Genomic DNA, 57,671 nt, shown 5'->3' with positions numbered 1-57,671 from the left:
CGCGCGAGACGCCCGCCGCCTCGGCCACCTCCATCATGGTAGTAGCCCGAATTCCCTTGGCGGCCAGTAACTTCTGTGTCGCTTCCAAGAGCCGATCGACCACCGTCGTGGTTGTCGTCTCGCTCATCCGCCGCCCCTTTCGCCGCACACCCGCACCGGTCCGTTGTCGACCGGTTTCGGGAAAACCCTAGCAATGTGTGGACAGATCTGAGAATGTGTCTACTAGTAGACAGTATCAAGAATCTGTCTACACGCCCCACGGCGTGAAAGGAGTGGTGATGTATCAACCGCGTACCGCGGTCATCGGCGCCGGAATCAGCGGTCTGACCGCCGGCAAGATGCTCGGCGACTACGGGGTGCCGTATGTGTGCTTCGAATCCTCGGATCGAGTCGGCGGCAACTGGGCCTTCGGCAATCCGAACGGGCACAGCAGCGCATATCGCTCCCTGCACATCGACACCTCGAAACATCAGCTGTCGTTCCGCGACTTCCCGATGCCCGAGGAATTCCCGGACTTCCCGCACCACACCCAGATCAAGCAGTATCTCGACGATTACTGCGCCGCCTTCGATCTCTACCGTTCCATCGAATTCGGCAACGGTGTGGAACACGCGCGGCGCCTGCCGGGTGGCGGCTGGGAGCTGCGCACCCAGCGAAACGAGGTGCGTCACTTCGATTTCCTGGTCGTGGCGAACGGCCATCACTGGGATCCGCGCTATCCGCAATTCCCGGGCGAATTCACCGGCCGCACCATGCACGCCCACCACTACATCGACCCGCGCACCCCGATGGACTTCTCCGATCAGCGCATTCTGGTCGTCGGGCTGGGTAACAGTGCCGCCGATATCGCGGTGGAGCTGTCGTCGAAGGCGCTGGGCAACAAGCTGACGCTGTCCACCCGCTCCGGCGCCTGGATCGTGCCGAAATACATCGCCGGCAAGCCGGCCGACAAGTATTACCGCACCAGCCCGTACATCCCGTTCTCCTGGCAGCGCAAGGTCGCGCAGTGGGGTCAGCCGCTGACGGCGGGGCGGCCGGAGAACTACGGCCTGCCCAAGCCGAATCACAAATTCTTCGAGGCGCATCCGACCCAGTCGGTGGAACTGCCGCTGCGGCTGGGTTCGGGCGATGTGATCCCGAAACCGAATATCGACCGATTCGACGGCGCCACCGTGCATTTCGCGGACGGCACGGCCGACGATTTCGACATCATCATCTACGCCACCGGCTACAACATCACCTTCCCGTTCTTCGACCCGGAGTTCATCAGTGCTCCGGACAACAAGATCGATCTGTACAAGCGGATGTTCCTGCCCGGGATCGAGGATCTGGCCTTCGCCGGATTCGCCCAGTCCACTCCGACTCTGTTCCCGTTCGTCGAATGTCAGGCGCGGTTGATCGGAGCGTATGCGGTGGGCCGCTACCGGTTGCCGTCCGCGGAGGAGATGCGGCGGGTGATCGTCGCCGAACAACAGCACTACACCGGCCATATGGTGCCCAGTGCCCGCCACACCCAGCAGGTGGACTACTTCCTCTACGAACACGATATGCGGGCGCGCGAGATTCCGGCCGGCGCGGAACGAGCGCGGCTGGCGGGGCCACCGCCGTGGGCGCGAGTGACGGAGGCGGATCGACCGGTGGGAGTGGCGCAGTGACGACGTATCGGCAGGTCGACTTCAGCTCCGGCGGAACCACCTGTGACGCATGGTTTTTCGAGGGGACGGCGGACGGGCCGTTCGACGGTCCCGAGGGCCGCCCGGTCGTGGTGATGGCACACGGATTCGGTGGGACGAAGGATTCCGGACTGGAACCGTTCGCGCAGCGCCTCGCCGCGGCCGGACTCGCCGTATTCGCCTTCGACTACCGGGGTTTCGGCGCCTCCGCCGGTGCGCCCCGGCAGCGGGTCTCGATGGCCGCGCAGGCCGAGGACTACCGCGCCGCACTGGCCGCGGCCGCACGACAGCCCGGGGTGGATCCGAATCGTCTGGTGGCATGGGGCATCTCACTGTCCGGTGGCCATGCCCTCACCGTCTCCGCGGATCGCTCCGACATCTGCGCCGTGGTGGCGCTGGTGCCGCTGGTGAACGGATTGGCCGCGGGCCGAGTCGCTTTCGCGCAGGTCGGCGCGGCGGCGATCGCGAAATCCACGGTGTCGAGCGTGCGCAGCGCCCTGGCCGGCCGCTTCGGTGGCAATCGGGTGATGATGCCGCTGGTCGGCAGGCCCGGCGAGCATGCCGCCCTGACCGCCGACGGCTATTACGAGAGCTATACCGCACTGGCCGGTCCGACCTGGCGCAACGAGGTCGACGCGGCGATCGGGCTGGAACTGGGCAACTACCGCGCCGATCGGCGAGCCGCGCGCATCACCGCGCCGGTGCTGATGCAGATCGCAGACTTCGACCGGGCCGCGCCGGCTCATGCGGCGGCCAAGGCCGCCTTCGCCGCACGTGCCGAGGTGCGCCACTATCCGTGCGACCACTTCGACATCTTCGCCGGCAACGACTGGTTCGAACCCGCCGTCGACCATCAGGTGCACTTTCTGACCCGCCATCTCGCCGCGCAGCGCGCGACCACCCAGGAGGCGCGGCGATGAGCACACCCGGCGACGCGGCGAACCTGCCCGAAACCCCTGCGGGCACACGGGGCGCGATGGTGATCGGCGGCGGTTCGGGCATCGGCCGCGCCACCGGACATGCGCTGGCGCGCGACGGTTTTCGCGTCGTGGTCGCCGATGTGAATCTCGAGGCGGCACGGACGGTGGCGGCCGAGATCGGCGGTGCGGCGAGCGCGGTGGCGCTCGACGTCACCGACGAGGCCTCGGTGGCCGCCGGCTTCGACGCGAGCGGCGACCTCCACGCGGTGGTGAACTGCGCGGGTCTGTCACTGCCCGGCCCGATCACCGAACTCGAACTGGCACAGTGGAAGACGACCGTCGACGTCTGCCTCACCGGATCCTTCCTGGCGATCAAATACGCGGGCCGCCACCTCGCCGACGGCGGATCCATCACCTGCATCGCCTCCCTCAACGGCCGTCAGCCCGGCACCGGAATGGCCGGTTACTGTTCGGCCAAGGCGGGTGTGCTGATGCTGGTGGAGGTCGCGGCGCTGGAGTTGGCCGAGCGTGGCATCCGGGTGAACGCGATCAGTCCGGGCCTGGTCGACACCCCGCTGGTCGCCGGTATCGCGTATGTGCCGGGGTTGACCGAGGAATACCTCGAGAACACCCCGCTCGGGCGTAGCGGCCGGCCCGAGGAGATCGCCGAGATGGCGGCCTTCCTGGCCTCCGACCGGGCCAGCTGGATGACCGGTGCGGCCGTCGATCTCAACGGCGGCGCGCATCTGAAGCGCTATCCCGACGTCCTCGCCCGGGTGCGCGCGCTGGCCGAGGGTTAACGTCCCGCGTGCGGGTAGGTGTGCTGATGCAGGCGGTGCAGGAGCGCCTGCATCAGCCCCGACTCGAAGGCCGAGGCCAGCGTGCCCTCGGTGAAGCGGTCCGCGCGGACCAGCAGGGTGAGGTATTGCAGGCACTGCTGGGCCGTGCAGGTCGCCAGCACCGCGCGGTCGCGGCGCTGGATCACCTGCTGCCCTTCTTCCCAAGCGCCCCAATTGAAGTGGGTCAGCAGCAGATGCCGATCGACCAGGAAGCGCACCACCTCGTCCAGGACCGGCGCCTTCCGCGACCGGGCCGCGGCGGCGGTGCCGGAGGCGGCTTTGTCGACCCGGCACACCAGATCGGTGAGCACGCCGCGATCGTGTGCGGTCAGCCGCGCCAGAGCGGCCTCGGCCGATTCGACCGTCATGGGATTGGCCTGCGTCACGATCCGACACCTCCGTCATGTGAAAACTAGGGATTTCATACCACGAGGTGTGTACTTCTTCTCGGCGCAGGCTCCGGTGCGGGCTAGCGGCGGGGACCCGAATCACGGTCGGCAACCCGGAATACCGGCAGTGTCGAGGGATCGCCGATGAAATCGAAAGACGCACCGCGCGTGTCGACTTCGCCGTCGGTGGCCAGCGAAATCGGCGGTCCGTCCACGCGTACCCGCAACTTGTCCGCACGTCGATGGACGTAGGTGGGCGAATCACCGAGGGTTCCGGTGAGCGAGGCCCAGATCAGCCGCGCCCGCGAGAACCGCCGATCCGCCCGCAGATACCGGATATCGAGTCCCGCACCGTGCAGATCGGTTCGGGCCGTGGGCACTTGGTCGCCGGGGCGGTAGGTTCCGTTGCCCACGAACAACATCCACACCGAGGCCGGCTCGCCGTCGATGGTGGCGCGCAGCGGCTGGGCGCGCACGAGCACGCAGACCATCGCCACCGCGGCGGCCGGCCATTTGCCGATGCGATGTTCCCAGCGTTCGCGCAGCCGGACGAAATCCGGATAACCGCCGAGGCTGGCGGTGTTCACCAGCGTGCGTTCGCTGCCGTCGTCCAGGCGCACCCGCGCGGTGTCGGCCAGCGCCAGTTGACCGGAGGAGAGGGCGATGACGGTGGCGGCGATATCCTCGACACCTACGTCGCGGGCGAAATGGTTCAGGGTGCCGCCCGGGAAGACGGCCAGCGGGAGCCCGTGTCGCACAGCCGCTTCCGCGACCGCCGAGACCGTGCCGTCCCCGCCCAGAACGCCGAGCGCGCGAATCGAACCGGATCGCACCCGGGTGTCGATCTCGGCGTCCAAGTCGATATCCTCGCCGAGTTCGAGCAGAACCGCCTCCGGCAGCTTCCGGATCAGATCGGCCAGCAGTCCGCCGCCGTCGCCGCTACCGGCATTCGGATTCGCGACCAGCAGCAGGCCCTCGCCGCCGATCAGCGGTTCGATCCGCTGGGCCGGGCCGACCGTCGCGGGTTCGTCGCGACGCACCGCCCACCATCGCCTGGTGCCCACCGCGACGGCGGCGCCGAGCGCCGCGCCGGCGAGCACGTCGGTGGGCCAGTGCACGCCCACGTGCACCCGCGAATACGCGACCGCCGCCGCCACCGGCGCCACCGCGACCGCCAGCGCCGGTGATTCCTGCGCCACTCCGGTGACGAAGGCCGCCGCCGAGGCGGCGTGGCCGGAGGGAAACGACGAGGAGATCGGCGGCGAGATCAGGCGCCGCATCTGCGGCACCGCCTCGGCAGGGGGCCGGCGCCGCGGGAACAGTGGTTTGCCGACGCCGTTGGCCAACCCGCTCGCGATGCCGACGGCGACGAGTCCGCGCGCTCCGGCGCGGCGCTGAGCAGTGGTCCCGAAGGCGATGGCGCCCACGCCCGCCGCGATCCACAGCCGATTGGCGTTGGCGGCGTGGCTCAGCGAGCGCAGAACGGTATCGGCGGCACTCGGCCGCAACCGCGCGCTCCGGTCGACCAGACGCCGATCCAGCGTATTGATTCCGCGAACCCGCCGCGGGACGAGAGGCCTGCGCATTCCCAGAGCCTACCGGCCCGGTGCGACGGACACGGCGAACAACCGGACTTATCGGGCGGCCTCGTTGGGTGCGGGCAGTTCCGCGTGCCGGGCGAAGGCCTGGTCGATCAGCTCGGAGGCGGCGCGGGTGACGATCAGGCGGGCGATGGCCACCTCGGTTTCCAGCCGCGCGCGGTCCTTGCTGTCGCGCTGTGAGCGCTCGTAGGCCTGCCCGGCCAGGCAGTAGAACAATTCGGTGGCGTAGCGGTCGGCGATCTGGTTGCATTCCCCGCGCAGCCGCTCGACGAGCTGGAAGGCGGTGGTGTCGGGCACCCCGCTGTCGATGAGGCGCGCGGCGAGGTCGCCACAGCGCGGATTGGCGACCCGATAGGCCTCCAGGGGGTCGGAACTGCCGGCCAGTGCCTGTTTGACGTAGTCGGGCAGATCCGCGAGCGGATCGTCGTTGTTCGGCTTCTCCTGTGTGGCGGCGGGTTCGCGCTCGCCCGGAGCGTCGCTTACCCCGAGGACATCGGCGAGCCCGTCGCCGCGATCCCATGCCTCGAGCAGTTCACGGATCCCGTTGAGCTTCATACCCCGGCTGAGCAGCCGGCTGATCGTGTGCAGCCGCTCCAGGTGATCGGATCCGTAGTAGCCGATGCGGCCCCGGACTTCCGGTGACGGCAACAACCCCCGTTCGTGGTACACGCGGACACTGCGCACGGTGGTGTCTGCTGCCCGCGCCAGCTCGTCGATCGTGTACTCCGAGTGCACAGCCATACCTCTTAGGAAATCACAACTTACCCCGTAGAAAAACGGACCGTACAAAAACGTCCCGTTAAGTGACGATACATCCGTGCAACGACTTGGTCAATGTGCCGTTAAATAGCGGCGAAAGCGGTTGCTGACAGCCAAATCGTGGGTTAACGTGCCGAGTACAGCAGTTCGCTGCTGGTTGCCGGGGACTGTTGAGCAGCCCCGATGCCCGCCCGACCATGGGCCACGTCTGCGAACCACACGGTGATTGCACGCGTGTGTCCTCGGCATCCCCGGAGACGGAAATGAGCACAATCCACTCGCGTCGGCTTCCCCTCGGATCCCCTGTGCCGACCGCACTTTCACCTCTACCCGCGCCGTCGGCGACAGTGCGCTCCGCGCACCGGCCCCCCTGCGCGGACGGCCCCGACGACTGGGATCTCGACGTGGGCAACCCCGAATCCTGGCGCGCCGCAGTGCGGATCTGTTCCGGCTGCCCCCTGCTGGCCGAATGTTCCCAGCTCGCACAGACTCTCATCACGCGCGGTGACGGCCCCCGCGCGATGATCTGGGCCGGCGTCGCCTACGACAGCGCGGGCAAGATCGTAGAGAACCTGGACCGCCACCGCACCGCGCCGATCGACCACAAACGCCCGCTGCGCATCATCCGCACCGGCGCGCGGCCGGTCTGTGCCGAACCCGCGCCGCCCACCCCACGGCGGCGTATCGTGCTCGGGCATCGGCTGCGGCCGACCGGGATCGGCGCGTGACGAACGCGCCGATGGATGGAAACGATTGTGGCGGTGGGTGACTGAATGACGGTTCTGGCTCTGCAGATCGGTGCGGACGGCTTCGCGGCGTGCCGGGTGGCCGACGATGTCGAGGAAGACGACGTCCGCCGCGTTCCGATACCGGCCGCCGGCACCTGGGAAGTGTGCCGCGACCTGCTCGTCGAGGCGGCCGAGGGCCAGGACGTCACCGCCGTAGGAATCGCCTCGCCGGGCCCGATCGACATGTCCGCCGGTGTGGTGGCGCCCGTCGAGATACCCGAGTGGCGAACCGGTTTCGCGCTGACGCAAGCGGTGGGCAAACTGTTCCCGGCGGCGAATGTCCAGATCGGCCTCGACGGGGTGTGTATGTCGCTGGCCGAGCGCAACTTCGGGGCCACCAGCGACGTCATGGACGCGCTGTCGGTGCTGGTCTCCGACCGGATCACCGCGGGCGTATCGGTCGGCGGGTTCTCCGTGGTCGGGCGCACCGGCAACGCGGGACATTTCGGCCACGTGCTCGTTCCGGGCTTCGACGACCCCTGTGAATGCGGTGGTCGTGGCTGTGTCGAGGCCGTGGCCGGTGGGCGTTCGCTGCTTCGCTGGGCGCGGGCCCAGGGCTTCGGTGGCACGACCGTGGCCGAGCTGAACGCCGCGGCGGCGGACGGGGATTCCGTGGCGACCGAGGGCTTGCAGCGGGCGGGCACGGCACTGGGCCGGGCCATCGCCTCGGTGGCGCCCCTGCTCGACTTCGACCTGGTGGTGCTGGGTGGCACGGTGTCCAAAGCCGGTCCGGCGCTGTGGAAACCGTTGAACGCGGCAGTGGCGACGCACGCCCGTATCGGCTTTCTCACCGGGCTGCGGGTGATCCCGTCGGAGATCGACGACATCGGTGTACTGGCCGGCGCCGGAGTGCTCGGCATCATGGCCGGCGGCTGATCGAACCGTACTCGTACCGAAGAGCCGATACCGGAGCGTCTTCCGTCCTATGGTGGGATGAAGTGCTCCGGTCGGTTTGTTATGCCGTCGGTCGGCTCTCCTGCTACCTGCGGAAATGCCGAAACCTGTTGATTGAACCGCTATCTAACGGTACATTAAACAGGTAACGAGCTGACTCGTCGGAGTCAGATCCCCCGGAGGAACGGCTGGTACGGGCGAGCGCGATGCGAAGCGACGCAGTAATCCCATGGATAACCATTGAGACGTTGATGCCGGACGTGATGACGGTGGCATCGGTGGGGGAGACGCCGCGTGAGTTCGCGAGCTGGCAGCGAGTCGTGCAGCGGGTGCTGACGAAGATGCCGGCGGTATACGACAGCCTCACCACCGCGCGGCTTGCCGATGCGCTGTATTCGGCACGGGACCGGGCCGAGGAGGTGGATCTGCGGATCCCGACCCGGGCCGGACAACACGAACTGAAGCTGCGGCCGGTCTTCGGTCCGGCCGGCGACGTGCACGGCCTGCGGCTGTGGATAGGACCGGCCGCGGCGACGGTCGCCGAGCCGCGTCCCGCGGTCGGCGCGATCTGGGATCTGGACTCCCAGACCGTGCAGCAGCCCAGCGGGATCACCCGATTGCCCGGCGTGGACGTGCAGGAATATGTGCCCCGGATGTCGATCGCCGAGGTGTTCCACCGCATGACGGCCTTCGATCGCCATTCGGAAGTGCTCGATCTGCTCTACGAGCCCAAGGCCGGCGCCAAGATGCAATTCGACGTCGCGGTGCCGCACAACTCCGGCAGGCCCGGCCGCTGGCGGGTCACCATCCGCGCACGCGACGACGACCGCACCCGTGGTGCGTGGTGGTTGATCGAGGATGTGTCCTCCGATGATCAGCCCGCGACGTGGTCGACGCTCGAACGCGTCGGACTGCGCGAGGCGCATCGACGGGCCGGAACCCATCTGGCGGTCATCGAACTCGAGCACACCAGCATCTCGCACTGGCTCACCGATCCGGCGCCATGGATGCGCTGGGACTACCTGTTCCGTCCGGTGGACGTCTTCCATCCCGACGACCGTGGCCGGCTGATCGAACTCAGCGGACGGCTGGCGGCCGGAGACACGGCCGGGGTGACGGTGCGAGCGCTCAATTACGGCGGCGGCTACACACCGACCTCGATGCTGCTGTACCCGTATCCGGGATATTCGACGCGGCAGCTGGCCATCGCGCAATTGGTTCGGGTCGCCGACGACGTCCCGATGATGGAACCGCATCGCGAGGCGTTCGCGGCGCGGAACCATCGGGTGCCGATCGGTTACGACGATCAACTTCAGCACCGGCTCGCCTTTCGCATGAATCGCAGCCCGGTGAATTGACGCCCACGCCGGTATCGCCGGCGAAGTTCCCACCCGGGGGAATAGCCGAAACGGGTAACGTGGTGCAGCTCTCTACCATTTCGAGAGTGCGGACATCGGCTGGCAGACGGGCGGATTCGGGCGAGGAGTTACTTCGCCGGATGGCCGCTCGCCGCCGCCGCGACAACGCCGTATTCGCCGTCCTCGCCGTGCTGGCGGTCCTCGGTGGCGGGCACGCGGTCCTGAGCTGGTTCGCCACACCGCCGCCGGGGCCTTCCGACGCCACGACCACCACGATCGTCGGAAATGCGCAATTGGCGGAATCGTTCGCGCAGGAATTCGTGCTGACCTACCTGTCGGCGACGAACGGGCAGCAGGAGAAGCTCGCCGAATTCGTCGACGCACAGCAGATGACGCTCCCGTCCACGCCGCGGCAGGTCTCCGATCCGATCGTCGTCTTCGCCTCGCGGAGTATCGGCAACAGCAGTATGGACGTCTGGGCGGTGACCGTATCGGTCCGCGTCGCGAAAACCGGTGCGGCGGGCGGACTTCGCGAGTACTACCGCGTGCCGGTCTCGGTCGCCGCCGACGGCCGCCGCCGCGCGCTGGCACTCCCGTCGGCGGTGGGCGCACCCGGCCGCGGCAACGACCTGGTGCTGAACTACGAGATCTCCTGCGGCACGGACACTCCGCTGGCACAGGTGGCATCCGGATTCCTGGCCGCCTACCTCACCGGCTCCGGCGACGTGGCCCGCTACGTCACGCCCAACTCCGGGATCGCGGCCCTGCAACCGGCTCCGTACACGGCCGTCGAGACGACCACGGTGTCGTCGGAGGACGCGAGCTGTGGTGCGAGCGCGGGCTCGGCGAAAGTGCTCGCCACGATCAATCCGAAGGCCGGCGCCGGCGCCGCTCCGACTCTGGCCTATCCGCTCACGATGATCCGCAACTCGGGACAGTGGCAGGTGCAATCCATGGATGCCCTTCCGGCCCTGCGCAACCCGCTGGCGGTCGTCTCCGGCGCACAGACGCAGGACTCCGCCAAGGCGTCCGCTTCCGGCACTCCGACCACCGCACCGTCGACCGCGGTCTCGGTCCCACCGGCGACACAGAACTGATCCGGAAAGGACGGCGTCATGGGAAGTCAACTCGGCTACATCCTCTTCAACATCCTGCAATTCGTGCGCTGGGCAGGCATCATCATCATCGCGATCGCGGGTATGACGCTGCTCATCTCCGAGGGGGTGAAATCGAAACTGTCCCCCGGAAAGGTGCTCGGCGTCGCGGCGTCGGCCATCGTGGCGGCGATCCTGTTCTGGATCCTGCCGACCGTGGTGAACTACGCCCGGGTGGACTCCAACCGCATCGTGCCGGACCAGCCCGTCGGCGGAGTGTATGGCCACTGAGCTGATCAAGGTCTACACGCCGATCAAACGTGTCCCGATCATGATCGGCAAGGCCCAGAACGGGCAGAAGCTTCCGTTCGGGCCGTACACCCTGCCGCAGATCATCTCCGGCGTGGTGGTGATCCTGATCGCCTCGGTCCTGGCGATGGCGTTGCCGATCAACCCGGCGGTGACCTTCCTGATCGGGGTGGCCCTGACCGTCGCCGTGGTGTTCGGCATCGGCCTGATTCCGTATACCGGTGTGCGGCTGACGTCCCGCGTGATGTGGGTGGGACGGTTGATCCTGATTCGAAAGCCGGTGTCCGCCTCCGGAATTCCGGTGACCCCCGACTCCGCGCGGCACACGATGTACGTCGAGGAGAGCATCGTGGTGATCCTGCCCGATCGACGGGCCGACGCCGTGGAGCCGCCATCACCGCGGACCCGCGTGCTGCCCGGGAATGTGCTCGACAGATGGAGTAGGACGTTGGCGAAGGTGAGCGACAACGACAGTGTGCCCGCCGGGGAGCGTGGCTGATGGCATTCGTTCGCGATCTGCAACCGACCGCGGCGGTGCGCGGAAATCTCCAGTTCACGCACGCGGGACTGGTGACCGCCACCTATTTCATCAATCCCCTCGGCTACGGACTGCGCCGGTCGGGCGACAAACACAACGTGAAATCGGCGCACCACGCGCTGGTGAACAGCCTGCCCGCCGGTTCGCTGCTGCTGGGCATTCAGGCCCGGCTCAATACGCTGGATGTCCTGAGCAAAATGGTCGAGGGCGTGGACCTCGACGAATGCGAGGACTACGCCCTCGAGGTGGTCGCCTCCTACGAGCGGGTGCAGGCGATCCTGCCGCAGACGCGGATATTCCTGCTGAGCATTCCGGTGGGTAATGCCGGCGCCGGGATCTCCGGGCTCTCGCGGATGTGGCGCAGTGGTTCCACCGCGGTCGACGTCTCGTCGATCTCGCGCGAAGCGCTCGACCAATACGACGAGAAGGCCAACGAGATCCTGTCCCGCATCGGCGGTGACTTCGATCCGGTTCCGGTGCCGGCCGCGATATTCCAGTGGTTGTGGGAGCACTATCTCTCCCGTGGCGCGGCGGGCGATCCGGTCGCGCCCACGCGCGCGGGAGTGATCGACGACGCCACCGCGGCGGTATTCCGCTCCGCCGCCCTCGACGAGGGGGCCCAGGCCGACAGCAGCCGCCGCGTGCGACCGTCGTTCGTACCGGTGATCAAGGTGGTGCAGCCCGACTACGAATTCCGCCCGTCGTATCAGGCCATGCTCACCCCGCACGCATTTCCCTACGGCGGCATGCCTTTTCCCGGTGGCAGCGAATTCCTCGGTGTGCTCGAAGGGATGGACGACGTCACGGTCGACTGGGCGATGCGGGTGTCGACCAAACCGGCCGAATCCGTGCTCAAGAGCAACGAACTGAATCTGCGCCGCCTCGGCGAACAGATGGATCAGCGCGACCAGGAGATCTCGTTCGCGCAGAACACCCTGATGTCCAAGGCGGCGATGCTCGCCGAGTACAACCACCACTTCGAGGTCAACAGCGGTGAATCGGAGGTGTCGTTCACGACGGTGATCGCGGTCGGCAGCTCCTCACACGAGACCACGATGGACGCCGTCAACATGCTCAAGCGGCGCTACAAGCGTTTCCAGGTCGAGATGACCGCACCGCTGGGTGCCCAGGTCGATCTGTGGTCGATGATGATTCCCGGCAGCCCGCACCGCCGGGCCTACGACGACTTCGCGCACATCCTGCCCTCGGATATGTGGGCGGGTTTCGTACCGTTCACCACCAGTCAGATCGGTGACGACAGTGGGCCCGTCATCGGGGTGAACCTGCTCTCGGGCAATTACGAGCCGATCCATTTCGGGATCATGGAGGCGGCGCTGCACGATCTGTCCGCCTCGTTCGCCGTCACCGGCGAATTGGGTTCGGGCAAGTCGTATTTCCTGAAACTGATGGCCGTGCTCGTCCACGATATGGGCGGGCAGTTCCTGGCTATCGACCGCAGTCAGGTGGGGGAGTGGGAATACTTCGCCTCCTCCATCGACAATGCCGTCGTCATCGATCTGAGTAATCCGACCGTCTCCCTGGACCCGCTGCGATTGTTCGCGCCCCGGGTCGCCGGCGAGCGGACACTGGATTCCATTCTGCCGCTGCTGGATCTGTCGCCGACCAGTGGTGCCGGCGCGGCCATGAGCAGTCTGCTCACGCCTCGCGGCATCGCCGAACACGGCATTCGCAGCATGCTGGACCTGCACGATGTGGTCTGCCGGTTGCGCGACAGCGGCGCCGGTGACGAATTCGCGGATCTGGCCGCGCGCCTGGGCACCATTCTCGATCGGGTTCCGGTGCTGTTCGATCCGACGCTGCCGGTGCTGCGGCTCGATGCCGCCGCCACCGTGGTGCGCAGCCACAATCTGGCGCTGCCCACCGCCGAGGAATTGACCACCCCGCACCTCTACAACCGGCTGCCGCTGACCAAGCGGCTCGGCACCGCACTCTACGAACTCGTGGGAGTCGCTGCGCGCGAGGCGTTTCTGTCCGACAACGGCCGGTTCGGACTCCTCGTCGGCGATGAGGCCCACCACTTCACCCAAACCCACGTCGGATCGGCCGTCACGTCCGATTTCAGCCGTGACGGCCGAAAGCACCTGGCCGCCATCGGTTTGGCCTCCCACGATCCGGCCACCGACTTCCAGGGCGCGGCGCACAATCTGATCCCGAACCGTTTCGTCTTCCGGCAGCGCGACGAAACGCTGGCGCGCAACAGTTTGCAGTGGCTGGGCGTCGACCTGGACGAGACTCCGTTCCTGCTGCAGGTGCTGCGGGAGGAGACGTCACCGCCCAGCGGGCCGGGACGCACCGTGCCGGACGAACGCCGCGGTGAGATGTTCATGCGCGATGCGCTCAACCGCATCGGCCGCGGAAAGGTCTTCGGCCCCGCCCGGCCGGATCGCGCGGAGGCGATCGGCAGTACGCCGCAGACCGCGGGAGCCGGTGCGCGCCGGTCGGCGGTGGCCCGGCAGGTCTCGGTGTGAGCGGAAGTCCGGATGAGTACCTCTAGCACCGCCTCCGACCGCCGTCGCGGTCCGCGACTATTCGAGAACGGTCCCCGCCTGTTCGACGCCTCCCGGGCACTCGAGTTCTGGGACGCCGAACAGTGGCAACCGCGCGTGGTCGCCCGCCGCTGCTGGCGCCGGCTGACCTCGACCCGGCGGCGCCGGTGGATCACCTGGTCGGTGATCGTCGCGGTGGTCTTCCTGGTCGTCCCGATGGTCGTCGGGGCGGTCGCCACCGCGGCCGTGGAGACCGAGACCGAGGGGCCGGGCGGCAACAGCGCGCTGGGCTGGACGAAAGTCCGTGACTCCCAGGGTGTTTCGCTCGCCGATTACGTCTACGCGACCAACCACGGCGGCATCCTGCACCCCGGCAACACCGGGCTGGCGATCGTGCTCGGCCTGCTGTTCGCCTTCTTCATGGTGCTGGTCACGCTGCCGACCTGGATGGTCGGCTGGGTGCTCGACTTCGGCTGGTTGAATGTGTTCAGCGCGCCGTTGAACGGGGTGGCGCACGCCCTGTCCGGGCAGCTGGCGACGCCGATCATGCTGGCGACCTTCGCCTCCATCGGTGCCCTCATCGCCGCCTACTTCCTCCAGCGCGGTTTTCACGCCAAGGCCGTGGTCCAGGTACTGACGATGCTCGTGGTCGCGGTGATCGGGCCGGTCTATCTATCCGATCCGCTCGGTGAGGTGCTGTCCTCACACGGGCTGCTGGCCGAGGGACGCAATGTCGGACTGTCGGTGTCGGCGGGCTTGAACGGCAACAGCAATCCCGATCCGTCCGCCATGGTGCCGACCCTGCAGGAGGATATGGCCGACAATTTCGCGCGCCGCCCGTTGCAGGTGTGGAATTTCGGGCATGTCGTCGACGATCGGCCCGGATGCGCGGCGGCCTGGTCGGCCGGTGTGCGGTCGGGAAGCGAAGGCAAGATCAAGGACGGGATGAAGTCGTGCGGGGACCAGGCGGCCGCCCGCGCCGCCGACAACCCGAGCTTCGGGCAGATCGGCGCCGGTCTGCTGCTGCTGATCACCGCGACGATCCTGCTCATCTTCGCCGCCTATCTGTCGCTCAAGATCATCTGGTCGGCCCTGGACTCGGTGTACTGGGGAATCATGACGATCTTCGGATTCGCCGGTGGCGGACTGGTTTACGGTCCGACCCAGACGTTCACCGTGCGCGCGGTCGTACACGGCATGATGTCCGCGGTGCGGATGTGCGTGCAGATCATCGCGCTCGGGGTCTATCTGCTGTTCTTCGGAGATCTGTTCCGGCAGGCCAAGGGGCAGGAGATGTCGGTGTTCGTCATCGGCGCCATCGTGATGATCGTGGGCTTCCTCCAGTTCAAGCGGCTGACCGCCAGCCTGGACAGCGGAAACGAATGGGTGGCCAACAGATTCGCGCTGGCCATCCAGAACCCGGGCCGAGGCGGCGGTGGCGGCGGTGGTGGCGGGGGCCATGCGCTGGGGATGGGCGAGATGGGCGCGCACCACAAGTTGGGCAGCGGAACGATGATGGCCGTCATGGCCGGCGCGAGCACCATCTCGAACTCGCCTCTGACCGAATGGTTGCTCGGCGCCCTTCCGGGCGGCTTTCACCCGCAGTCGCGAATGAAGAAATTGATGACCGAGGCGCAGGCCGGCGTGTGGGTGGACGAGACGCGACTCGGCGGTAAGCGGGGCTGGTATGTCCAGTCGATGGCGAAGTGGGAGGCCTTGAGCCGGGAGGCCCGCTCAGGCGCACGCGCATACGGGGGTTCCCGGGGAATCGAATCCATTCGCGGAATGGCCGGCGCGATTCAGGGGGTGCTGGATGCCGATGGCGGTATCGCCGACGCGCACGGCGCGATGCTCGGCGCGGGGCTGAAGAACGACAGATTGGGCCACATCGTCGGGCGGTCCCGGAAGATCATCGCCGACAACGCCAGCAGTGAGAGTGTGGCGGACAAGGACCTCAGCCTGCTGGTCGCCGCGCTGCGCCGGAGCCAGAACTCGGCGCGTCTGCTCGTCAACGGGAAGGGCGATGCGGTGGAAACCGCCGCCGATTTCGCGAATTTGGAGCAGGCATCGCGTGCGTTCCGGCGGATCAAGCGTGGCGGTGTCGCCTTGGACGGCGGGGCGGCATCAGGCGTCGAGCGGGATTTCGTCAAGGACTACATGCTGAACCCCACGAAAGAAAAGATGGTGGCACTGCAGGCTGTCATCGATGGTGACGACCTCGCTGCGGGGGCTCTCGCCAGCAACAAAGGTGCGCAGGAGCTGCTCAGAATCGGAATCAACGGAACCAGCAGGCTGTCTCGCGAACGTGCGGCTCGAATGAGCCAGTGGATCGGCAACGAGCACGCCAAGGACATCCAGAAGGCGACCGAACATCTGATGGAGGATGTGACCGATGCCAACCGGATCAGAGACCTGAGAACGCTGGTCTTCGACGCGGTGAATACCGACCACTGGGCCAGCGGTGCGCAGGGAACTCCTTGGAACTCGGTGGCCCCGAGAGGCCAGAACAATGCCAACCCCAACTGGCAGAGCCGAATGTCCGAGGTCGCGAGATATCTGGAGCCGTAGGACGAGGTCGGAAGGTACGCAATGCTGGGTCGGTTCATACTCCTTTCATTGATCCCGGCGTGGGTGTGGATCGGGCTGCTCGTGGTAGCGGCACTGTTCGGATTGGCCACCGTGCTGGTGGTCGCCACCGACAGCTCCGGCTCGGCGGCCTCGGCGGATTTCCGGTACCAGTGCGACAGTGCGCTGGGGCCGGACGAGGAGAGCAGCACCGACACCGGCACGAACATCGGAACCACCGAGACGGCGCAGCCGTCGGATATTCCGACCACCAATCCCTTCGCCGAACTCACCATCGCCCCCGACGATTCCGAGGTGTCGGGTTGGGAGCGCGACTGTGTGACGGCGATGCAGTCCGCGCCGTACCAATTGCCGGCGCTGCGAACGACCAATGCCGGTGCCGCGGTCGATTGTGCTCGTCAGGTCGCGCTGGCGCAGGTGGGGCAGTCGATGACGGCGGCCGTGCTGGCGAAGAACGTGATCTACCAGGCGTCGGCGGTGTGGACCACCGGCCGATGCGGGTTGCTGGGCGCGGCGCCCGGTGATCCCGCCGCGAGCGCGGGGCGGGCGGGTGCGGAATCCGCGCCGGCGGCCGGCGGTTGCGGGCGGTCCGCGCAGAGCCCCGGCGCCGATGTCTCCTCGGTCGTCGTTTTGCCGGATACCGTTGCCGCGCAGGGGCTGTGCGGGCAGCGGGTCGAAACGGACCGCGTGTCGGCCGGGGATCTGGTGTTCTGGGACTACCGGTCGCATATGCCGACCAGGGTGGGTATCGCGGTCGGCCCGGCCGCGGTGGTGACCGCCGACCCGATATCCGGCGGCGTGCTGGAGACCGGCATGCCCAGCGGTGCCGGGGTACGAGTGAAACGGGTCCTGGGGAGCGGATCATGACCAGTGCGGAAGTGTGGCATACCGGCCTCGACCCGGTCCCGGAACCGGAGTCGAATGCCGAGCCCGAACACGACGGTGAGAATCCGCCGAGTCCGGGGACGCCGTGGACGAAGCCGGGGCAGCGGAAGCCGGGCGGATCGGGTACGTCGGCACCGCCGGCGCCCGGTTCCGGTGCGGCGCAAGCAGATCCGAGCAAGCAGGCGGCGCCGGGAGAGGGAACGCCCGCTGCTCCGCCGGCCGCCGCCCCGCCGGCCGCCGCCGCACCTGCCGCACCGGCCCCGCCCGCCCCGCCGCCGGCGTCGTCCGGATCGATCCCCTCGGGTGTGGGCGCGTCGACCGTGGGAACCGGTGGCCCGGTACAAGCGGCCACGCCCGGTACCGGTGCGGGCGCCGTTCCACCGCAACCGGCGGCCGGACGCGGCGCGGACGGGCACGACGGCGGCGGACTCGATCCGGACGCCATGATGTCGATTTTGCCGGCCGCGATGATGGGCATGAGCATGCTGCCCATGCTCGCCTCGGCGCTGTCCGGCCTCGGTAAGGGCGGCGGCGGAAACGGTTCCGGCACACAGCAATCCGGCTCGGGCGGCACGTTGACCCCCGAGGCGCAGCAGGCGCTCGACGCACTGCAGAAACTCAAGAAGACCTACGGCGACGAGGGGAAGGACCCCACCGGTCCCAACTCCGGCGGCAGCGGAAAACAGCTCGACACCGGCACCGGTTCGGGCAGCAGCACCGGCAGCGGGAAGACCGCCGCGCAGATCAAGGCACACCAGCTGTTCCAGCGCAATGCGGCCACGGCCTTCAACACCCTCGACAACGACCTGGTCAACTACATGCGCCGGCTGGCCGGCAAGCACAAACTCGACAAGAAGGCCGTCACTCAACTACTGCGCGATGTCGACACCGAACTCGCCGAACTGGGCTCGGCGGCCTATACCAAGGCCGGGCAGCTGAAGGTGCACGACATCCTCACCAAGGCCCTCGAGAAGGCCACTCGCATCGTCAGTGGCGGCAGCGCGAACTCGAAGGAGGCCGCGGCCGAAATCAACCGTCTCACCAAGCAGTACATGTACAACCTGGCCGGCCGGAAATACACCCAGCCGGCCGGTACGACCGCATCGTCGGCCGCGCAGAAGGCCGTCCAGGTGGCCCTGCAGCAGCAGGGCGATCCCTATGTCTGGGGCGCGGAAGGGCCCAATTCGTTCGACTGCTCCGGTTTGACCCAGTACGCGGCCCGGGCAGCGGGTGTGCAGATTCCGCGAGTCGCCTCGGCGCAGTACCGCCAGCTTCCGGAGGTCGCCCCGAACGCCATCCAGCCCGGCGACCTGATCTTCCCGCAGTCGGAGTTCAACAACGGCAATCCCGGTCACGTCATGATGTACATCGGCAACGGCAAGTGCGTCGAGGCCCCGCACACCGGAGCCGTGGTGCGCGTGGTCAATCTGCCCAGCAGTTATCACGCCACTCGCTGGGCGAAGTGAGCGGCCCGGCATTCAGTAGCCGACGTAACCGGTCCCTCGGTGCATGCCCACGATGCCCGGTACTCGATCGACCGATCCGTAGCGATGGATCGCGTACCGGACACCGGCGATGATGTTGTCGACCGGATTCCAGATATCCCGGTGTCCCGGAAGGGCATACGCGTCGAAGGTCGGGTCGATGGTCTGCATCAGGCCCTTGGACGGCGTTCCGGCCGCCGCATTGCTGTCCCAGTTGTTGATCGCGTGCGGATTTCCGGCGGATTCGTGCGCGATGATGGTGGCGATATCGGCCGGATCGATGCGGCTGGTGTCGTAGCCGTTCTGGCGCAGGATTTGCATCGCCTGGTCGATCCATTGACCGACCGCCCCGGCCGGCCGCGTCCCGGGAGGCCCGCCGCTCGCGCCGGCCGCCCGATACACCCGGGCCGGGCGGCCGCCACCGGAATCCCGAATATAGCGTGCGGCCAGCGCGTTGATCTGCTCGGCGCTGACCGCCGACTGCGCCTGCCCGCCGCGCAGGACCGAACCGGCGCGCTGCAGGGCGGCATCCAGCGCGGCGACCACCTGGCTCTGCGCGGCGGCGCCGGTGCCGACCTTGCCGAGCGCGGTCAGCGCGGCATCGGTCTCGGCGATGATCGCGGCCATCGCCGCCCGCCCCGCCATGGTGTCCTCGACCGTACTTCCGAGAATGCGGCGCAGTTCGGTATTCACCTCGCCCAAGGCGCCGGACTCGGCCGAATTCGACTGGCGCACTGCGGAATACTGTGCTCCGGCGCCGCTGTCCCAGGCGATGGGGCCGGTCGGCGCACCGGTGTCGGCGAGGGTCGGCGGCGCTGCGGATCGGCCCGTCTCCGCGCTCGGGACACCCTCACCGAAATGGCCGGCGATCGAATTCAACGTGCTCATCGCGGCCATCGCCAGGGGGCCCGCCGCCCCGGCCAGCATCGCGATATCCGAACCGCCGGCGAGTGACGCGGCCGCCGCGGTGCCCGCGGACGGAACGGCGGCGGGAAGCGCCGGTGAGCTCGGTGGAGCGACAGTGGCGGCCCCGGTGCCCGGCAGCGTCGAGGGAAGACCGCCGCGAGGTCTTGCGGGTGCCGGCGCCGGAGATCGGCTCGCGCGCGAGCGTGGTTCGGACGTGGCGATTCCGGTCTGGGGTCCGGCGCCGTCGGCCGGTTCGGCCGAATCTCGTGTCCCGGCCATCAGTAGCCCCGATAGGCTTGCCCGTTGCGAACGGCCACCACACCCGGCACATTGCTGACCGAGCCGTAACGAGAGATCGCGTACCGGACTCCGGCGACGATATTGTCGACCGGGTTGTAGATGTTGCGATGGCCGGGCAGCGCATACGAATTGAACGTCGGGCCGATGGTCTGCATCAGACCGATCGACGGAGTTCCGTTGGCGGCGTTGCTGTCCCAGTTGTTGGTGGCCGACGGATTACCACCCGATTCGTACTGGATGATGATCGCGATCGCCTGCGGATCTATGCGGCTCGTATCGACTCCGGCGGCGGCCAGCACGCTCAGCGCCTGCTGGATCCACTGTCCGACGGTGCCGCCGACCTTCGTCCCCGATCCGCCCGAGCGTGAAAACCGTTGGCCCGACAGGTTGTACATGTACTGCTTGGTGAGGCGGTTGATCTCGGATGCCGCCTCCTTGGAGTTCGCGCTGCCGCCGCCGACGATGCGAGTGGCCTGTTCGAGCGCCTTGGTCAAAATCCGGTGGACCTGGAGTTGCCCGGTCTTGGTGTAGGCCGCCGATCCGAGCTGGGCGAGCGCGGTATCCACATCGCGCAGCAGCTGGGCGACGGCCTTCTTGTCGATGGTGTGCTTTCCCGCGTGGCGGCGCATGTAGTCGACGAGGTCATTGTCGAGGGTGTTGAAGGCCGTGGCCGCATTGCGCTGGAACAGTTGATGCGCCTTGATCTGCGCGGCCGTTCTCCCGCTGCCGGCGCTGCTGCCCGAACCGGTCCGGGTGTCGAGCTGTTTTCCGCTGCCGCCGGAATCGGGACTCGTCGCCACCTTGCCCTCGTCGCCGTAGGTGTCCTTGAGTTTCCGGAGTGCGTCGAGGGCCTGCTGGGCCTCCGGCGTCAGCCCGCCGCTTCCGTTGCCGCCGGTTCCGCCGCCGTTGCCGGATTGCTGTGCGCCCGAACCGTTCTTACCGAGACCGGCGAGGGCGGAGGCGAGCATCGGCAGCATGCTCATGGCGGGCAGCATCGCCGAGGTGAGCGCACTGGGATCGGCCATCCCGCCGTCGTCGGCCGCGCTGTCCTCGGCCCCGCGAGCCGGGGAGCGGGGGGTCACGAGGCCCGAACCGGCAGTGGGCGCCGACGCCGGAACGGCGGAGTTCGTCACGGTCGCCGGCGTAGCCGCCGATTCCGCGGGCGCCGCCCGGCCGGCCGCCCACGGTGACGTCGATGCGGAGGACGCCGGAACCGACGATGCGGCCGGTACCGTGCGCGGGCCGGAAGACTGCTCGGGCCGAATCGAATCCGAGACCGGCGTCGCGGTGTCGGATGCCGCCGGACTGCCGGAGATCGGTGGACCGGAACGCCCCGAGCTCTGCCGCGCAGGCTTGGACCACGGCGTCGGTCTGGCGGATTGGCCGTCGCCGGTGCCGGATTCCGATTCGGCCGGCTCCGGCATGTCGTCGGCTACGGTGGCCTGCCATGTCTCCGCGCTCGTCATCTCGGCTCACCTCGACGCACGGGGCATCGGAACCCGTTGCGCGACAGTCCCGGCCGAGGGCGGTTCACCGCGAAGATTCGTCACTGCGCGCCCTCCTCCCGGACCGTCAGGATCCTCCTGAATCATCCTGACTGGTGCGGCCGCGATGGTCACTTCCCAGTCCTGGGAATCATCGACAATGAAGTCGTCGTGAGTGTCGCAACAACCCAACGTCGCGGCTGTTCGGTTCGAGTCCGGGTGCTCGTCGCAGATAGGTGATCTCATGAGTTTTCTGGGGCTCAGCTTGAAGGACGTGGTCGTCGGTGCGGTCTCCGCGATACCCGTGGTCGGTGCGGTCGCCGGCGCCGCGACGGATGGGATCTGGACGGGCATCGAAACCGGCAGTGTGACCGATGGACTCAAGGCCGCGGCGATCACCGGTGCGCTCGCCGCGGTTCCCGGAGGCAAGATCGGCAGCATGTTCGGCGAGAAGTTGCTCGCCAAGGGTCTGCTGGGCAAGGGCGTCGGGCTGATCGGCAAGATCCCGTTGAAAACCGTCAAGAATGTGGCCGCTCGCGGTGGCGGTAAGGGTCTGCAGAGATCGCTGGGCCGTGCGGTGCTGCGTGGCGCCGGTGGAACTCTCGGCAGCGCGATCTACAACCCGGAAGCCGATGCGGGTGCGCCGAAGATCAAGGCCATTCCGGTCCGTCCGGCGGGTGCGGATCTATCCGGAAATAATTTCCGCGACAGCGCCGCTGCCACATTGAATTACCAAGGCGGCACCGTGGCGCAACAGCCGGCGGCCGCATCGGGTATTACGCAGCAGCCGGCCCCGGATGCTACGCCGCGCGCGGTCCCAGTGTAGGTGTGACAATAGATGGCAGAAACCTCTACGAAACAGATGCCGCCGCTGTTGGTTCCGGACGACTACGGTGTGAGCCCGCAACCGTATCCTCAGGATGCCCGGTTCAAGCTCCAGCCGGCGACTATCAGTCTCATGGATGTGCAGCTCGTCACGGTCGTGGTCGGGATATGGAAGGCGTACGGTTCGGGCGATATCAAGCAGCTTCCGAAAGCCGACGCCATCCCGCAGGTCAGCCTCAATATGTCCGATCTCCGATCCGACGCGATGAGTAATTACCAACTTCTGGCCTACTCTCTCCGGACTGCGTTCGAAACCATGCTCGATGCACACAACAAGGTCTTCGAGAAGGTCACGAAGACCATCGAGGATCGAGAATCGAGTCAGAACAAGGTCGCGCAATGGATCGAGAAATTCAATACAGCCGCGGCCAGCCCGCCCGATGACAATCAGAATGAAAACGAATACATCATGACCTACGTCTCCACCGGCTTGAAAGAAGGTGAGACGATCATGAACGATGCGAAGAGTAAACAAGACGCCAACGGCGATGGCGTCGAGACCGAGGCGGAGAAGCTGAAAAAGCTGACCGAGCAGGTCAAAACGTTGACGGAGCAGAACAAGTCGCTCCAACAGCAGCTCGCGGCCGCCAAGGGCGGCGGTGGCGGTGGTGGCGGTGGGGGCACCACCTACGATCCCAACCTGCTCGGTGAGCAGGGCAGCACCGGCGGCGACGGTTCCTACACCCCTACGGATTTCGGCCTCGACGGCACCGGCACCGATCAAACCGGTACCGGCACCGGCGGTTCGCTCACCGACGGATTGTCCACCGGCTCGAATTCGGCGTCGGATCCCAGCGGGCTGGGCACCGGTTCGTCGAGCGGTACGAGCCCGATCTCGGCCACTCCGGCCAGTATGACCTCACCGGATTCCGGAATGAGCTCTCTCGGTTCGGGAATGGGCTCGGGCATGGGTGGTATGGGCGACATGATGAGTCAGATGCTGCCGATGCTCGCTCAGATGCAGATGATGCGCCAGATGCAGGATCAGGGGCTCAACGGTCGCAACGGCGGAATGCAGCCGATGTATCCGCAGCAGCCCGTGGTCTCGGCGCAACCGGCGGCCGCGACTCCGCAGCAGACTCAGCCGGCCGCGTCGCCCGCACCCGCGACCGCGCAGTCCGATGCGGCGCCGAAGGGAGCGTCGTCCTCGCAGAGCCAGCAGGCCGGTGCGGTGCCACCGGGACGTACCCCCGGGGCCGACGGCACCGTCGAATACCCGTTCCCCGACGGGCGCACGCAGAAGGTGTCGCTCATCGTGGCGCAGGCGCTCGACGCGGCGTTCGGCAATCACGGCGGTACCGACGCGCAGAAGGCGTACGAGAAGACGACCGCGAAGTGGAGCGACAACAAGCAGATCGGCGATCACATCGATCCCAACCAGCTGATGACCGGCGACGTCGGTGTCTGGGAGAAGACCACCGCCGTGCTCGTGGTGTTCGGGTCCGGCACCGACGGCACCATCGAAGCGATCATCGACGGTGAACTGCAGAAGCTGGACTCCGACAAGATGGACACGATGTCCGGAAAGGCCGGGGAATTCGGCACATTCACCGAATTCCAGCATCCGCGCGGTATCGAGGCCACGGCCCCCGACCACCAAGCGGATGCGGCGCCGGGGATGCCGATGCCCGGAGATCAGCAGGGTGGGGTGTTGTCGGCCGCGGTCGGGACGCCGACCTGAGGCTGTGGTGAGAGGAGGCAGGTGTGGCGTTACAGGTCGATCCGATCGAACTCGCCGCCGCGGCGGCGGCACTGGCCGAGCTGGCGCGAGGCACCGGTGCGTCGATGCCCACGGGCTGGGTGCTGCCCGCGGGTAGCGATCCCATTTCCGCGCAGGCGGTTCCGCAGCTCAACACCCATGCTGCCAGCCTCATGAACGGGATGGCGGGCATTCTGCACGAGGTGCACCGGACGGCGCACAAGATCGGCGAGGCCGCGCAGCGCTACACCGACGCCGACGACGAGGGCGCACGCGTCATCGGCGGCTCCGGTGGGGAGGTGCTGGCGAATCCGGTGTCCGACATCGATCCGCCGGCGCTGCGCCGCCCGCCGAGTTTCGGCCTGCCCACCTCGGGGGGTGCGGTGGATCCGCTGACCTTCGCCCAGCAGCTCCGGGCGGGACCCGGTACCGGACCGGCCACCCAATTCGTCTCCGACGTCCGGAACTATCTGGGCACGACGCATGCGGCGGCCCTGACCGGTGTCGACGGCGCCGCTTCCGTCATGCAGCACTGGACACCGGTCGGCTCCGACGCCGCCGCGCGGCTGGGCCGCCATCGCACGTGGCTGGATACGCTCGGCTCCACGCTCGGCAAACTCGCCGACGGAATCGACACGTACACCAAGGCTTTCGACACCGCGAAAGCCAAACACCCCACCCCGGAGGAGATCATCGCCGCGCGCAAGGAACTGGTGCGGTCCATGCGTTCGAAGAATCAACTCGGAATCCAGGCCGCGCTGGCGAAATTCCAGGAGCAGAACGCCCGGTCGGCGGAGACGATCGGCTCCTACTACTCGACGGTGGGTGTCGAGCAGGCCCAGAATGCCGGAGATTCCGAAACCGGAACGGCGGCATCGACATCCGGGCAGTCCAACGGTTCGGGCGACAGCAGCCAGATGATGAGCACGCTCGCCTCGATGCTGCCGACGGTGATGAGTGGCATGATGGCCGCCGGCATGCCGATGATGGGCATGAACCAATCGAACGATCTCGGCACCGGCTCCCTCGACGACTACGGCTACGGCGATTACGGATACGACACCGGCGGGGGCGATTACGGGTATTCCGGCGGTGGCGGCGGCGTCGGCGCGGACGTGACTCCGATCGGCGACCTCACCAGCGCGATCGGTTCGGCGACGTCCTCGCCCGTCGCGGTCGGGCCGATGCCCACGGTGGGATCGGTCACGGGAGCGGTGAGCAGTGCGTCGTCGAATCTGCCGCGGACGCCGGTCATCGAATCGCTGCAGAATTCGGCCGGGACGGCGGCGCGCGCGGCCGGCACCGGTTCGCCGATGATGCCGTACATGCCGATGTCTCCCGGCATGGGCGGCGGCGGTGCGAACAACGAGCGCAATCGGGTGGTGGCCTGGCATCCCGATCGCCTGATGTACGTCGACGACACGCCGCATACCGACGCCGTGATCGGTGAGAAGCCCACCATCGCGCCGACCGTGACACCGGCGACACCAGGACCGGCCAACCAGGCTCCGACGCAAACCGGAGGTTCCGCATGAGTGATATCCATCCCGAGGTGCAGGCGGCCCTGGACGCCGCGCGCGACCTCCGGCACAAGATCGCCGACCTGCGCGAGAAGATCGATGCCATCCGCGCCCGCCGGCCCTCGCCGAGCGGCGCGGTCATTCCCGAGGTCGACGCGATGGGCCGGCTCACCGATCTGTATCTGGCACCGGGCACCGTGGACCGGTTCGAGTCACACGAGCTGGTCGCGGAGATCATCGCCGCGATCCGGGAGAGCAGTGCCGACGCCGGTCGCCAGTACGAGCTGCTGATGTCGCAGGATCCCTGGGGAGACGCCTCGGACGCATCGGAACCCGCTGTGCCGGAGCAGGTTTCGTGACCGATCCGGGAGGTGTGACCGTCGCCGACACCGTGCGCTGGCTGCACGGTGAGGGTCTGGTGCGATTGGCCGGACTGGCCGAGCGGACACCCGATCTGCTGGCCGCCTACACGATCGACGTGGCCACGGGCACGGTCAACGCCTATCCGGTCACCGGGGCCGGAGCGGGGTCGGCCGCCATGACCTTCGCCGCCGACGATCTGCCCGATCCGGTGGGCACCGCGCGCCGGCTGGTCGTCGTCGGCGTCACCAGCTCGCAGGCGGTACTGGTGGTGGATCTGGCGGCGTCGCTGGCGATTTCGATCACCGCCGCGCGTCCCGAGCCGGCAGCGCGCTCCTGGGTGCTGCAGTTGCTGCTGAATCCGGAGGTGACCATCACCACCAACAGCGCCGAGCTGACACCGGCCTCGGACCCGCGCTGCCGCACCAGTTTCATACCGGGCAGCAGCGCCACGATCGTCAACGTCGACGATATGCAGCCGCCGCTGACGACGATCACGCTGAACCCGGCCACCGACGGCCCGGACCACTTGGATGTCGGACCGGACGGCACCGGGGAAATGTATCTGGGTACGAGATTCTGGCAGCTGCACCAGGTCATGACCGTCGGCGACGAGGCGTGGTCGGCCATCGCCGCCCGGCTGTCGGGCACGGCCGACGATGCGGTCGCCTCCGGGCAACCGCCCGGCCCCGCCGTTTCTGCGCCGCCCGGGCGGGTGTCCGCTCCGGGCATCGTCACAGGTCCTTAGCTTCGCATCAACGACAGGAGTCCGACCATGTCCGATTACGACGACTACGACGAGGACGAACTCGCTCCGCCCGCACCGGATTGGCAGAACCGCGTCTACGAGGTGTTCAACCCCGATCACACCGTCGGCGTCGCGTGCGATCGCGACGGTGAGGTCGTCGGACTGCATCTCACCGACGACGCGCGCGAGAACGGCGATACCTGGCTGGCCGCCGAGATCCTGCGACTGGCTCGGCTCGCGCATACGAAATCGCGGGTGGGCCTGCGTTCGGAGATGGAGTACAACGGCACCCGGCCGTACACGATCGACTCGTTCGATCTGCCCACCGAATCCTCCTACCGTGCCATGGAGATCGCCGAATTCGGCACCAATTCCTGACCAGCGCAGTCACTTTCGAGACAGGTCCCCGCCATGTTGGATATCGACGATCCCGATGACGTCATCGCCGTCTCGGGTCAGGTCGCAGCGGCCAAAATATCGTTCGCCGACCAGGTCGGCGCCACCACCGGCGGCTGGACCGTCGACGAGCGCCCGGCAGCACCGCTCGACTTCCGCTTGAAGGGCGTCTTCGATCAGGTCACCGGCTGGTTCGAGACCGCCGCCACGGACTTGCGCGGCCGGACCCACGCCACCCATACCCGCGCCCACGGCACCGCGACGGGCCTGAAGAACGCCGATATCGACGGCGGCGGACACGTACGGTCCGAATCGGTCTGATCCGCATGAACCCGGAGCGCGAAAGCCCGTACTGGAAGGCCATCGTCAGGGACAACTGGCCGGAGATCTCTCCGCGCGCCTGGGGCCGACTGGAGGCGCTGGCGCGCGAGGGAGCCGAGGCGCTGGATCCGGCGGAGGCCGATCGCATGCGGCGCGCCTTCGACGATCGGGTCCGCTCCAGCGCGAGCCTGCAGCCGATCAAGGACGAGCTGCTGGCGCAGCAGGGCACACTGCGCGGATTCGTCGACGCTCTGGTCGCCGCGGCCGATACCTTCGGGCAGATGTCGAGTCTGGTCGACCGCACCCGCGACCGGATCCTCAACGCCGTCGACGGCGCATTGCGCAGGATTCGCGCGGCGCGGGCAGCCGCGGCGGCGGCGCGGGAGAAGGAAGAGGAAGCCGGCGGGGACGGTAGCGAGGCGGACGCACGCCTCCAACGCGATATCCGGAGGATCCTCGCCGAGGCTCGCGCCGAGGTGGACGATATCGCGGCGGCGGCGCTGCGCGAGGTCGGGCCGCAGGGTCTGCCGGAACTGGCGGCGATCGCGGCGGCGCTGGGGCAGCCGGGGCCGTGGCGTGGCGGGCAGGAGGGCTCCGACGGCCCGGGTGGCGGGCCGAGATACCGCTCGCCTCGTGCGGGAAGCGACGGTCCGGGTGGGCCCGGGACCCACGGCGTTCGGTCGCTGCCCCGGGGATTGCCGCCGTCGGGCGGACCGTTCGTCCCGCATCTGCCGAGTCTGCAGGATCTGCGGGATCTCCTGCGGCCCAACGGACAACTGCCGATGTCGCGGCTTCCGGGCTGGGACGTCGTCTCACCCGATCACGCGGATCCGAGCGCCGGCCACGCGCCCGCACCGGATGACGGGACGCCTGCCGGGCCCGCCGTACAGGTGCAGCCGGGCTCCGGTCCGGCGCCGCAGGCCGCGCCGGTGGGCGGCGGCCGCGCGATCGGGCCGATGTCGGCGCCGCAGGCCGACGGTGGGCCCCCGGCGGCCCAGGTAGTGGCGCCGGAGCATCCGGCGATGGACGCGCCACCCTCGGCACATTCGGATACCAGTGCGGCACAAACTGTTTCACACCGCGACAGCGACGGCGGCGACAGTCCGGCCGGTGACAGTCCCGCCGGCACCGGCGATTCCGGTGATGAGCGGCGGACCGGCGAATCGGGCGCGCCGGAGGTCGCGATCGGGTCCGGTCGCCGCACCGATGACACGGCCGGAGCGGACGGGCCGCCGTCGTGGGGTGTGGCCGCGGGTGTGGCGGCGCAGATGTCGATGTTCACACCACAACAACCCGGCTTCGCGCCGGACCGGTCGCCGGGCGCGAACGCGCCCGCCGCCGCGGGGCCGACGGCGGACCCGCGGGCGACATCCGCGCCGGATTCCCGGAATTCGGTTGCGGCGCCACGGGTTACGCCAGCACCCGGCGGGCCGACCGGGTCGGTTCCCGGTGTATCCGCGCCCGGCGTCACGGCGCCGCCGGCCACCGGGCCCGCGAAGGGCCATCCGCCGGGCCGCCACACCGGGGAGGCGGGCGCCGGTGCCCACAAGGCCACCGGCGATCACAAGTCGCCCGGTGGTCACGAGCCGGGCTCCGGCAAGGAGGAGACGACCGCCGGCAGCGGCGACCTGGTTCGCGATGCGGTCGGCGCCGCGATGGCGGCCGCGGCGGCACCCACCTTCATGCTGGGGAAACGGGTCGACGGCGATCTGGTCCTGGCACGCAGCCTGCTCGCGAGTCTGCTCGCCGCCGGTGGCCCACCCGCCGTCGGTATCGAGTGGGCGGTGTCGATCATGCGCCACGACGGTGGCGTGAGCGCGTTCGTCACGTCCAACGACGGCCGGGGCTGGTTGCCGCCCGGTGTCTTCCTGCCCCGCGAACTGTCGACACCGTGGGTGTGGTCGGTGGCCGAGGGGCCGGCCTGGGAGGGTCTGGCCGATCCGGCCCGGGTACTCGCCGAATTCGCGCTGAGCTGGGGGCGGCGCACCGGGGCCCGGCTGTCGGCGCTGGTGTCGTCGGCGTCCTTCGACGAGCTGCTGGCCCGGCAGTTGGGCGAGGTCGCGCTCGAGGGGGCGGTCGAGCCCGGGGTGACCATGGATTTCTCCACTCCCGCACCGGGTTTGGCCGACCGCCTGGAGTTGGTGACCGCGCCGCCGGTCCTCGAACGGGTCGCCGCGATCCCCGCGGACCGGATCGGCAGCCGGGGGCTGGACTTCGCCTACGACGCGCATCAGCGGCTCGCGGTGTCGGGTCCCGATCCGTTCGCCTCCCTGGGCGCCGCCGAACTCCGCCAGCGCATCATGCAGACGATCCTGCAGGGCGGTCCGGTGCAGGCGCAATGGTGGGAGCAACTGTTCGACGCCGATCAACTCCTGGCGGCCTCCATGCTGCCGCTGCGGGCGGACGTCTCGCGCGTACCCCTGGGAGAGTTGCGTTCCGAGCATTCCACGGGTCGATCCGCCACCGATTCGGCCACCCTGCGGCTGTCGGTCGCGCAACGCCGCTGCAACGAAATGGTCCTGCTGATGTCGGGGGAGCCGTCCCGGCAGCGGCTGCGCGACATCGTCTACGCACACGGGCAGGTGGCGGAATATCTGGCGGCCGACCCGGTCGGCACGATCACGCCCGAACCGGTGCGCCGCCCGACGATCACCGCGCCGCCGCCTCGGTAGTGCACACGATGGCGTGCCGGGCCTCGCCGCCGCGTCCTTCCCGCGAATGGGAAGGCTCGACAATGAGGACGTCACCGGTGGGAAGGATCTGATTCGGCATGTCGGGCAGCATGGAAGTCGACCCTGCGGTCTTACTCGATTTGGCCCTTCAGCACGACCGGGTCGCCGAAGACACCTTGGAATGGGCCAAACCTCCCACCGACTGGCTGCGGGAATTCCCCAACACCTACGGCCATATCGCGGACCCGGTACTCGGCGCCCTGCAGGACTACTACCAGGCGCGACAGAACGCGGGTATCGCACTGGCCAAGGAACACCGGGATACCGCGGCCAAATTGCGTGCGGCCGCCGCTGCCTTCGAACGCAGCGACGAGGACGGCGCCGCGAACATCCGCCGGTACGACGACACGAACGGATCCGGCAGCACGCCCTACCAGCAATCGCCCTCCCTGCCCGGTCCGGGCACCCAGGCACCCACCGGACCGCAGGTCGGCGCGCCGGGCTCCGGGCCCGCCGATGCCGGCGCCCACACGCCCGGTGACACCGGTGCCGACACCCCGGTGGGCGTCGCGCCGGGCGCAGCACCCGGAACATCGTCGGCCGCACCGGATTCGACCGGCGCCACCCCCGGAACGGCGCCGGTGGGTGCGGGCACGGGCACGGGCACGGGCACGGGTACCGGCCCGTCCGCCGCCGGGGGTCCGGCCGGACCGGGCGGTGGTCCCGCCGGCCCGTCGTCCGGCCCGCTGGGCACGACGCCGCCGTCCGGTGTGGTACCTCCGGGTGGTCCGGCCGGCCCGCCGTCCGGTTTCGGCCCCGACGAGCGCGGGCAGGGGCCGAACGGCACCACCGCCGCCGGGGATCTGCCGCCGGTTCCGGTGCCGACCCCGTTCGCGGCCGCCGTCGCCAAGGCCAAGGACGCCGAGGCCGAACCGGCCTATGTCGTCGGCGACGCCGTGGACAACGATCTGCTGATCGCCCGCACCCTGCTGGGTGCGGTGCTGGCGGCGGTGGATTCGGCCGTGCTGGGCCTGCACTGGGCCGTCGCGGTGCTGCGAGGCCCCGCCGGCGCCGGCGTGTTCATCACCTCCAACGAGGCCCGCGGCTGGTTCCCGGCCGGGCTGTATCTGCCGCGCGAGGTGTCCTCGCCGTGGATCTGGGACGACGTGCTCGCCGACGGTTCCGGCGATCCGGCATCGCCGTGGGAAGGCGTCTCGGATCCGGCGCGGGTGCTGGCGGAATTCGGTCTGGCGTGGGGCCGCAAGGCCGGTGCGGAGCTGACCGCGCTGGTCTCGTCCGGATCGATCGACCACGGACTGCGGCAGCGGTTCCCGAGCGTCGCCATGCAGGATCTGGTCGGCCCCTCCTACGACGTCGATTTGCGCGTGTTCACTCCCGACACCGCCGACCGGCTGGCCCTCGCCGGCTCCGGCGAAGCCCTGGAACACGTTGCGGCCGTGCCGGATGCGCAGATCCGCGCGCACTGTGAGGAACTGGCCGCCGAGGCCCACCGGTTGGTCGCCGGTAGTGCTCCCGGCGGCCCCGACGCGGCGCAGTCGCGCGGCATCCGGGACCGGATCCTGTCCGCGCTCGGGTCCGGCCGCCCGATCCCGGCCTCCTGGTGGGAAGAACTGCGCGATGCCGACGATCTGCTCACCGCGGCCATGCTGCCGCACCGGGTCGACGTCGGACGGGTCGACGTCGGCGAATTGCGGGTCGACGACGAGGCCGCGGCGTTGCGCGCCCTCGTGTTCGAACGTCGCTGCAACGAACTGGTTCTGCTGCTGGCCGGCGAGGCCTCGCGCCAGCAATTGCGCGACGCGGTCTATGCCCACGAGCAGATCGTGAAGCATCCGCGCTTCGTCCCCGCTCCGGCCGCGGTGTCCACCGGCGTGGAGGAACGGGTTTCGCGCCTGGCGGCGTCGAGCGGCTCGGTTGCCGCCCCCGTCGCGCAGGTCGCGCCTCCCACGGTATCGGCACCGCCGACGGCCGGCGGGCCGCCGCCCGGTGCGGTCTCGGCTCCGGACGCCTCCGCACCCGACGTGACCGGACGCCCCTGAAAAAAGCGGTGCCGGTGGGCGATTCGCTCGCCCACCGGCACCGCTCGGGTAACTCGCCCGGTTTGTCGCGCGTTATGGCGCGACTTCGCTCGCGTTCTCCGGCTCCTCCGGCGTCGCGGCATTCGGGGCGGCCGCGGCGGTCGGTGGTTTCGTCCGATCCTTGGCCGACGCACCGGTGGCCGGGGCCGTGATCGGCGGCGGGGTGCCGGGAGTCTGGCCGGTGGCGCCCGCCAGCTGCGTGGGCGCGGCGGTGCCTGGCGCCGCAGCGCCGGGGGCGAGGGCGGTCGGCGCACCGTTGGGTGCCACGGCAGCGGGCGCGGCGGCCGGTCCGGCGCCGTTCGGAACGGCCGCGTTCGGGTCCGTGGCCGCCGGTGCGGCGCCGGTGCCGGGGGTGACCTCGCCGTTCGAATGGAGTTCGGCCTCTTTGTCTTTCTGGTTCTTCTGCATCGCCTGGGTGACCAGCGGCATCGCCACCATCGCTCCCATCGGGAGGATCATCGCGGCCATGGGCAGCAGTTGGCCGAGGATGTCCCCGAGACCGCCGCCCCCGCCCGATGCCGAGGTACCGCCCGACGCGGAACCGCTGGAGGAACTGGTGCCGGTGCCGGAACCGGACCCCGAGCCGCTGCCGGTGCCCGCCCGGGACTGGTTGTCCGCGTAGACCGCGTCGACGAGACGGTAGACCTGTGCCACCGCCGCGCTGATCTGCTGCATGAGGGCGGCCTGCTGGGCGGTGGTCGCCTTCGCGGGCACCGCCTTCACCACGGCCTGCAGTTCGGCGACGATGTTCTTGATACTGGCGAGTGTCTCGTCCTTGCTGGCGGCCACCAGGACCGAGGTTCGCGCGATCTCCTGGTCGTATTCGAGCAGTGAGGTCTGCTTCGCGTTCACCGCGGCCATGGCCTGCCGGTAGCCGACGGTGGTGTCGCTCTTCCCCAGATTGGTGAACACCACCGGCTTCAGCAGACTGGCCACCTCCGGCGGTGGCTTCGGCATGCCACGACCGAGCAGGTCGACCGCGGTCTGGATCGCCGTACGGGCGAGCGCGACAATGGCTTTCACCGCCGGCTTCGCACCCGGGGGCGGGTCGAGTTCGACCGTCCAGTAATGCTTCTCGGGATTGGCGGGCGGGGGAGTGGTGGGCGGCGGTTTGGTCGGGTCCGGTTTGGTGGGGTCGGGCTTCGTGGGATCAGGCTTGGTGGGGTCGGGCTTGGTGGGGTCGGGTTTCGTCGGGTCGGGCTTGGTGGGGCCGGGCTTGGTCGGGTCCGGTTTGCCCGGCCCCGGTGTGGTGGGGCCACCCGGCTCGTGCGGGCCGCCGGGCCGTGGTCCGGCGGATCCGGGCGTGGCCGGCGGTCCCGCGCCAGGGGTCTGCGGGGCGTTGATCACGCGCGTGTCGGTCTGCGGTCCGCCGGCCGGAAACTGCGGCCCGGCAAAGGCATTCGCCCCCAGCGGGCCGGAGCCGGTGACGCCGTCACTACCCGCCACGGGCAATCCGGTCGTGGGTGTGACGCCGTCCTGCGACAGCTTCGGCAGGCCGATAGTTTCGGTTCCAGCCGTGTTCTCCGGCATGCCGCTGCACCGCCTCCCTCGAGTTCGTCCTCATTGTCGGCCCTTCCCGCAAATGGGAAGTCATGCGGTTTCCGCATCGCGGCGACGGTGCCGCATAGTCGTGGACGACTTCGGGTACGCGAAGTTCCGCGAGTTTCGCTGGTCCTGCGGCAGCCGGGCCGAATCGGGAGGCGTTCGATGCGCAGCGATGGCGAGGCGGTCGAATGTCGCCACAACTGACCGTCGGACTCGACAGCGTTCTGAATTCCCTGCTGAAGCTCTACGGTACCGGCAGTCCCGTCGTGCAGGCGGCGCCGTCCTCGGCGGGCCCGTCGAATTCCGCCATCGACCTGCGTACCGGGGCGTTGATGGCGGGGTATCACGAAACCGCCGGAATGCACGCCTCGGTAGCCGGAGCGCATGCCGAACGAGATGCGGTGGTGCACAAGGCGGTAACCGCCGCCGGCGACGGAACGGTCAAGGGCCGCAGTGTGGTCAACGGTCAGATCGCCGATCTGCAGACCCGGTTGCGTGCCATCGCCGCCGTGGGCGACACTCGCTTCAGCGGCCCGGCTCTGCTGGACGCCGCGCACACCGCGGTGACGAATGCGGCCCGCCAGGTCGACACCGACCTCGCCGAGGCGCAGCGGCACGCGGCGCAGATCACCCCGCCCGCGACACCGAAAACCGTTCGGGGGCGGCTCACCTCGAATCCGGGCCGGCGCCGCCGGCGCCGGCCGCGTCCACGGACCACGTCGGTGGCGCGGACGGCCCGGGCATTGCCGGCGATGCACCGGCCGGTCCCGTCGGACGGTACGGCGGGCGGTAAGGCGGTGAGCGCGGCGAGCGCGTATCTGGGACTTCCCTATGTGTGGGGCGGCGGTGGGGCCGGGGGGCCGAGCGGCGGCGGATTCGACTGTTCCGGACTCACCCAATACGCGATCGCCGAGGCGACCGACGGCAAGGTCGTCCTGCCGCGCACCACGTACGAGCAGATCTACAGTGGCGTGCGTATTCCGCCGCAGGATGTGCGGCCGGGGGATCTGGTGTTCCCGGCCGGATCGTTCAGTGCGCGCGGACCCGAACACGTGCAGCTGGCCGCGGGCAACGGCATGGTCATCGAGGCGCCTTATTCGGGCTCGACGGTCAAATGGTCGCGCATGCCCAGTGAGGCCGTCGTGGTGCGGGTGATGTGATGGTCTCTGTCGTGTGCTGATTCGGAACGAGTGCCCGTGGCCGGATCGCGGTGTGCGAGCACTCGTTCCGAAGGGCGGATCGTCAGGATGAGGACTGCCGATCCACACGAATAACCATACCGTCGAATAACGGTACATTCAATAGCGGCCCACCGTGAGGGTTAGTGGCCGTTCTCTGTTCGCGCAGGTCGTGCCCCGGTGGGCCGGAGGCTCGAGCGTGCGAATCCGCGTATTCCCATGGTTGGGAAATGGCGATCTTCGCCCGGGTCGGGGACTGTCTATGGTTCGGGCAGGCGAGAGCGTCGAAAGGGATGTCCAGGTGTCAGCGGCCGAGGACGCGTTCTATACGGGTGTTCAATCTCTGGGATTGGTCGCCGGGGGCGTGCGCAACGAACAACAAGCGATGGCGGCCTTTCGCGCCGCGACCGATCTGGATCCGGATATGTGCGACGCCTGGATGGGGCGCGCCATGGCCGGCGACATCACCTCCGAGGTGATCTACGGCGCCTATCGATCGGTCCACAACCTCTATCGGGATCAACAGCGCGCCGGTCTGGTCGACCGGTCGCTGTGGTGTCAGGTCGAAATCGGCATGTACGGCCTGCGAGTGGCGATGGCCGACCGCGATCAGATCGCGATCGCGCAGGCGTGTTCCTATGCCGACGGCGGGGAATGGCAGGAAGCGGCCGCCATACTCGATCAGGTACCCAGCGACGATGTCGCCGACTTCGTGCGGATGTCGCTGTTCTTCCGGACCAAGCGCTGGTCCGACGTGCTGGCCGCCCGCACCGCCAAACCGGTCATCGAGGACGGGCTGCTCGACATCGCGGCCGAGTTGATGGCGGCGCAGGCGCTGGCGCATCTGGGCCGTCTCGGCGAGGCGATGCCGCGCGCGCAACGCATCGTGGAGGACAGCTCCTCGGGCAACCTCTCCTACATCTGGGCCGATGCGCACTTCCTGCTGGGAATGCTGTACCGGCACAACGGCGATCACGAGAACGCCGATCGAATCCTCAAGGGGCTGCAGGGATCCGGGCTGTGGTCCGAACGCGAGGAGTGGCAGCGCGCGGTTCGCGACAAGACCTACCGGCTGGAGGTGACCACTCCGGATCTGCTCGCCTCGCGCACCGACCTCTGGGATCCCACCACTGGCGACGATCCCGCCGAAGCGGCGGCGGCGTCGGCGAAACAGGAACGCGAAGCGCTGCTGTCGGAGGCCTCGGACCTGCTGCAGGCCCAGATCGGCATGGATTCGGTCAAGGAGCAGGTCGACCGGCTCAAGTCCGGCGTGCTGATGGATCAGGTCCGGGCCAAGCGCGGGCTGGCGGTGGAATCCAAATCGCAGCACCTGATCTTCTCCGGCCCGCCCGGTACCGGTAAGACCACGATCGCCCGCGTCATCGCGAAGATCTTCGCGGGCCTGGGCGTGGTCGAGAATCCGGAAGTGATCGAGGTGTCGCGCAACGATATGGTCGGCACCCACCTCGGCCATACCGCACCCAAGACCAACGCCCTGATCGATTCCGCGCTCGGCGGTGTGCTGTTCATCGACGAGGCCTACACCCTGATCCAGGAGGGACTGTCCGGCGGCGACGCCTTCGGTAAGGAAGCCGTCGACACCCTGCTGGCGCGGATGGAGAACGATCGCGACAAGCTGGTGGTGGTGATCGCCGGATACGAGGATCAGATCGACCGGTTCCTGGCCTCCAACGACGGTCTCGCCTCGCGCTTCACCAAACGCATCCGCTTCTCCAGCTACGGTGGCGACGAACTGGTCCAGATCGCCGATCATATTGCGCGCAAGAAGGATTCGCTGCTGTCCGAACAGGCGCGCGAGGTGCTGCGGGAACGCTGCGATCAGCTCGCCTCGCAGACCAAGAACGGACGCCGGCTGATCGATCTGGCCGGCAACGGCCGGTTCATCCGCAATGTCGTCGAGGCCGCCGAGGCCGAACGCGACTACCGCTTCACCCGCGAGAACGTCGATATCGCCGCACTCACCAACGAGGAATTGATGACGATCGACGCCTTCGACATCGCCGCCGCGCTGTCGGGTTTGGCGCCGGCCGCGACCAGCTGACGCCATGGCGCGATTCCGGGTGGTGACCAAGCACCAGATATCGGGGTGGCGGTTCCTGCTGCGCCGGATCGAGCACGCGCTGGTGCGGCGCGAGGTTTCCATGATCGACGATCCGCAGCGTGGCCGATCCACCGCGCTCTCGATCGGAATCGCGCTGGCCTGCGTCGTCGTCGCCGGCGCCGCGGTGATGGCCTTCTTCAAGCCCGCCAAACAGGTCGGCAATGCCGACATCGTCGCCGACAAGAACAGCGGCGCGCTCTACGTGAAGGTCGCCGGGCGACTGCATCCGGCGCTGAATCTGACCTCGGCACGGCTGATCAGCGGTAAGGCGGCCGACCCGGTGCCGGTCTCCCAGCAGGAACTGGACAAGTATCCGCGCGGCCCATGGGTGGGAATTCCGGGTGCCCCCGACAGCATCGTCGGCAGCACCGACAGCGATTCCTCGTGGACGGTGTGCGACACCACCCGCACCGGTGCGGACGCACCGATCGACCGCACCACCGGCCTGCCCACGACCGCCGGTTCCGCGGTGGTCACCACCGCCATCGGCGGCCCGCTGACCGTCGACGACGAGACCACCCACGCGCTGTCCGGCGATCAGGCGCGACTGCTGCGCAACGGTTCCAACACCTGGCTGGTCTACGACGATCGCGACAAGGGTGTGGTGCGCGCGGCGATCGATCTGCGCGACTCCGCGGTCACGCTGGCCCTCGGTATCGACGCCACCATGCCGATTCCGCAGGCCTCGCGCGGCTTGATCGAGGCGATACCCGAGATGCCTCCGCTGCGTGTGCCCGACGTGCCCGGCGCGGGCGGGGTCACCACGCTCTCGTCGGGCCTGTCGGTGCCCGTCGGATCGGTGCTGAGCGTGTCGAGCCCCGACCGCCCCTCCTCCTATTATCTGGCCTCGCAGTCGGGCCTGGTGCAGATCAGCGCGGTGCTGGCCGCTGTCGTCCGCAACGCCGATTCGCACGGCACGGCCACCACCATGGCGGTCGGCCCGGACGTGGTCGCCGCGAATCTGCGACCCGGAACCTGGCCCGGCACAGAGGATTATCCGGCGCGGGCCGTCCAGGTCGTCGACGCGAACCGCTACGGCGTGACCTGCTACCACTGGTCCCGCGGCGGCCGTGACCCGAATGCGAGCACCCAGGTGTTGTACGGGCGACGGCTCCCGCTGACCGCCGAACAGCAGAGCCGGATCGTCGGCCTGGTCACCGCGCCGGCTTCGCACGGTGCCACCGCCGACACCGCGTATCTGCCCGGCGGCACCGGCCGGTTCGTCCAGGTCACCGGAGCCGATCCGGCCTCGCCGCTGCGGGAGTCGCTGTACTGGATCTCCGACAGCGGCGTGCGCTACGGCATCGATGTGGCTCCGGGCGCCATCGGCGATCAGACCCTGGCCGCGCTCGGTCTGCGGTCGCCGCTGCCCGCGCCGTGGAGTGTGGTGTCGCTGTTCGCGGTCGGCCCGGTTCTGTCCCAGCGCGACGCCCGCGTCCAGCACGACGGAATTCCGTCCGACAAGTCCGCGGTCGGTCTGCCACAGCAGTCGGAAGGTGGGGGTCCATGACCAGCACACGCCGCTTCGTCCGCCCGGCCCGTGCCGAACGCGGGCCGAAGGCGCCGGCGGTCACGGAGCTGCGGTTGCAGCCGCCCACCGAATTGCCCAAACCCGTTCCGCCGTCCCGGATTCGGATGATCATGCCGGTCGTCATGGTCGCCGGTATGGGCGGGATGATGGTGATGATGTTCCGCAGCGGTGGCGGAGCCGTCAACCCGATGATGATGTTCTTCCCCGTCATGATGCTGGTGTCGATGTTCGGCATGATCGGTGGCGGCATGGGCGGCAACGGTTCCGGCGGCGCCGCCTCGCTCAACGAGGAACGCAAGGATTATCTGCGGTCGATCGGGGAGAACCGCAAGACGGTGCACACCGCCGAAGCCGAGCTCTACACCTACTTGCGCCACACCCACCCCGGCCCGGCGGAGATCGCCCGCCTGGTCGGCGGTAAGCGGATGTGGGAGGTGCAGGTGGCCAGCCCGCAGTTCCTGCGGGTGCGAATCGGCCGGGGGCGCATCGCGAATCAGGTCCGGGTGATCGTGCCCGAGGCCGCCCCGACCTCCGATCTCGATCCCGTCGGCGTCGTCGAGGTCACGCGGTTCGCCAAGGCGTACTCGACCGTGGGCGGTATGCCGGTCGCGATCAATCTGCTGTCGGCCCCGCAGGTGGGATTCGACGGCGATCAGGACGCGGTGGCCGGGCTCGTGCGCGCGATGATCGCGGAGATCGCGGTGCTGCACGGACCGGACCAGGTGGCCGTCGCCGCCGTGCTGGCCGATCCCGACGCCCCGCAGTGGGCGTGGCTCAAATGGCTTCCGCACACCCAGCATCCGAGTGAGACCGATGCCATCGGCTCCAGCCGGATGGTCTATCGCACGGTCGCCGAACTGCGGTCGAAGGTGCTCGCCGGGCTCAACCGCGGCCCCTTCTCGGCCAACAGCCAGCCCACCCTGGATCGCACGCACTACATCCTGCTCGTCGACATCAGCGGGCCGGCCAGCGAACGCGACGTCTCGGGCGTGGACGGCTGCACGTGGGTGCGCTTGGGCAGCACCGAGCAGAGTCTGCCGCGCGCATTGAAATTCACCGTCTCCCAGGATCGCGAACTGCACGAGGTGACCGCACGGGGGCTGCGCCGGGTGGGTGTCGCCGACACGATCTCGGTTCCGGCGATGACGGCCCTGGCCCGCGGCCTGTCACCGTTCCGGCTGTCCACCGTGGTGGAGGCGGTGGTCGCCGAACAGGCCGGGACCGGGACCTCGTGGGAGGAGATGGTCGGGGTCCTCGATCCCGGTGCGATCCGCGCGGAGCGGCAGTGGCCGCGCCGCCGCGACATCGACCGCGCCCGGCTCAACATCCCCTTCGGCCACGACCCCGCCGGACAGGTGGTCTACCTCGATATCAAGGAGTCGGCCGAGGAGGGCATGGGCCCGCACGGCATGTGCATCGGCGCCACCGGCTCCGGAAAGTCGGAATTCCTTCGGACCCTGGTACTTTCGGCGGTCGCGACCCACTCACCGGATGTGCTGAACCTGCTGCTGGTCGACTTCAAGGGTGGTGCGACCTTCCTCGGCTTCGACCGCCTGCACCACGTGACGGCGGTCGTCACCAACATGGAGGAGGAAGCCGATCTCGTCACCCGTATGGAGGACGTGATCAACGGCGAGATGGCGCGCCGGCAGCGAGTTCTGCGCGATGCCGGCAACTTCGCCAACGTCGCCGATTACGAGCGTGCCCGCGAACAGGGCGCGCAACTGGCGCCGCTGCCCACCCTGCTGATCATCCTCGACGAGTTCGCCGAACTGCTCGAACAGCATCCGAACTTCGCGAAACTGTTCGTCGCCATCGGCCGGCTGGGCCGCTCGCTGCGCATCCATCTGCTGCTCGCCTCGCAGAAGGTGCCCGCCAACCGGATGGGTGAGCTCGAGGCCCACCTGTCCTATCGAATCGCGTTGCGCACCAATCAGACCAGCGATTCCCGCGACGCCATCGGCACCGCCGACGCCTACCACCTGCCCAAGAAGCCGGGTTCGGGATATCTGCGGGTCGGCGCGGGCGATCTGCAGCGGTTCCAGGCCGCGTATGTGGGCTCGCCCTATATCCCGCCCGCGCAGGCGGCATCCCCGGCCGATGCGCAGCGGGCCCGGCGCCCCGGCGGCGGATACAAACCGCCGCAACGGTTCACCACCGCCCATGTCGTCGCCGCCCGTCCGGAACCGGTCGTCGAGCCGCGGCTCGTCCTGCCCGAATCCGAGGACGAGAACGACGCGGTGACGTTGATGGAGACCGTGCTCGCGCAGCTGGCCGGGCACGGGCGTCCCGCGCACAAGATGTGGTTGCCGCCGCTCGGTGTGCCACCGACCCTGGAACGCCTGGTCACCGCCGTTCAGCCCGGGGCACTGCAGATTCCGCTGGCGATCGTGGACAAGCCGCGTCAGCAGCGTCAGGACGTGTGGACCGTGGATCTGTCGGCCGCGGGTGGTCACCTCGCCGTGGTCGGTGGACCGCAGTCGGGCAAATCGACCGCGCTGCAAACCCTGGTGATCGCGACCGCGCTGACCCACAGCCCCGAACAGGTGCAGTTCTACTGCCTGGACTTCTCCGGCGGTCTGTCCGGTCTGCGCGGGGTGCCGCATGTGGGATCGGTGGCCTCGGCGCGGGAAGGGGACCGGATCCGGCGGACCTTCGCGCTGATCACCAATCTGATCGCGCACCGGCAGACGTTGTTCAGCGAGCTGGGAATCGACAGCATGCGTGAATTCCGCCGCCGGCGTCAGTCCCCGGCGGAATCGGCGGAGTTGACCGCGCGCGGTGACGCCCACGGTGACGTCTTCTTCGTCATCGACGGGTGGGATATCGGATTCTCGGTCAACGGGCCGTATTTCGACGAATATCTGCCTGTGATGGAAACCATTGCGCTGCAAGGCCTCAACTACGGAATCCATCTGGTGGTCAGCAGTTCGCGATGGGCGGCCATCCGACCGAACGTCAAAGATCTGCTGCAGACCCGGCTGGAATTGCGGCTCGGCGATCTCACCGACACCGTCTTCAACAATCACCGCGCGGTGGTCGCCTCCATTCCGCCCGACCGTCCCGGTCGCTGCATTTCGACCGATGGCCTGCACATGCTGACCGCGCTGCCCCGCATCGACGGTTCCGGCGACGCCGATACCGCGGCACAGGGTATGAGCGCGGCGATCGCGGAATTGGAGCGGCGGTTCGAGGGCCGCCGCGCGCCCGCGGTCAAGTTGCTGCCGGCCCAGATCACCATGGCCGAGATCGTCACCGGCCGCCCGGCGCCGCAGACACTCGCCCAACGACTGATGCTGCCGTTCGGGGTCCGGGAATCCGATTTGAGTCCGGCCACAGTCGATTTCGGGACGTCCACCCATTTCGCTGTCATCGGCTCGCCGGGCTGCGGCAAGTCGACGGTACTGGCCGCGCTGCTGGAATCGATTCGAACCCAGTTCACCCCCGCACAGGCGGTGGTGGTGCTGGTCGATTACCGGCGTCAGCATATGGAGGCGATTCCGGACGAGCAGCTGATCGGTTATCTGACCAGCGAGCGCGATCTCATCGACAGCCTGCCTGGTTTCGCTCAGACGATGCGTGCCCGGCGCCCACCGGACAACGTCACTCCCCAGCAGTTGCGGGAACGTTCGTGGTGGAACGGCCCCGAGGTTTTCGTGGTGGTCGACGACTATCACATGGTCTCGGCGCGCGGCGGGCTCAATCCGCTGGATCCGTTGAAGGACCTCATCGTCGACGGCCGCGACACCGGATTCCATCTCATCGTCGCCCGCAATATCGCACAGGCCGATATGGCCTTGTACGACAACGTCCTCGGTCAGATCAAGAATCTGAACAGCTCCGGATTCATCATGGACGGGTCGAAACTCGACGGCATGCTGATCGGTGATGTGAAGGCAACCAAACAACCGGTGGGCCGGGGCATCTTCGTCGAGCCGCTGCAGTCGCGCCGGGATCTGGTCCAGGCCGCGTGGGTGCCACGGCCGGAATAGAGCGGAAAGATGTGGCCTATCCCGCACAACATTCCCAAGGGCGGGAATGCCATAGCGTTCTTTCTGTAACCGCTCACACCAGAGTCGGCGGCACTCGTTAGGAGACCTCCATGTATCTCCAGTTCAGTCCGGAAGTCATCGCGGCTGTCTACACCACCAACACCGCGACCGCCTCGACGTTGGCCGAACTCATGCGCCTGGCATCGGTGGCCAGTGAACCGATTCCGGCCGGTGCGGACCCGGTCAGCGTCGGCCTGTCAGCGGCCTTCAAGAGCTACAAGTCCGGCTACTACAACATCACCGACAACGGCATCTCGAAGTTCCACGAGGGCAACGGAAAACTGCCCGAGTCGATCCACAGATACGAATTCGGCGATTCGGCGGGCGGGGCCCGGGTCAAGTCCGCCGAACCCGGCATCGTCTACATCTGACACACCCTTCGGGAGTTCGCGATGGACGCAGTGACCGGCGCGGCCGCCGGACTCGGCCAGGTCGCCGGTGATGTGAAGGCAAGTGCGGAGGCCGCGGCCTCGCTCGCCGGCATGGCCGGTGCCGCCGTCAGTTTTATCGAGGGGTTCGACTTCGCCGCGCTCCCACCGGAAGTGAACTCCGCCCGGCTGTTCGCCGGGCCGGGGCCCGAGCCCATGGAGGCGACCTCGATCGCGTACGAGGCGGTCTCGGAAGCCTTGATGGCGGCGGCGACCGGCTTCGAGGGCTCCAACGGTGTCATGCAGGTCGCCTGGGAAGGCGAGGCCGGTACCAAGGCGCACACCGCGTTCAGCCGGCACACCGAGTGGTATCGGCAACAGGCCGTCGTCGCCAAGCAGACCTCGATGATCGTGGGCGCCGCCGCGGCCGCCAACCACGGTGCGCGCCTGGCGATGCCGCCGCTGCCGATGATCCTCGCCAATCGGGCAATGAGCGTCGCACTGGCGGCGGCCAGTGGGGCGACGATGGGCGCCACGGAACCGCTGATCGCGGCGAACGAGCTGGCCTACGCCTTCATGTGGGAGCGGGCCTCCGAAACCATGTACACCTACCAGGGGATCTCGAGCGGACTGATCGGCGCGCTGCCGCCGCCGACGGTGGCGCCGACGATCGCCGGCGACGGTGGGGAATTCGGCGGTCCTTCCGGGACAACGTATTTCGACCCGCCGCACACCCCGGGCGGCGGACCCACCGGCCACACCGGGCCGACTGGTCCGGGCGGCGGGCCGAGCGGACCCGGCGACGGCCCGGGCAGCGGTCCCGGCGACGGGTCGGGAGACATGGGTGGCGGCCACGACCCGACATCACCCGGTGGTGGCTCCACCGACCCGGCCGATACCGGGGTCGACCCCACCCAGACCCCACCGGGCGGGACCGAGGCCGAGAACGCGGTCTCCGATGTCAACGACGCCATGTCGTCGATGACCGATTCGCTGGGCAACTCCGGCGGCGACGGTAACTATCTGACCCAGGAACAGCACGGCTTCTACGGAACGTCACCGTACTCGACCACCCTCTTGGGGCTGAACGGTGGTGTGGGCAGCGCCGTCACGTTCTCGATGGCCCGCGGCGGGATGGGCGCCGTGCCCGCCTCCGGCGCCGGATTCCGGATGCCGGCCAACTGGAACCCGATGGGCGCGCGGGCATTCGGCGCGCTGCCCACCGAACCGCCCACCGGGCCGGTGCCGCCGCGGAACGTCCCGCGGGGCGCGGTGGCGCCCAAAGCGCGGATGCGCCGGCGTCGCGACGACGAGAAGAAGCCCTCGAAGGTCTTCGTACCCGGTGAGCACGACGAGGTGCCGGTGCTCGAGCAGGCTCCCGTGGTCGGAGTCATCGAATACGCCGACGACGACCACACGATCGACGCCGTACCCGAACTGGTGCCCGCCTTCGGTGTGCTCGAACGCGTCGAGGACGAGCCGGTTCCGGTCTCGATGGATGTCCCCGGTGAATACCGGAGCCGCGACTAGTACGCCGGGAGCCGACGGGCCTCCCCTCAACGTCTCCGCCGGGCGCGGAGCCGACTGTGAATCGAACCTCGAAAGGAATGAGAAATGACCAATCCCAATGTGATGCAGGGTACATCGGACGACTGGAACACCGCCGCCACCAAGACCGCTCTGGCGGCCGGTGAGCTGGAGAATCAGCTCCGGACGTTGGATGCGACTCGGCACGGATTGAACACCGCGGTGCGCAGTCAGCACACCGGTACGGCGATCGACAGCACTCTCGCCGATCTGCACACCAGCGGGACGAACCTCTGGCGGGAACTGGATCGGATCCAGAACCAGATCCAGAAGCGCGGTGGCCAGGTCGACTACGACGACCTCGACGCCGCGCAGAAGGTCATGGCCCACGACGGCAGCGACGGCGTTCTCAACGCCACCGATGGTTCCGGGCCGGCCTCGTCCGGAAAGATCTCCCTGTCCTCGCTCACGTAAACCCCTGCTGCCCAGCAGATCTCATTCTTCGAAAATACGAAAGGTTCGATGAATCATGGCCGGAAATATGTACTTCAACTTCGCCCACGTCGATGAGCACCACACAACGCTCAAAGGACTCGGCCAGGCGATGGAGGACAATGTCAACCACCTGCGAAACCTGCAGCAGACGCTGGCGAGTCTCCTCGGCGGTGCTACGTCGGAGGCATACCAGGAGGTCTCGGGGAATCTGAACAAGTTGCTGGCAGCCCACCAGGCGAACCTGGTCAAGCTGAACACGCAGATCCACTTCGCCGCCGGTAGCCAGGGTATGGTCCAGACCGCCGACAAGGCCAGTGCCGCGAGCATGCGTGGATGATGCGATCGAGGATCCGGTAGCGATCGATCTGAATGTCGATGCCGCCCTGGTGCTTCGGCATCTGGTCGGCATCGACTCCTATCCTCCGGTCCTGGCACTGATGCCCAACATCTACCGGATCGAGGATCGGGACCGGGTGCACGCCGTGGTCACCGATCAGCTGATCGAGGCCGGGATGGTGATCGATGGCCGGGTGCACCCGACCATCGAGCATTGGCTGCGATGCCTGTACCGGCCGGATGTGGAATTGGTCGCCCGGATCATCGATACCGGCCTGGACGGCGGCCCGAAGGATATGCTGCGGCTGTCGCTGGTTCGTTCCGGTGAGACACAGGTGCTCGCGGTGCGGTCCGACGACCACGTCGTCATCCAGTCGGTACCCGCGGGCGAGCGCCGCCTGGACGCGCTGACCGGCGCGTTGACGGCCGCGTTGGGACCGGCCGACGCCCTGGAGTTCACGCCGCTGTCGGCGTGGGCCGAGGACTTCGCCGAGGTTCCGGCCGAGCCGGCCGAACGACGCCGGACACTGGTCGAACTCGGCGCCGAATCGCGGACGGCGAGTCTGCTCGCCCGGGTGATGAACGAGATCGTGCGGCGCGCGGAGATCGTCGTCACCGAGCACCACGACGGTACTACGCCGCGACCCGAGGTCTGTATGACCGTGCTCGACACCGTGTCGGGCCGAATCGTCGTGACTCCGAGTATGGCGCTGGACGGTCGGATTCGGGCGACGTACGCGCCCGGGGACGACGCGGCGCTGCACGCCGGCGTCGCGGCACTGGTCGACCTGTTACCCGGCCGCAGCTGGTTCGAAACCAGTCGCGCCGAATGAGAGTGCCGACCGGGCGTTTTCGGAGAGGATGAGGGACATGAACCGAGCACCGAGTACGAATGGGCATGCGGCCGAGGCCGTCCGGGCTCGGGGCGGTTACGACGCCTTCTTCGCGGCGGTGCCCGATCAGCCGGGCCCGGCGCACACCGGTGACTCCGGGGCCTCGACGTCACAGGCCGCGGCTTCGATGGCCGGAAATGCGCCCGCGGCACCCGGTTCCGCAGTGCAACCGTCGAGTGAGCCGACCGGCGGTGCGATGACCGCCGACCCCGCACGCCCCGCCGCGGCCCCGGTCGGACCCGGTGCGGCGCCGACCGGATCGGCGACCGTGGGCTCCGGAGCCACCGGCACACCCCAGCCGGGCGCGGTACCGGCGGGATACAGCCAGACGAATTCGGCAGCAACAGGTTTCGCGCAGCCGGGCTCGGTACCGCCGGAATCCGTGCAGCCGGGTTCGGCGGCAACAGGATCCGCCCAGTCCGGCTCGGCAGCGGCGGGACCGGCGCAGCAAGGGCCGGTGGCTCCGGGTTCGGTGCATCCGGGATCCACGTACCAAGGAGTGACCCCATCAGGAGCGGCGTCATCGGGTTCGGTACAGCCGGGTTCGGTTCAGCCCGGGCCGGCGCAGTCGGCCGGGATGCGCGCCGAACCGCCCACACCCACCGCCGATGCCTCGGCGTCCCATGTTGCCCCGCCGGCCGAAACATCCGCCGCGAGCCGGCAGTCCGCATCCCAGGCCGCGCCGACGACGTGGCAGCAGGCCGCGACTTCGCCGCAGACCGCCGCGCCCGCCTCCTACTCCGCGACATCGCCGGCCGCCGCCCGGGTCCCCGACCGCGTCGAGCGCGGTGTGCAGAGTTCCGAGCGCGTCGAGATCCTGCCCGCCGCACTGACTTCCGCGGAACTGCTGGCCGATATCGCCGCGGCCCATCGTGCCCAGCTCAAATCCACCAGCGGTGTGCGGGGCGCGCTGAACAAGGTCGGATTCAATCTCGGCCTGTCGCCGTCCGAACAACGGAAACAGGATCGCCGCGGCCGAATTCGCCGTCAGCTCAACAGCACCTATCAGATCGCGGTGATCAGTGTGAAGGGCGGCGTCGGACGCACCACTGTGACCGCGGCCCTCGGCTCCACCTTTGCCCGCCTGCGCCCGGACCGGGTGGTGGCGATCGACGCGAATCCCGATTTCGGCGATCTGCCGACCCGGACCCGGCCGCATCCCTACGGTCTGACGCTGCGGGATCTGGTTCGCTCCCCGAATCTCGAGGCGTTCTCGGCGGTGCATTCGTTCACCTCGATCAACGATGCCGATCTGGCCGTCGTGGCCTCACCGTGGAATACCGAATCGGTCGAGGCGCTCTCCGGTGGCGAATACTCCGCCGCCGTCGAGATCCTGCGCCGCCACTACAACCTGATGCTCGTGGATTGCGGTACCGGAGTGCTGGATTCGGCCACCGGGAGCGTTTTGAACACCAGTGACGCGGTGCTGGTCGTCACGCCCGCGACCGTGGGCGGGGTGAAGGGCGCCGTCGCCACCCTCAATTGGCTGAATTCGCATGGGATGCAACATTTGATCGCCAAATCGATCGTCGCGATCGTCCACCATCATCCGGTGAAGCCGACCGTCGAGGTCGACCAGATCGAGAAGCTCTTCGCCACCGCCCAGCGGCCCACCTTCGAACTGCCCTACGACGCGCATCTGTCCGAAGGCGGCGAGATCGACCTCCGCTTGCTCGACGAGGGCACGGGCCTGGCGTTCGAGGAACTCGCCGCCGCGCTGGCCGACGGCTTCCCGGGTTCGCCGATGGCCGGCGGCGATCGCGGAGGGTGGCGATGACCGCTGCCTACGCGACCGCCCCCGCGGCGGCGGCGCCCACGGCCGAGGTGGCGCGCGCCCGGATCGCGATCATGGTCGCCACCTACCAGGTCGATGTGGTGGTGCCGACCAAATTCACCATCGAGACCTTCATCGACGATCTCCTCGGCGTCCTGTCGCGCGCGATCGACGACGAGAACGTGGATTTCACTCCGCCCAGCGGACAGTGGAGTCTGGCCCGGCCGGGCGAGCCCCCGATTCCCCGGTGGCGCAGTCTGGCCGATCACGACGTGGTCGACGGCACCGTGCTCATGCTCACCGCGGTGGAGTCGGCGGAGATGTTCACCCCGGTCGTCGAGGACATCACCGACGCCCTGGCGATGATCAACGAACGCGAATTCGCCGAATTCGACCGTGGCACCGTCGCGATCGTGGGTGTCAGTGCCCTGGGCGTGGGTGCGGTCGCCGCGGCCGGAATGCTGGCCTGGTCGTGGACCGAGACCGGCTCGGTGTGGTGGTGCGGGCTGCCGGCACTGCTGCTCGGCGTGGCGTACTGGGTGGCGGCGCTGGTCGTGCGCGGGCGGCGGGTGGCACCGGGCATTTCGCTGGGCCTGGCGCTGTCGGCCGTGCCGCTGCTGTCCGCCGGCGGGGCGATGCTGGTGCCGCCCGCCTACGGGGAGCCGGGCGCGTTCGCCGCCGCCAACATCGCCGCCGGGGCCGTGGTGGCCGCGGTATCGGCAGCGACCATGATGCGCGTGACCCGTTTCGGGATCGCCACACTGATGTCGGTCACCGTGCTGGGCGTGGTGATCACCGCGGCCGCGGTCCCGGCCACCTATCTCGATATCGCGCTGCGGCAGGTCACCGCCGGTCTCGTCTTCGCGGGCCTGATCGTGCTGACGGCCGCGCCCCGGCTGGCGGTCGTGATCGCGCGCATCCGCCCGCCGGATCTGCCCGATCCGGGCAGCGAGGTGGCGCCGTCGACCCTGACCGACATCTTCGACGCCGAGGCCGCCCGTGAGGCCGATCCCGAACTCGAGGAACAGGACGAGCGCGATCGGCGCCGGGCCCACTCCGGGATCGAGGCTCGCGCCCGGCTGGCCGTGACCAGCCTGCGGGGACTGATGGCGGCGGTCGCGGTACTGCTGTCGGTGTCGACGGTCGTCACCGCCGCGGCGAGTCCGGGCGGGGTCCGCGAAATCGTGCTGGCCGTGGCGGTCGCCGGAATTCTGGTGCTGCGCTCCCGCTGGTTCCCGGATCGCGTGCAGGCCCTCGCACTGGTCTCGGCCGCCGCCATCACCCTGACCGGTCTCGGATTCGTCCTGGTCGGTGCCTACCACACCCCGGGTGCCCGGCTGGTGGTCGTGCTCGTCGCGGTGGCCGCGGCGGTGGCGGCCTGCGTTGCGGCGCTTCGGCTTCCGGGTACGCGTCTGTCGCCGGTGACCCGCCGTGTCATCGATCTGATCGAGTACGCCCTGATCGTGATCGTCCCGGTGATCGCGTTCTGGATCATGGGCATCTACACCGCCATGCGAGAGATCTGATGCGTCCGATCCGATCCGCGAGCACGGCGCTGGTCGCGGTGCTCCTGCTGCTGGGCGCCGGTCCGGCCGCCGCGTTGGACCCGCCGGACGTGGTGGTCGGCGCGGCGCCGCCCGACGGCCCGCCCGGTCCCGAGGTGCCGACCAAACAGGACAAGGGCTGCCTGGCCGTCGGCCTGCTGCCCAACAGTGACGTGAAGCAGACGCCGCCGCCCGAACAGGCGCTGGATCTGCGCCAGGCGCGCGCGCTGAGCCGCGGCGGCGGGGTGACCGTCGCGATCGTCGATACCGGCGTCGGCCCCAACCCGCGGCTGCCCAATCTCACCGGTGGTGGCGACTATGTGGCCGCCGGGGGCGACGGACTGTCGGACTGCGATGCGCACGGCACGCTGGTCGCCGGAATCATCGGCGCCACATCCGATTCCGCCGACGGGTTCAGCGGTGTCGCACCGGACGCCAGGCTGGTGTCGATCCGCTACCGGTCGGGCGCCTTCAGTCCGGAACAGCCGCAGGGGGACGAGGCCACCGCGGCGCCGGCCCGCGAGTTGCGCAATATGGCCCGCGCCATCACCCACGCGGCGAACCTCGGCGCCGGGGTGATCACGGTGTCGCTGCCGATCTGTGTGCCCGCGGATTCGAAACTCGACCAGTCGATGCTCTCGGCGGCCATCGGATTCGCCGTGCACGTGCGCGGCGCGCTCATCGTGGCCGGTGCGGGCAACACCGGTAGCTCGGGATGTCAGCAGAATCCGCCGATCGATCCGAGTCGCCCGCGCGATTCCCGGAACTGGGGTGCGGTGCAGACGATCTCGTCACCCGGATGGTTCGGCCCGGATGTGCTGACCGTCGGCTTCACCACCGCCACCGGCACTCCGATGGCGGATTCGCTTGCCGGACCGTGGGTTTCGGTCGCCGCGCCCGGCACCGGAATCGAATCGCTCGGCCCGGGCGGCGGTGGCCTGATCAACGGCGTCGGCGCGCCCGACAAACTGGTCGCCGTCGGCGGCGCCTCGTTCGCGGCGGCCTATGTGAGCGGCGTGGCGGCGCTGCTGCGATCGCGCTACCCGAACGAGACGCCCCAGGAGATCGCCGCACGCTTGCAGGCCAGCGCGCACGCACCCGCTCGCGGCATCGACAACTCGGTCGGTGCGGGCATGATCGATCCGCTTGCGGCACTGAGCCTTCGGACCGCACCACGACAGCCGGCCGGCCTGTTCCGCTCCACCGAACTCATCGTGCCGCCGCCGGCGCGCGCGGCCGACCGCCGTCCGGCGATCGTTGCCGGGATCGTCATCCTGGCCGCGCTCGTGGCCGGGGTGGGAGCGAGCTACGCCGGCACGGTGATCGGGAGACGCCGTTGAGCGTGGCGAACATCCGAATCGGCAGTCCGGAGGGCGGGCCGATCGTGACGGCTTCGATCGCCGCCAGTTTCGTGCTGGTCGGTTTGTGGGGTCGCGCACCGCTGTGGGTAGGCCCGCTGGTGGTGGTGGCGATGGCGGGCGCGGTACTGGTCCGCGTCGATGGGCGTACCGCGGTGCGCTGGTTCCTGGACTGGTGCGCGTACCGGGCCGGTATGGCGACGCGGGCCCGGGAGCGAGCCCGGCCGCGCGAGATCCACGACGTGGAGGTCGCCGCCGGCGTGTGCGGTATCCACACCGACGAGTCGACGCTGGTCGCGATGATCCAGCTGGCGCCCGACCTCGATCTGCCCACCGTGATCGGCGAGGAGACGCTCTACACCGAGGACGTCGTACCGATCGACACGCTGGTCTCGATGCTGGACCAGTACGGGATCGCCGTCGACATCGACATCGTGACCACCGGCCAGCGGGTCCGTCCGGCCACCAGCTACAGCATGCTCTACGACCAGCTGATCGGTACCCATCCGGTGGTGGGGGAGCGGATGACCTGGCTGGTGCTGCGCCTGGATCAGCAGCGCAATCTCACCGCGCTGGCCCGCCGCGGACCGGCCGAGGTCACCGGCCCGAAAGCCCTGGCCACCGCGGCACATCGGATCGCGTCCCGGCTGCGCGAGCGGGGCATCTCGGCACACGCCCTGCCCGCGGACGCGTTGCGGGAGGCGACCCGGCTGCTGCACGCCGGGGTCGAACCGGCGGAGTTGCGGGAGCGCTGGGGGCAGCTGGAATCGCCGGCCTCCGGGCGATGCGTGACCAGTTTCTCCATCGACTGGACCCGGCTGCACGGTGCGGGCCTCGACGACTGCTGGAACTGGAATCGCGGCCGGACCACTCTCGTGGTCAGTCTGGCCGGCGGGGCGCTCGGACCGCGCGGCATCGTGCGCTATGTGGGCCCGCCGGTCACCTCGGCGCCGGTCGACTATCTGCGGCGGCTCGGTGGACGGCAGTCGACGGCCCTGCTGGCGACGCTGCCGACCGGAACCCCGGTCTCCGCCCTGCCGCCCGACGACACCGGCAACGACGTGGCCTCCCCGGAGCTGCTCGCGGAGCTGCCGATCACCATCGGCCCCAACGGGCAGATCCTGGGATCGATCAGTGGCCGGCCCCAGCACGCGCTCGCCCTGCCGCTGTTCGACCCGGCGCGCTACAACCCGCGCCGGCGCACCATCGACGTGCACGCGGATCTGCCGGTGGCCCAGCAGATCGTGCTGCGCGCGATGGTGGTCGGCGCCGACGTCGAGGTGCATTCGGCCCGGCCGCACCGCTGGTCACAGCTGGTTTCCGCGGTCGGCGACCCGTCCTCGCTGCGGCTGGCGGCCGAATCCGGGCTCGCCGACGCCGAGGGCGGGACCGCCGGCAGCCCGGCCACCATCGCGGTGTTCGACCAGATGTCTCCGCGCGCCTCGACGGCGCACACCACGGTGACCATCAACGATCCGGGGACCTCGCGCCGCCGATCCGTGGATCTGGCGATCAACCAGGTCACCGCGACGTCGGTGGATGTCAGCATTCCGATGCGCACGGTGCGAGTGGATCTGATCGAGCCGCGCGGCGAGACCCGCTATTACGACAATCCGGCGCCCCCGGCGGCGGCAGGCGATAGACCGGCGATCACGGCCCCGCAGGTAGGTGGTCCTGGTGCCGACTGACGAATCGGGACGGTAATGTTGATCAATGTGGTGGCGGACTCCCAGACCGATGGTGATATTCAGCCTCCGGACGGCGACGACTCGCTAACACCCCGGCAGAGCGCGGCGGCGATCTTCTCCCGCCGCCTGTCGGAGCTGATCGCGGAATCCGTGGTGTCGACCGAGGACGGCTCGACCAGGTCGCTGACGCTGTATTCGCTGGCGCAGCACCTGGAACTGGCGTACCCGGATGTGCCGGTGTCGCAGTCGGGGCTGTACCGGCTGGTGCACGGGGAGGCGATCCCGCGGTTGGATCTGATCATCGCGCTGGCCCGGGTCTTCGATGTGCCGCCGGAGTATTTCGTCACCGAACGTCCGGACTGAATCGGCGAAAACTGTTCTCCCCAGCGGGAATAGTGCCGATGGGGCACGGGTGTGATTGTCGCTACCATCCGGGATATGCCCGCCGAGGACCAGGGAGATCTCTTCCTTCGCCATCGCGGCGCGGTCCTGGACACGCTGCTCTCCGACCCGTCGTTCGGATCGCCCGAATTCGCCGCCGACGATGGCCCGGCCGCCGGTCCGTCGGCTACCGAACACCCGAATATCGTTGACTCCGTGGCGGATTCCGATTCGGTACCGTCGGTGCGCAAGGTGAGTTCCGGGCCGAAGGCCAGTGACCGGATCATGGCGCTGCTCAGCGGGGAATCGCCCGCCGGGTCCAGCCAACTCGAATTCACCTCGGATTTCTCCGAGCGTTCGGCGCGGCTCGGCGCGGCGGCGGAGGAATCCGAACAGCGGGCCGGTGCCGCCCCCGAAGCCCGGGAGAAGGCGGCCGAACGCACCTCGGCCGAGAGGCCGCAATTCCCGCAGGTGGTGCTGGCTCAGCTGCGCAAACCGAAGGTCGCCCTGGCCGTCGCCGCGGCGTTGGCCCTCGTGCTCGTGCTGGTGCTGGTCACCACGGGCGGTAAGAAGAGCAACCCCGATCAGTTGGCCGTGGTCACTCCGGTGGCCGCCGCACCTCCGTCGTCGAAGCCGGGCGCGGGCCCGGAATCGGCGCCCTCGGAGTCGAACAGCGCCCCCATCAAGGTCCGATCCGCGCAGGCGCACTGCCCGGCCGGCAGTACGGACGCGATGGACGCCTTCTCCGGTGAACCGGGCAAGGCGTGGTCCTGCGTGCGGGCATTCAAGATCGACGGTCAGGTCATGACGATCGACCTCGGTAAGAAATACCAGGTGGACTCCATCGGGATCGTCCCCGGCTGGGACAGCGTCGGCAGCGACGGTGCGGACCAGTGGAACAAGTACCGCACGGTGAGCCGGGTGTCGTATCTGTTCGACGATCCGACCGCGACGCGATATACGCAGCAGACACTGGATCAGCGCAGCCTCGTGGTCACCAAGATGTCTCCCGCGGTCAGCGCCTCGAAGATCACCTTGACGATTCAGCAGTCCAAGGGCGAGCCCTCGATCAACACCACCGCCATCTCCTCGATTGTGATCACGGGACATTGAAACCTCCGCATTCGATCTGCCAGTACTGCTCCCATCGCAATGGCGGAGACGAAACTCGTTGCGGCCATTGCGGAGCCCCGTTGCCGCTCGGTCCCGAGGTCCGTGTCGACGGCGGTGCCACCGGTCACCCGCTGCTGGCGGATGCCGCGCACACCGCATTGGAGGCCGGGCGCCTGATCGCGCGCACCGCGGGTGCGGCGGAGAAGGTGGGCGCCGAGGTCGCGAAGGCGGGTGAGGGCGCGACCAAAGCGGCGGCGGAGGCCGAAAAGGGCGCTGCCGCAATCGCTCTGCCGGAGGTCAGCTGGAAGGTCGCGATCGCCGCGATCGCCGCGCTGCTGGTGGTGGCCGTCGTGGTCATCCGTTCCTGTGCGGTGAACGCACCGCCGATGATCGGGCAGCTCACCCCCGTCGAGGCGCTGCCCGATCTGGTGCGGGCCGCTTCCTCGTGCCGGCATGTCGACAGCGGTCCCGCGGTGGACAACTGTGTGATCACGGCCGATCACCCGCTGTTGTCCGGCGGCATCACCGACGGCCGGCAACTGACCTTCACCGTGCGGGCCGATCCACCGCAGAATCTGACCGCGGTGGTCAACGGCTGGCGCGTCGCCGGCGGCACGGTCATCGCCGACGGCACGGTGTTCGTCGCCATCGGTCCTTCGGCAACGGTGTGGTATGCAGATACCCGCACCGGTCTGCGCATCGAGACGGCGACGTTCGCGAATCGTGCAGGCGCGCAGACATTTCTGTTCCGATCCGGTTTGGTTCGCTGAGAAACCGGGTAACGTCGCGCAATCCTTGTTACACTGAAGAACGTGCCGTTATTTAACGGCACGTTACAGACAGTCCGCAATACTGCGGTACCGATTCCGATCGCGGGAAGGCACGGGTCGATGGTGGCAACAACCCAGCAGACGATTTCATGGAAGCGATTCCGTGATGATCCGACAGATCTGGAGGCGGTGTACTTCCGCTGGATTCAGCCGGGAGCCGCGGCGCCGACGATCACCGACCGTGCCGAGCAGATCTTCCGGCATCATCTGGAGCTGGCCGCGGGGCGGCGGCCTGGAACCGCGGTGACCAGGCTGTATCGCGCCGGGGACGGCAGTGGTCTGGGGCCGGCGTTGCAGATCGTCAACGACGATATGCCGCTGCTGGTGGATTCGCTCACCGCGGCGCTGCAGCGCCTGGGCGCCACCGTGACCGAGGTGGTGCATCCGGTCTTCGACGTCCTGCGGGATCGGCGCGGCCGGTTGCGGGCGATCGCGCCCAGCGAGGGATTCGATGTGGCGCAGGCGAATTCGGCGAGCCGATCGGAGGGCAGCGGCAACGTCGTCACCGAGTCGTGGATCCATGTGCAGCTGGGTGCCGGCGATTCCGACGCGGTGCTGGACCGGATCGAGCGGGCGCTGCCACCCCTGCTCGGCGAGATCCGCCAGGTCGCCCACGACACCGAGGCGATGACCCGCACGATGGGAACCCTGGCCGCCCGGCTGGATTCCGTACCGCAACCGTCCGCGACCGAGGCGGCCGAATGCGCGCAGTTGCTGCGCTGGCTGACCTCCGGGCACTTCACCTTGCTGGGATACGGCTACTACCGGGTACATCCCGGCGCCGACGGCCCGGAGCCGCAACAGGTTTCGGGCACCGGACTCGGCGTGCTGCGCAACGGTTCGGGTGTGGACGTGGGCGCACCCGCGACCGGTTCCGAGCAGATCCTGCGGCTGTCCAACGGTTCCCTGGACTCGCTGCTGCCGGGCTCGCCGGATGTGTACGTGGTCAGCGTCGCCGACTACGCGGCCGAGACCACGCCCTCGGTCGCCGGTCAGGTTGTGGGCGAACACGTTTTCGTGGGCACCTTCACCGTCAGCGGCTTCCACGAGAACATCCTCGACATCCCGGTGATCTCCCGCCGCGTCCACCAGGTCATCGAATGGGCGGGCCTGGCGCTGAATTCGTTCTCCGGCCAGGCGCTGCTGGAGATGTTGCAGACCTTCCCCCGCGTCGAACTGTTCTCCACCGATGCGCGCCGCCTCTTCGAAACCGTCTCGGCCGTCATGAATCTCGGGCTGCGGCGCCAGATCCGGCTGTTCCTGCGCCGCGATGTGGGCAGCAACGCCGTGTACTGCCTCGTGTACCTGCCGCGCGACCGCTACTCGACCGAGGTGCGGTTGCGGATGCACGAGATCCTGCGCCGCGAATTCGACGCCGAGCAGATCGCCTATTCGGCGCGTGTCACCGAATCCGAGCTCGCCGTCGTCTATTTCACGGTGCACCGCGGTGCCGACGCCGAACCGGCGGATATCACCGAATCCAACCGCGAACGCATTCAGGACCTGCTGTTCGCGACCACCCGCAGCTGGAGCGACCGGCTGGTCAGCGAGGCCGCGGGTATCGCCGAGATCGCCGCGCCGGTCGTCCAGGACTACGCGACCGCGTTTCCGGCGACCTATCAGCAGGAATACGAGCCCGCGCGGGCGCTCGACGACCTGTGCCGGCTGCAGCGTCTGGCCGACGGGCAGATCGATACCGATCTCTACCGCACCGCCGGCGCGCCCTCGGGGGAGTGGCGCTTCACGCTGTACGTCGCCGGGACCGAGGTGTCGCTGAGCCGGGTGCTGCCGCTGCTGCACAGCCTGGGCATCGAGGTCGTGGAGGAAAAGCCCTACCGGCTCGAACTGCCCGGCGACAGCACGCGGTGGATCTACGACTTCGGCCTGCGGGTCGCGCCGAACACGCTGCGCGGCAGCGGCGAGGGCGATCCGGAGGCCGATCTGGATCGCGCCGTGGCGCTGGAATCCCTGCCGGACACCAGTATTCGTAAACGCCTGCCGGAGGCCGTGTCGGCGATGTGGTTCGGCGACAGCGAGGTCGACGGACTCAACGAACTCGTCCTGCGGGCCGGACTGCACTGGCGCCAGATCGCGATGCTGCGCGCCTACGCGAAATATCTGCAGCAGGCGGGATTCGCCTACACCTTCGCCAACATCACCCGGGTGCTGCTGGCGCAGCCGAGCACCGCGCGCGCCTTCACCGAATTGTTCGAGGCGTATTTCGATCCCGAACACCTCGGACCGGTGGCTACCGCGCGGGCCGCGGCCATCTCGTCGCGGCTGCAGGACGAAATCGATGCCGTGGTGAGCCTCGACACCGACCGAATTCTGCGGGCGATTCTCGGGCTGATCACAGCGACCCTGCGCACCAACTACTTCCGCCGCGACGAGGACGGAAATCCGCCCGGACATCTGTCGTTCAAATTCGATCCGCACGCCATCGCCGAATTGCCCCGTCCGCGGCCGCAGTTCGAGATCTTCGTGTATTCGCCGCGGGTCGAGGGCGTGCACCTGCGTTTCGGTGCGGTGGCGCGCGGTGGGCTGCGGTGGTCGGATCGCCTGGAGGATTTCCGGACCGAGATTCTGGGTCTGGTGAAGGCGCAGGCGGTGAAGAACGCGGTGATCGTGCCCGTGGGCGCGAAGGGCGGGTTCGTGGTGAAGCGCCCGCCGGCCGCGACCGGTGATGCGGCGGCCGACCGCCAGGCCATGCAGGCCGAGGGTATCGCCTGCTACCGCACCTTCATCTCGGGACTACTCGACCTGACCGACAATGTCGACCACGCCGGTGGTGAGGTGATCCCGCCGCAGCGGGTGGTGCGCCGCGACGGTGACGACACCTATCTCGTGGTGGCCGCCGACAAGGGCACCGCCACGTTCTCCGATATCGCCAACGAGGTTGCGCAGCATTACGACTTCTGGCTC

Annotated in this window: 47 protein-coding genes (1 of these 47 running past the window's edge); 40 read left to right on the top strand and 7 right to left on the bottom strand. The window is 68.5% G+C overall.

Annotated features, from left to right (window positions below; all coding sequences use genetic code 11):
* A protein-coding gene (locus AC5592_RS28185) for a TetR/AcrR family transcriptional regulator (protein ID WP_063065971.1) crosses the window boundary here: on the bottom strand, positions 1-127 show its 5' end (the start). The gene continues 503 nt to the left of window position 1, outside the view; the window shows 127 of its 630 coding nt (coding positions 1-127); its start codon is at positions 125-127; its stop codon lies off the left edge, out of view.
* A 151-nt stretch (positions 128-278) separates the two neighbouring features.
* Between AC5592_RS28185 and AC5592_RS28180 the strand changes: the two genes are divergently transcribed.
* From AC5592_RS28180 to AC5592_RS28170, 3 genes are read left to right on the top strand one after another with little or no spacing between them, the layout of a single operon-like run.
* Positions 279-1,655: a flavin-containing monooxygenase gene (locus tag AC5592_RS28180; protein ID WP_036509686.1), complete on the top strand. Its 1,377-nt coding sequence runs from the start codon at positions 279-281 to the stop codon at positions 1,653-1,655.
* The gene (locus tag AC5592_RS28175; protein WP_063065970.1) at positions 1,652-2,593 is read left to right on the top strand and encodes an alpha/beta hydrolase; all 942 of its coding nucleotides are present in this window, start codon (positions 1,652-1,654) and stop codon (positions 2,591-2,593) included. The genes AC5592_RS28180 and AC5592_RS28175 overlap by 4 nt, the downstream gene beginning before the upstream one ends.
* Positions 2,594-2,649: 56 nt before the next feature.
* The gene (locus tag AC5592_RS28170) at positions 2,650-3,393 is read left to right on the top strand and encodes an SDR family NAD(P)-dependent oxidoreductase (RefSeq protein ID WP_063065991.1); all 744 of its coding nucleotides are present in this window, start codon (positions 2,650-2,652) and stop codon (positions 3,391-3,393) included.
* On the opposite strand, the gene AC5592_RS28165 is transcribed toward AC5592_RS28170, so the two are convergent.
* The 3 genes from AC5592_RS28165 to AC5592_RS28155 form a co-directional block, all read right to left on the bottom strand.
* Positions 3,390-3,818, bottom strand: coding sequence for a DUF6508 domain-containing protein (locus AC5592_RS28165; protein WP_157122281.1), 429 nt, complete (start codon positions 3,816-3,818; stop codon positions 3,390-3,392). The two genes, AC5592_RS28170 and AC5592_RS28165, sit on opposite strands and share 4 nt — an antisense overlap.
* Before the next feature lie 83 nt (positions 3,819-3,901).
* On the bottom strand, positions 3,902-5,407 hold the full coding sequence (locus AC5592_RS28160; RefSeq protein ID WP_036509633.1) for a bifunctional phosphatase PAP2/diacylglycerol kinase family protein: 1,506 nt from the start codon (positions 5,405-5,407) through the stop codon (positions 3,902-3,904).
* Between the two features lie 48 nt (positions 5,408-5,455).
* Entirely contained in the window at positions 5,456-6,163 is a 708-nt protein-coding gene (locus AC5592_RS28155; RefSeq protein WP_036509631.1) for a MerR family transcriptional regulator, read from the bottom strand.
* Positions 6,164-6,585: 422 nt separating this feature from the next.
* Between AC5592_RS28155 and AC5592_RS28150 the strand changes: the two genes are divergently transcribed.
* The 10 genes from AC5592_RS28150 to AC5592_RS28105 all read left to right on the top strand — a co-directional run bounded on the left by AC5592_RS28150 (position 6,586) and on the right by AC5592_RS28105 (position 18,606).
* A complete protein-coding gene (locus AC5592_RS28150; RefSeq protein WP_157122279.1) occupies positions 6,586-6,909 on the top strand; it encodes a hypothetical protein in 324 nt (107 codons plus the stop codon).
* A 45-nt stretch (positions 6,910-6,954) separates the two neighbouring features.
* Positions 6,955-7,845: an ROK family protein gene (locus tag AC5592_RS28145; protein WP_063065969.1), complete on the top strand. Its 891-nt coding sequence runs from the start codon at positions 6,955-6,957 to the stop codon at positions 7,843-7,845.
* A 224-nt stretch (positions 7,846-8,069) separates the two neighbouring features.
* Entirely contained in the window at positions 8,070-9,221 is a 1,152-nt protein-coding gene (locus AC5592_RS28140; RefSeq protein WP_269750214.1) for a GAF domain-containing protein, read from the top strand.
* An 86-nt stretch (positions 9,222-9,307) separates the two neighbouring features.
* Positions 9,308-10,318 (top strand): conjugal transfer protein, encoded by a 1,011-nt coding sequence (locus tag AC5592_RS28135; RefSeq protein WP_232329587.1) that lies wholly within the window; start codon positions 9,308-9,310, stop codon positions 10,316-10,318.
* 18 nt (positions 10,319-10,336) lie between these two features.
* Positions 10,337-10,606, top strand: a complete 270-nt coding sequence (locus tag AC5592_RS28130) for a hypothetical protein (RefSeq protein ID WP_036509625.1) — start codon at positions 10,337-10,339, stop codon at positions 10,604-10,606.
* Positions 10,596-11,123 (top strand): hypothetical protein, encoded by a 528-nt coding sequence (locus tag AC5592_RS28125; protein WP_063065967.1) that lies wholly within the window; start codon positions 10,596-10,598, stop codon positions 11,121-11,123. Before AC5592_RS28130 ends, AC5592_RS28125 begins: the two co-directional genes overlap by 11 nt.
* A complete protein-coding gene (locus AC5592_RS28120) occupies positions 11,123-13,651 on the top strand; it encodes an ATP-binding protein (protein ID WP_063065966.1) in 2,529 nt (842 codons plus the stop codon). The genes AC5592_RS28125 and AC5592_RS28120 overlap by 1 nt, the downstream gene beginning before the upstream one ends.
* 12 nt (positions 13,652-13,663) lie before the next feature.
* Positions 13,664-16,237 carry a hypothetical protein gene (locus AC5592_RS28115; RefSeq protein WP_063065965.1) on the top strand — a complete coding sequence of 858 codons (2,574 nt, stop codon included), beginning with the start codon at positions 13,664-13,666 and terminating at the stop codon, positions 16,235-16,237.
* 48 nt (positions 16,238-16,285) lie between these two features.
* Positions 16,286-17,122, top strand: a complete 837-nt coding sequence (locus tag AC5592_RS28110; RefSeq protein ID WP_157122277.1) for an NlpC/P60 family protein — start codon at positions 16,286-16,288, stop codon at positions 17,120-17,122.
* Positions 17,119-18,606: a C40 family peptidase gene (locus AC5592_RS28105; RefSeq protein ID WP_063065963.1), complete on the top strand. Its 1,488-nt coding sequence runs from the start codon at positions 17,119-17,121 to the stop codon at positions 18,604-18,606. The genes AC5592_RS28110 and AC5592_RS28105 overlap by 4 nt, the downstream gene beginning before the upstream one ends.
* A gap of 12 nt (positions 18,607-18,618) precedes the next feature.
* On the opposite strand, the gene AC5592_RS28100 is transcribed toward AC5592_RS28105, so the two are convergent.
* Together AC5592_RS28100 and AC5592_RS28095 are read right to left on the bottom strand one after the other, a co-directional pair.
* On the bottom strand, positions 18,619-19,809 hold the full coding sequence (locus AC5592_RS28100; RefSeq protein ID WP_232329586.1) for a lytic transglycosylase domain-containing protein: 1,191 nt from the start codon (positions 19,807-19,809) through the stop codon (positions 18,619-18,621).
* Positions 19,809-20,855, bottom strand: coding sequence for a DUF4226 domain-containing protein (locus AC5592_RS28095; RefSeq protein ID WP_198163957.1), 1,047 nt, complete (start codon positions 20,853-20,855; stop codon positions 19,809-19,811). The genes AC5592_RS28100 and AC5592_RS28095 overlap by 1 nt, the downstream gene beginning before the upstream one ends.
* On the opposite strand from AC5592_RS28095, the gene AC5592_RS28090 reads away from it, so the two are divergent.
* The 10 genes from AC5592_RS28090 to AC5592_RS28045 all read left to right on the top strand — a co-directional run bounded on the left by AC5592_RS28090 (position 20,833) and on the right by AC5592_RS28045 (position 31,975).
* The gene (locus AC5592_RS28090) at positions 20,833-21,417 is read left to right on the top strand and encodes a hypothetical protein (RefSeq protein WP_198163956.1); all 585 of its coding nucleotides are present in this window, start codon (positions 20,833-20,835) and stop codon (positions 21,415-21,417) included. The two genes, AC5592_RS28095 and AC5592_RS28090, sit on opposite strands and share 23 nt — an antisense overlap.
* 141 nt (positions 21,418-21,558) lie before the next feature.
* Positions 21,559-22,140: a hypothetical protein gene (locus AC5592_RS28085; RefSeq protein ID WP_063065960.1), complete on the top strand. Its 582-nt coding sequence runs from the start codon at positions 21,559-21,561 to the stop codon at positions 22,138-22,140.
* A gap of 132 nt (positions 22,141-22,272) precedes the next feature.
* Entirely contained in the window at positions 22,273-23,880 is a 1,608-nt protein-coding gene (locus AC5592_RS28080) for a hypothetical protein (RefSeq protein ID WP_157122275.1), read from the top strand.
* Positions 23,881-23,903: 23 nt separating this feature from the next.
* The gene (locus AC5592_RS28075; protein ID WP_063065958.1) at positions 23,904-25,433 is read left to right on the top strand and encodes a PE domain-containing protein; all 1,530 of its coding nucleotides are present in this window, start codon (positions 23,904-23,906) and stop codon (positions 25,431-25,433) included.
* Complete coding sequence (locus AC5592_RS28070) at positions 25,430-25,777, top strand: YbaB/EbfC family nucleoid-associated protein (RefSeq protein WP_036509609.1); 348 nt, start codon at positions 25,430-25,432, stop codon at positions 25,775-25,777. The genes AC5592_RS28075 and AC5592_RS28070 overlap by 4 nt, the downstream gene beginning before the upstream one ends.
* Positions 25,774-26,526, top strand: coding sequence for a hypothetical protein (locus tag AC5592_RS28065; RefSeq protein ID WP_063820483.1), 753 nt, complete (start codon positions 25,774-25,776; stop codon positions 26,524-26,526). The genes AC5592_RS28070 and AC5592_RS28065 overlap by 4 nt, the downstream gene beginning before the upstream one ends.
* Positions 26,527-26,553: 27 nt before the next feature.
* Complete coding sequence (locus AC5592_RS28060) at positions 26,554-26,904, top strand: hypothetical protein (RefSeq protein WP_036509607.1); 351 nt, start codon at positions 26,554-26,556, stop codon at positions 26,902-26,904.
* A gap of 33 nt (positions 26,905-26,937) precedes the next feature.
* Positions 26,938-27,243, top strand: coding sequence for a hypothetical protein (locus AC5592_RS28055; RefSeq protein WP_036509604.1), 306 nt, complete (start codon positions 26,938-26,940; stop codon positions 27,241-27,243).
* Positions 27,244-27,248: 5 nt separating this feature from the next.
* Positions 27,249-29,915, top strand: a complete 2,667-nt coding sequence (locus tag AC5592_RS28050) for a hypothetical protein (protein ID WP_063065957.1) — start codon at positions 27,249-27,251, stop codon at positions 29,913-29,915.
* A gap of 98 nt (positions 29,916-30,013) precedes the next feature.
* On the top strand, positions 30,014-31,975 hold the full coding sequence (locus AC5592_RS28045) for a type VII secretion target (protein ID WP_084507317.1): 1,962 nt from the start codon (positions 30,014-30,016) through the stop codon (positions 31,973-31,975).
* A gap of 72 nt (positions 31,976-32,047) precedes the next feature.
* Here the strand turns inward: AC5592_RS28045 and AC5592_RS28040 are convergent, their stop codons facing one another.
* Positions 32,048-33,544, bottom strand: a complete 1,497-nt coding sequence (locus AC5592_RS28040; RefSeq protein WP_063065955.1) for a hypothetical protein — start codon at positions 33,542-33,544, stop codon at positions 32,048-32,050.
* A 203-nt stretch (positions 33,545-33,747) separates the two neighbouring features.
* On the opposite strand from AC5592_RS28040, the gene AC5592_RS28035 reads away from it, so the two are divergent.
* The 17 genes from AC5592_RS28035 to AC5592_RS27955 form a co-directional block, all read left to right on the top strand.
* The gene (locus AC5592_RS28035; protein ID WP_036508123.1) at positions 33,748-34,719 is read left to right on the top strand and encodes a C40 family peptidase; all 972 of its coding nucleotides are present in this window, start codon (positions 33,748-33,750) and stop codon (positions 34,717-34,719) included.
* A 319-nt stretch (positions 34,720-35,038) separates the two neighbouring features.
* Positions 35,039-36,799 carry a type VII secretion AAA-ATPase EccA gene (gene eccA, locus AC5592_RS28030; RefSeq protein ID WP_036508126.1) on the top strand — a complete coding sequence of 587 codons (1,761 nt, stop codon included), beginning with the start codon at positions 35,039-35,041 and terminating at the stop codon, positions 36,797-36,799.
* 4 nt (positions 36,800-36,803) lie between these two features.
* Positions 36,804-38,369: a type VII secretion protein EccB gene (gene eccB, locus AC5592_RS28025; protein WP_063065954.1), complete on the top strand. Its 1,566-nt coding sequence runs from the start codon at positions 36,804-36,806 to the stop codon at positions 38,367-38,369.
* Entirely contained in the window at positions 38,366-42,382 is a 4,017-nt protein-coding gene (gene eccCa, locus AC5592_RS28020; RefSeq protein ID WP_051025347.1) for a type VII secretion protein EccCa, read from the top strand. The genes eccB and eccCa overlap by 4 nt, the downstream gene beginning before the upstream one ends.
* A gap of 110 nt (positions 42,383-42,492) precedes the next feature.
* Positions 42,493-42,813, top strand: a complete 321-nt coding sequence (locus tag AC5592_RS28015) for a PE domain-containing protein (protein WP_036508131.1) — start codon at positions 42,493-42,495, stop codon at positions 42,811-42,813.
* Between the two features lie 21 nt (positions 42,814-42,834).
* Positions 42,835-44,340, top strand: a complete 1,506-nt coding sequence (locus AC5592_RS28010) for a PPE family protein (RefSeq protein ID WP_063065953.1) — start codon at positions 42,835-42,837, stop codon at positions 44,338-44,340.
* An 84-nt stretch (positions 44,341-44,424) separates the two neighbouring features.
* The gene (locus AC5592_RS28005; RefSeq protein WP_036508137.1) at positions 44,425-44,811 is read left to right on the top strand and encodes a hypothetical protein; all 387 of its coding nucleotides are present in this window, start codon (positions 44,425-44,427) and stop codon (positions 44,809-44,811) included.
* 55 nt (positions 44,812-44,866) lie between these two features.
* A complete protein-coding gene (locus AC5592_RS28000; RefSeq protein WP_143860641.1) occupies positions 44,867-45,169 on the top strand; it encodes a hypothetical protein in 303 nt (100 codons plus the stop codon).
* Positions 45,162-46,001 (top strand): ESX secretion-associated protein EspG, encoded by an 840-nt coding sequence (locus AC5592_RS27995; RefSeq protein WP_063065952.1) that lies wholly within the window; start codon positions 45,162-45,164, stop codon positions 45,999-46,001. The genes AC5592_RS28000 and AC5592_RS27995 overlap by 8 nt, the downstream gene beginning before the upstream one ends.
* Positions 46,002-46,038: 37 nt before the next feature.
* Positions 46,039-47,838 (top strand): CpaE/TadZ family protein, encoded by a 1,800-nt coding sequence (locus AC5592_RS27990; RefSeq protein ID WP_232329585.1) that lies wholly within the window; start codon positions 46,039-46,041, stop codon positions 47,836-47,838.
* Positions 47,835-49,361: a type VII secretion integral membrane protein EccD gene (gene eccD / locus AC5592_RS27985; RefSeq protein ID WP_036499284.1), complete on the top strand. Its 1,527-nt coding sequence runs from the start codon at positions 47,835-47,837 to the stop codon at positions 49,359-49,361. The genes AC5592_RS27990 and eccD overlap by 4 nt, the downstream gene beginning before the upstream one ends.
* Complete coding sequence (gene mycP, locus AC5592_RS27980; protein WP_036499273.1) at positions 49,361-50,719, top strand: type VII secretion-associated serine protease mycosin; 1,359 nt, start codon at positions 49,361-49,363, stop codon at positions 50,717-50,719. Before eccD ends, mycP begins: the two co-directional genes overlap by 1 nt.
* 2 nt (positions 50,720-50,721) lie before the next feature.
* Positions 50,722-52,425, top strand: a complete 1,704-nt coding sequence (eccE, locus tag AC5592_RS27975) for a type VII secretion protein EccE (RefSeq protein ID WP_232329591.1) — start codon at positions 50,722-50,724, stop codon at positions 52,423-52,425.
* Between the two features lie 27 nt (positions 52,426-52,452).
* The gene (locus AC5592_RS27970; protein ID WP_223273873.1) at positions 52,453-52,788 is read left to right on the top strand and encodes a helix-turn-helix domain-containing protein; all 336 of its coding nucleotides are present in this window, start codon (positions 52,453-52,455) and stop codon (positions 52,786-52,788) included.
* Between the two features lie 75 nt (positions 52,789-52,863).
* Positions 52,864-53,919 (top strand): hypothetical protein, encoded by a 1,056-nt coding sequence (locus tag AC5592_RS27965; protein WP_051024410.1) that lies wholly within the window; start codon positions 52,864-52,866, stop codon positions 53,917-53,919.
* Between the two features lie 80 nt (positions 53,920-53,999).
* The gene (locus AC5592_RS27960) at positions 54,000-54,689 is read left to right on the top strand and encodes a hypothetical protein (RefSeq protein ID WP_036499277.1); all 690 of its coding nucleotides are present in this window, start codon (positions 54,000-54,002) and stop codon (positions 54,687-54,689) included.
* 120 nt (positions 54,690-54,809) lie between these two features.
* On the top strand, positions 54,810-57,671 hold a 2,862-nt coding region (locus tag AC5592_RS27955), incomplete at its 3' end, for an NAD-glutamate dehydrogenase domain-containing protein (protein WP_198163955.1).

It is taken from the genome of Nocardia violaceofusca NBRC 14427 (assembly GCF_963869435.1).
GTDB classification, from domain to species: Bacteria; Actinomycetota; Actinomycetes; order Mycobacteriales; family Mycobacteriaceae; genus Nocardia; species Nocardia aobensis.
This window is presented reverse-complemented; position numbering and strand designations above follow the sequence as displayed.

What these genes read in the sequence shown, in the direction of transcription:
- AC5592_RS28180 (WP_036509686.1), top strand. Translation starts at nt 279, where the DNA reads ATGTATCAACCGCGTACCGCGGTCATCGGCGCCGGAATCAGCGGTCTG.
- AC5592_RS28170 (WP_063065991.1), top strand. Translation starts at nt 2,650, where the DNA reads ATGGTGATCGGCGGCGGTTCGGGCATCGGCCGCGCCACCGGACATGCG.
- AC5592_RS28160 (WP_036509633.1), bottom strand. Translation starts at nt 5,407, where the DNA reads ATGCGCAGGCCTCTCGTCCCGCGGCGGGTTCGCGGAATCAATACGCTG.
- AC5592_RS28155 (WP_036509631.1), bottom strand. Translation starts at nt 6,163, where the DNA reads ATGGCTGTGCACTCGGAGTACACGATCGACGAGCTGGCGCGGGCAGCA.
- AC5592_RS28145 (WP_063065969.1), top strand. Translation starts at nt 6,955, where the DNA reads ATGACGGTTCTGGCTCTGCAGATCGGTGCGGACGGCTTCGCGGCGTGC.
- AC5592_RS28140 (WP_269750214.1), top strand. Translation starts at nt 8,070, where the DNA reads ATGCGAAGCGACGCAGTAATCCCATGGATAACCATTGAGACGTTGATG.
- AC5592_RS28130 (WP_036509625.1), top strand. Translation starts at nt 10,337, where the DNA reads ATGGGAAGTCAACTCGGCTACATCCTCTTCAACATCCTGCAATTCGTG.
- AC5592_RS28125 (WP_063065967.1), top strand. Translation starts at nt 10,596, where the DNA reads ATGGCCACTGAGCTGATCAAGGTCTACACGCCGATCAAACGTGTCCCG.
- AC5592_RS28120 (WP_063065966.1), top strand. Translation starts at nt 11,123, where the DNA reads ATGGCATTCGTTCGCGATCTGCAACCGACCGCGGCGGTGCGCGGAAAT.
- AC5592_RS28115 (WP_063065965.1), top strand. Translation starts at nt 13,664, where the DNA reads ATGAGTACCTCTAGCACCGCCTCCGACCGCCGTCGCGGTCCGCGACTA.
- AC5592_RS28105 (WP_063065963.1), top strand. Translation starts at nt 17,119, where the DNA reads ATGACCAGTGCGGAAGTGTGGCATACCGGCCTCGACCCGGTCCCGGAA.
- AC5592_RS28100 (WP_232329586.1), bottom strand. Translation starts at nt 19,809, where the DNA reads ATGGCCGGGACACGAGATTCGGCCGAACCGGCCGACGGCGCCGGACCC.
- AC5592_RS28095 (WP_198163957.1), bottom strand. Translation starts at nt 20,855, where the DNA reads ATGGCCGATCCCAGTGCGCTCACCTCGGCGATGCTGCCCGCCATGAGC.
- AC5592_RS28085 (WP_063065960.1), top strand. Translation starts at nt 21,559, where the DNA reads ATGAGTTTTCTGGGGCTCAGCTTGAAGGACGTGGTCGTCGGTGCGGTC.
- AC5592_RS28080 (WP_157122275.1), top strand. Translation starts at nt 22,273, where the DNA reads ATGGATGTGCAGCTCGTCACGGTCGTGGTCGGGATATGGAAGGCGTAC.
- AC5592_RS28070 (WP_036509609.1), top strand. Translation starts at nt 25,430, where the DNA reads ATGAGTGATATCCATCCCGAGGTGCAGGCGGCCCTGGACGCCGCGCGC.
- AC5592_RS28060 (WP_036509607.1), top strand. Translation starts at nt 26,554, where the DNA reads ATGTCCGATTACGACGACTACGACGAGGACGAACTCGCTCCGCCCGCA.
- AC5592_RS28055 (WP_036509604.1), top strand. Translation starts at nt 26,938, where the DNA reads ATGTTGGATATCGACGATCCCGATGACGTCATCGCCGTCTCGGGTCAG.
- AC5592_RS28050 (WP_063065957.1), top strand. Translation starts at nt 27,249, where the DNA reads ATGAACCCGGAGCGCGAAAGCCCGTACTGGAAGGCCATCGTCAGGGAC.
- AC5592_RS28045 (WP_084507317.1), top strand. Translation starts at nt 30,014, where the DNA reads ATGTCGGGCAGCATGGAAGTCGACCCTGCGGTCTTACTCGATTTGGCC.
- AC5592_RS28040 (WP_063065955.1), bottom strand. Translation starts at nt 33,544, where the DNA reads ATGCCGGAGAACACGGCTGGAACCGAAACTATCGGCCTGCCGAAGCTG.
- AC5592_RS28035 (WP_036508123.1), top strand. Translation starts at nt 33,748, where the DNA reads ATGTCGCCACAACTGACCGTCGGACTCGACAGCGTTCTGAATTCCCTG.
- eccB (WP_063065954.1), top strand. Translation starts at nt 36,804, where the DNA reads ATGGCGCGATTCCGGGTGGTGACCAAGCACCAGATATCGGGGTGGCGG.
- eccCa (WP_051025347.1), top strand. Translation starts at nt 38,366, where the DNA reads ATGACCAGCACACGCCGCTTCGTCCGCCCGGCCCGTGCCGAACGCGGG.
- AC5592_RS28015 (WP_036508131.1), top strand. Translation starts at nt 42,493, where the DNA reads ATGTATCTCCAGTTCAGTCCGGAAGTCATCGCGGCTGTCTACACCACC.
- AC5592_RS28010 (WP_063065953.1), top strand. Translation starts at nt 42,835, where the DNA reads ATGGACGCAGTGACCGGCGCGGCCGCCGGACTCGGCCAGGTCGCCGGT.
- AC5592_RS28005 (WP_036508137.1), top strand. Translation starts at nt 44,425, where the DNA reads ATGACCAATCCCAATGTGATGCAGGGTACATCGGACGACTGGAACACC.
- AC5592_RS28000 (WP_143860641.1), top strand. Translation starts at nt 44,867, where the DNA reads ATGGCCGGAAATATGTACTTCAACTTCGCCCACGTCGATGAGCACCAC.
- AC5592_RS27990 (WP_232329585.1), top strand. Translation starts at nt 46,039, where the DNA reads ATGAACCGAGCACCGAGTACGAATGGGCATGCGGCCGAGGCCGTCCGG.
- eccD (WP_036499284.1), top strand. Translation starts at nt 47,835, where the DNA reads ATGACCGCTGCCTACGCGACCGCCCCCGCGGCGGCGGCGCCCACGGCC.
- mycP (WP_036499273.1), top strand. Translation starts at nt 49,361, where the DNA reads ATGCGTCCGATCCGATCCGCGAGCACGGCGCTGGTCGCGGTGCTCCTG.
- AC5592_RS27965 (WP_051024410.1), top strand. Translation starts at nt 52,864, where the DNA reads ATGCCCGCCGAGGACCAGGGAGATCTCTTCCTTCGCCATCGCGGCGCG.